Origin of the sequence: Flavobacterium cupriresistens (genome assembly GCF_020911925.1) — a bacterium.
GTDB classification, from domain to species: Bacteria; Bacteroidota; Bacteroidia; order Flavobacteriales; family Flavobacteriaceae; genus Flavobacterium; species Flavobacterium cupriresistens.
This window is the reverse complement of sequence record NZ_CP087134.1, coordinates 3516806-3574476: the sequence shown is the minus strand read 5'-3', so window position 1 is coordinate 3574476 and position 57671 is coordinate 3516806. Positions and strand designations below refer to the sequence as shown.

At 36.4% G+C, this 57671-nt stretch carries 39 protein-coding genes, 2 tRNA genes and 2 rRNA genes (2 of these 43 running past the window's edge); 15 read left to right on the top strand and 28 right to left on the bottom strand.

Annotated elements, in window-relative coordinates; translation table 11 throughout:
* From LNP23_RS15215 to LNP23_RS15190, 6 genes are all read right to left on the bottom strand, one after another.
* A 23S ribosomal RNA gene (locus LNP23_RS15215) occupies nt 1-223 on the bottom strand; it reaches 2656 nt to the left of the window's first position.
* A 147-nt stretch (nt 224-370) separates the two neighbouring features.
* Nucleotides 371-444, bottom strand: a tRNA-Ala gene (locus LNP23_RS15210).
* Between the two features lie 166 nt (nt 445-610).
* Nucleotides 611-684: transfer RNA gene (locus LNP23_RS15205), tRNA-Ile, on the bottom strand.
* A 124-nt stretch (nt 685-808) separates the two neighbouring features.
* Nucleotides 809-2322 (bottom strand): 16S ribosomal RNA (locus LNP23_RS15200).
* Together the 16S and 23S rRNA genes with 2 tRNA genes alongside form the textbook arrangement of a ribosomal RNA operon.
* A gap of 957 nt (nt 2323-3279) precedes the next feature.
* Nucleotides 3280-10179 (bottom strand): S8 family serine peptidase, encoded by a 6900-nt coding sequence (locus tag LNP23_RS15195; RefSeq protein WP_230001839.1) that lies wholly within the window; start codon nt 10177-10179, stop codon nt 3280-3282.
* A 296-nt stretch (nt 10180-10475) separates the two neighbouring features.
* Entirely contained in the window at nt 10476-11159 is a 684-nt protein-coding gene (locus tag LNP23_RS15190; protein WP_047776575.1) for a DUF4294 domain-containing protein, read from the bottom strand.
* A gap of 81 nt (nt 11160-11240) precedes the next feature.
* Between LNP23_RS15190 and LNP23_RS15185 the strand changes: the two genes are divergently transcribed.
* The 7 genes from LNP23_RS15185 to LNP23_RS15155 all read left to right on the top strand — a co-directional run bounded on the left by LNP23_RS15185 (nt 11241) and on the right by LNP23_RS15155 (nt 21689).
* Nucleotides 11241-12329: a M42 family metallopeptidase gene (locus LNP23_RS15185; protein WP_047776573.1), complete on the top strand. Its 1089-nt coding sequence runs from the start codon at nt 11241-11243 to the stop codon at nt 12327-12329.
* A 466-nt stretch (nt 12330-12795) separates the two neighbouring features.
* Nucleotides 12796-13476, top strand: a complete 681-nt coding sequence (locus LNP23_RS15180) for a response regulator transcription factor (protein WP_230001838.1) — start codon at nt 12796-12798, stop codon at nt 13474-13476.
* Nucleotides 13473-14834, top strand: coding sequence for a sensor histidine kinase (locus LNP23_RS15175; protein ID WP_230001837.1), 1362 nt, complete (start codon nt 13473-13475; stop codon nt 14832-14834). The genes LNP23_RS15180 and LNP23_RS15175 overlap by 4 nt, the downstream gene beginning before the upstream one ends.
* 84 nt (nt 14835-14918) lie before the next feature.
* Nucleotides 14919-16166: a TolC family protein gene (locus tag LNP23_RS15170; protein ID WP_053004246.1), complete on the top strand. Its 1248-nt coding sequence runs from the start codon at nt 14919-14921 to the stop codon at nt 16164-16166.
* A gap of 12 nt (nt 16167-16178) precedes the next feature.
* Nucleotides 16179-17264 (top strand): efflux RND transporter periplasmic adaptor subunit, encoded by a 1086-nt coding sequence (locus LNP23_RS15165; protein ID WP_230001836.1) that lies wholly within the window; start codon nt 16179-16181, stop codon nt 17262-17264.
* A gap of 4 nt (nt 17265-17268) precedes the next feature.
* Nucleotides 17269-18534: a carbohydrate porin gene (locus LNP23_RS15160; RefSeq protein ID WP_230001835.1), complete on the top strand. Its 1266-nt coding sequence runs from the start codon at nt 17269-17271 to the stop codon at nt 18532-18534.
* A gap of 56 nt (nt 18535-18590) precedes the next feature.
* Nucleotides 18591-21689 (top strand): efflux RND transporter permease subunit, encoded by a 3099-nt coding sequence (locus tag LNP23_RS15155; protein ID WP_230001834.1) that lies wholly within the window; start codon nt 18591-18593, stop codon nt 21687-21689.
* Between the two features lie 607 nt (nt 21690-22296).
* On the opposite strand, the gene LNP23_RS15150 is transcribed toward LNP23_RS15155, so the two are convergent.
* Complete coding sequence (locus tag LNP23_RS15150) at nt 22297-22680, bottom strand: ankyrin repeat domain-containing protein (protein WP_047776564.1); 384 nt, start codon at nt 22678-22680, stop codon at nt 22297-22299.
* A 523-nt stretch (nt 22681-23203) separates the two neighbouring features.
* On the opposite strand from LNP23_RS15150, the gene LNP23_RS15145 reads away from it, so the two are divergent.
* Complete coding sequence (locus LNP23_RS15145; protein ID WP_230001833.1) at nt 23204-23743, top strand: SRPBCC family protein; 540 nt, start codon at nt 23204-23206, stop codon at nt 23741-23743.
* Between the two features lie 169 nt (nt 23744-23912).
* On the opposite strand, the gene LNP23_RS15140 is transcribed toward LNP23_RS15145, so the two are convergent.
* The 8 genes from LNP23_RS15140 to LNP23_RS15105 form a co-directional block, all read right to left on the bottom strand.
* The gene (locus LNP23_RS15140; RefSeq protein WP_047776562.1) at nt 23913-24290 is read right to left on the bottom strand and encodes an ankyrin repeat domain-containing protein; all 378 of its coding nucleotides are present in this window, start codon (nt 24288-24290) and stop codon (nt 23913-23915) included.
* Between the two features lie 254 nt (nt 24291-24544).
* Nucleotides 24545-25501 (bottom strand): phosphoribosylaminoimidazolesuccinocarboxamide synthase, encoded by a 957-nt coding sequence (locus LNP23_RS15135; protein ID WP_047776560.1) that lies wholly within the window; start codon nt 25499-25501, stop codon nt 24545-24547.
* 363 nt (nt 25502-25864) lie between these two features.
* Nucleotides 25865-28213: a S9 family peptidase gene (locus tag LNP23_RS15130; protein ID WP_230001832.1), complete on the bottom strand. Its 2349-nt coding sequence runs from the start codon at nt 28211-28213 to the stop codon at nt 25865-25867.
* Between the two features lie 450 nt (nt 28214-28663).
* Entirely contained in the window at nt 28664-29251 is a 588-nt protein-coding gene (locus tag LNP23_RS15125; protein WP_230001831.1) for a hypothetical protein, read from the bottom strand.
* A gap of 118 nt (nt 29252-29369) precedes the next feature.
* Nucleotides 29370-30203, bottom strand: coding sequence for a Cof-type HAD-IIB family hydrolase (locus tag LNP23_RS15120; RefSeq protein WP_230001830.1), 834 nt, complete (start codon nt 30201-30203; stop codon nt 29370-29372).
* Between the two features lie 132 nt (nt 30204-30335).
* Nucleotides 30336-30707 carry a DUF1801 domain-containing protein gene (locus tag LNP23_RS15115; protein ID WP_230001829.1) on the bottom strand — a complete coding sequence of 124 codons (372 nt, stop codon included), beginning with the start codon at nt 30705-30707 and terminating at the stop codon, nt 30336-30338.
* Nucleotides 30708-30710: 3 nt separating this feature from the next.
* Complete coding sequence (locus LNP23_RS15110; RefSeq protein WP_230001828.1) at nt 30711-31202, bottom strand: hypothetical protein; 492 nt, start codon at nt 31200-31202, stop codon at nt 30711-30713.
* 145 nt (nt 31203-31347) lie between these two features.
* Nucleotides 31348-32298, bottom strand: a complete 951-nt coding sequence (locus LNP23_RS15105; RefSeq protein WP_047776553.1) for a PhoH family protein — start codon at nt 32296-32298, stop codon at nt 31348-31350.
* Nucleotides 32299-32634: 336 nt separating this feature from the next.
* Here LNP23_RS15105 and LNP23_RS15100 point away from each other — a divergent pair, with 336 nt between their 5' ends.
* From LNP23_RS15100 to dnaN, 5 genes are all read left to right on the top strand, one after another.
* Nucleotides 32635-33462: an SAM hydrolase/SAM-dependent halogenase family protein gene (locus tag LNP23_RS15100; RefSeq protein ID WP_230005163.1), complete on the top strand. Its 828-nt coding sequence runs from the start codon at nt 32635-32637 to the stop codon at nt 33460-33462.
* A 268-nt stretch (nt 33463-33730) separates the two neighbouring features.
* The gene (locus tag LNP23_RS15095; protein WP_230001827.1) at nt 33731-34027 is read left to right on the top strand and encodes a putative quinol monooxygenase; all 297 of its coding nucleotides are present in this window, start codon (nt 33731-33733) and stop codon (nt 34025-34027) included.
* 139 nt (nt 34028-34166) lie between these two features.
* A complete protein-coding gene (gene gldF / locus LNP23_RS15090) occupies nt 34167-34892 on the top strand; it encodes a gliding motility-associated ABC transporter permease subunit GldF (RefSeq protein WP_230001826.1) in 726 nt (241 codons plus the stop codon).
* A complete protein-coding gene (gldG, locus tag LNP23_RS15085; RefSeq protein WP_230001825.1) occupies nt 34892-36577 on the top strand; it encodes a gliding motility-associated ABC transporter substrate-binding protein GldG in 1686 nt (561 codons plus the stop codon). Before gldF ends, gldG begins: the two co-directional genes overlap by 1 nt.
* 107 nt (nt 36578-36684) lie before the next feature.
* Nucleotides 36685-37803, top strand: a complete 1119-nt coding sequence (gene dnaN, locus LNP23_RS15080; RefSeq protein ID WP_047776545.1) for a DNA polymerase III subunit beta — start codon at nt 36685-36687, stop codon at nt 37801-37803.
* A gap of 684 nt (nt 37804-38487) precedes the next feature.
* On the opposite strand, the gene LNP23_RS15075 is transcribed toward dnaN, so the two are convergent.
* From LNP23_RS15075 to LNP23_RS15050, 6 genes are all read right to left on the bottom strand, one after another.
* Nucleotides 38488-40647, bottom strand: a complete 2160-nt coding sequence (locus tag LNP23_RS15075; protein ID WP_230001824.1) for a S9 family peptidase — start codon at nt 40645-40647, stop codon at nt 38488-38490.
* 1 nt (nt 40648) lies between these two features.
* Nucleotides 40649-41950 (bottom strand): aminopeptidase P family protein, encoded by a 1302-nt coding sequence (locus LNP23_RS15070; protein ID WP_230001823.1) that lies wholly within the window; start codon nt 41948-41950, stop codon nt 40649-40651.
* Between the two features lie 3 nt (nt 41951-41953).
* Entirely contained in the window at nt 41954-43189 is a 1236-nt protein-coding gene (locus tag LNP23_RS15065) for an NAD(P)/FAD-dependent oxidoreductase (protein WP_230001822.1), read from the bottom strand.
* A gap of 73 nt (nt 43190-43262) precedes the next feature.
* Nucleotides 43263-44273, bottom strand: coding sequence for a 4-hydroxyproline epimerase (locus LNP23_RS15060; RefSeq protein ID WP_230001821.1), 1011 nt, complete (start codon nt 44271-44273; stop codon nt 43263-43265).
* Between the two features lie 416 nt (nt 44274-44689).
* The gene (locus LNP23_RS15055; protein ID WP_230001820.1) at nt 44690-46276 is read right to left on the bottom strand and encodes an aldehyde dehydrogenase (NADP(+)); all 1587 of its coding nucleotides are present in this window, start codon (nt 46274-46276) and stop codon (nt 44690-44692) included.
* 267 nt (nt 46277-46543) lie between these two features.
* A complete protein-coding gene (locus tag LNP23_RS15050) occupies nt 46544-47458 on the bottom strand; it encodes a dihydrodipicolinate synthase family protein (protein WP_047776536.1) in 915 nt (304 codons plus the stop codon).
* 180 nt (nt 47459-47638) lie between these two features.
* Here LNP23_RS15050 and LNP23_RS15045 point away from each other — a divergent pair, with 180 nt between their 5' ends.
* A complete protein-coding gene (locus tag LNP23_RS15045) occupies nt 47639-48484 on the top strand; it encodes an AraC family transcriptional regulator (protein WP_047776535.1) in 846 nt (281 codons plus the stop codon).
* A 486-nt stretch (nt 48485-48970) separates the two neighbouring features.
* Here LNP23_RS15045 and LNP23_RS15040 read toward each other — a convergent pair whose 3' ends face one another.
* The 4 genes from LNP23_RS15040 to LNP23_RS15025 form a co-directional block, all read right to left on the bottom strand.
* On the bottom strand, nt 48971-49294 hold the full coding sequence (locus tag LNP23_RS15040) for a hypothetical protein (RefSeq protein ID WP_047776533.1): 324 nt from the start codon (nt 49292-49294) through the stop codon (nt 48971-48973).
* Between the two features lie 88 nt (nt 49295-49382).
* The gene (locus LNP23_RS15035) at nt 49383-50210 is read right to left on the bottom strand and encodes a polysaccharide deacetylase family protein (protein WP_230001819.1); all 828 of its coding nucleotides are present in this window, start codon (nt 50208-50210) and stop codon (nt 49383-49385) included.
* A gap of 231 nt (nt 50211-50441) precedes the next feature.
* Nucleotides 50442-51131 (bottom strand): LytR/AlgR family response regulator transcription factor, encoded by a 690-nt coding sequence (locus LNP23_RS15030; RefSeq protein ID WP_230001818.1) that lies wholly within the window; start codon nt 51129-51131, stop codon nt 50442-50444.
* Nucleotides 51128-51973, bottom strand: coding sequence for a sensor histidine kinase (locus tag LNP23_RS15025; RefSeq protein WP_230001817.1), 846 nt, complete (start codon nt 51971-51973; stop codon nt 51128-51130). The genes LNP23_RS15030 and LNP23_RS15025 overlap by 4 nt, the downstream gene beginning before the upstream one ends.
* Nucleotides 51974-52300: 327 nt before the next feature.
* On the opposite strand from LNP23_RS15025, the gene LNP23_RS15020 reads away from it, so the two are divergent.
* Entirely contained in the window at nt 52301-53203 is a 903-nt protein-coding gene (locus LNP23_RS15020) for a DUF6268 family outer membrane beta-barrel protein (RefSeq protein ID WP_047776528.1), read from the top strand.
* 748 nt (nt 53204-53951) lie between these two features.
* On the opposite strand, the gene LNP23_RS15015 is transcribed toward LNP23_RS15020, so the two are convergent.
* The 3 genes in view from LNP23_RS15015 to LNP23_RS15005 are tightly spaced (at most 23 nt apart) and all read right to left on the bottom strand, a layout consistent with a single transcriptional unit that may run on beyond the window.
* Nucleotides 53952-54863 carry an ROK family protein gene (locus LNP23_RS15015; RefSeq protein ID WP_230001816.1) on the bottom strand — a complete coding sequence of 304 codons (912 nt, stop codon included), beginning with the start codon at nt 54861-54863 and terminating at the stop codon, nt 53952-53954.
* Between the two features lie 23 nt (nt 54864-54886).
* Nucleotides 54887-56350: a glycoside hydrolase family 125 protein gene (locus LNP23_RS15010; RefSeq protein WP_230001815.1), complete on the bottom strand. Its 1464-nt coding sequence runs from the start codon at nt 56348-56350 to the stop codon at nt 54887-54889.
* 5 nt (nt 56351-56355) lie between these two features.
* On the bottom strand, nt 56356-57671 hold the 3' portion of the coding sequence (locus LNP23_RS15005; protein ID WP_230001814.1) for a GH92 family glycosyl hydrolase. It continues 970 nt past the right edge of the window; the window shows 1316 of its 2286 coding nt (coding positions 971-2286); the start codon falls outside the window, past its right edge; the stop codon is at nt 56356-56358.

Below are 57671 nucleotides of genomic sequence, written 5' to 3'. Positions count from 1 at the left end.
GGAATCACTTTTGTTTTCTTCTCCTCCGCCTACTTAGATGTTTCAGTTCAGCGGGTTTGCCCACCTATCGGTGTACTATGTCTTCAACATAGTGGGTTGCCCCATTCAGGTATCTACGGATCAATCGGTGTGTGCCCGTCCCCGTAGCTTTTCGCAGCTTATCACGCCTTTCATCGCCTCTGAGAGCCAAGGCATCCCCCATACGCCCTTATTTTGCTTATTGTACCAATCATAAAATCAATTATGACCGTTTTTTTTTGTCTTTTATTATCCGTATTACTACCAATAACAAAAAACGCTTTCTACTTTTTATTATTTCTTATCTCAATATGTCAATGAACTTTTATTTACTACTTTTATAGTAAATCAGTGGAGAATAACGGAGTCGAACCGTTGACCTCCTGCGTGCAAGGCAGGCGCTCTAGCCAGCTGAGCTAATCCCCCATTTTGCAATCTTAGATTGTAGAATTCAGATTTTAGATTTCTTAATTCTTCTCTAATTTCTTTGGTGAATTCCAACTTCTAGAATTTCCTTTTTTTAAGCTTTTCAGTCTTTTTAAGTTACTTTTAATTATAAATTTTTGATTTTTAATTAATTCTCTTTAAAAAGTAGTCCCGGGCAGACTCGAACTGCCGACCCCTACATTATCAGTGTAGTACTCTAACCAGCTGAGCTACGAGACTCTGTTTTACTTAAATTTATTATTTGAACTAACAGCAAGAGTAATAAAATTTCATGATTCAGAAACATTTAGATCTGCATCTTTTTTCCTAACCGTGCAATTGCTTGCTAACACTTAGGCTCTAGAAAGGAGGTGTTCCAGCCGCACCTTCCGGTACGGCTACCTTGTTACGACTTAGCCCTAGTTACCAGTTTTACCCTAGGCAGCTCCTTGCGGTCACCGACTTCAGGCACCCCCAGCTTCCATGGCTTGACGGGCGGTGTGTACAAGGCCCGGGAACGTATTCACCGGATCATGGCTGATATCCGATTACTAGCGATTCCAGCTTCACGGAGTCGAGTTGCAGACTCCGATCCGAACTGTGACCGGTTTTGTAGATTCGCTCCTGGTCGCCCAGTGGCTGCTCTCTGTACCGGCCATTGTAGCACGTGTGTAGCCCAAGGCGTAAGGGCCGTGATGATTTGACGTCATCCCCACCTTCCTCACAGTTTGCACTGGCAGTCTTGTTAGAGTTCCCGACATGACTCGCTGGCAACTAACAACAGGGGTTGCGCTCGTTATAGGACTTAACCTGACACCTCACGGCACGAGCTGACGACAACCATGCAGCACCTTGTAAATTGTCTTGCGAAAAGTCTGTTTCCAAACCGGTCAATCTACATTTAAGCCTTGGTAAGGTTCCTCGCGTATCATCGAATTAAACCACATGCTCCACCGCTTGTGCGGGCCCCCGTCAATTCCTTTGAGTTTCATTCTTGCGAACGTACTCCCCAGGTGGGATACTTATCACTTTCGCTTAGCCACTGAACTTGCGCCCAACAGCTAGTATCCATCGTTTACGGCGTGGACTACCAGGGTATCTAATCCTGTTCGCTACCCACGCTTTCGTCCATCAGCGTCAATATATTAGTAGTAACCTGCCTTCGCAATTGGTATTCCATGTAATCTCTAAGCATTTCACCGCTACACTACATATTCTAGTTACTTCCTAATAATTCAAGTCTAGCAGTATCAATGGCCGTTCCACCGTTGAGCGATGGGCTTTCACCACTGACTTACCAAACCGCCTACGGACCCTTTAAACCCAATGATTCCGGATAACGCTTGGATCCTCCGTATTACCGCGGCTGCTGGCACGGAGTTAGCCGATCCTTATTCTTACAGTACCGTCAAGCTGGTTCACGAACCAGTGTTTCTTCCTGTACAAAAGCAGTTTACAATCCATAGGACCGTCATCCTGCACGCGGCATGGCTGGATCAGGCTTGCGCCCATTGTCCAATATTCCTCACTGCTGCCTCCCGTAGGAGTCTGGTCCGTGTCTCAGTACCAGTGTGGGGGATCTCCCTCTCAGGACCCCTACCCATCGTAGCCTTGGTAAGCCGTTACCTTACCAACTAGCTAATGGGACGCATGCTCATCTTTTACCGTTGTGACTTTAATAATTAAATGATGCCATTCAATTATACTATGAGGTATTAATCCAAATTTCTCTGGGCTATCCCTCTGTAAAAGGTAGATTGCATACGCGTTACGCACCCGTGCGCCGGTCTCAAGCTCCGAAGAACTCTACCCCTCGACTTGCATGTGTTAAGCCTGCCGCTAGCGTTCATCCTGAGCCAGGATCAAACTCTTCATCGTATATTTTTTATATTATATTGCGATGCGTTCTCTATCGGTTCTTTTCGAATCTCTCGATTCCATTACTCTTATTCTTTTGTTTTAACATCTCTGTTAAAACGGCTGTCAATTCAATATGTCTACGAACGTATGTTTCTGTGTTTCGCTTGTTTCTCAAAGCGGGTGCAAAACTACATCTTTATTTTTAACTGGCAAGACTTTTTTGAAGTTTTTTTTAGAAACTTTTCGTTTCTAATTTTCTTCTTTTCTTAACCAATCTCTCAATGAACTTGCGTGTTTTGCGGGGTGCAAAGGTAAGCAGCGTTTTCAAATCTCACAAGCTTTTTTGAATCTTTTTTTTATTTTGTTTTCTCAAACTTTTCTAAAAAATTAATCCTCTTTTCTTGTCAGTCTATCAGGGAACGTCTGCGTCGTTGCGGGTGCAAAAGTAGTCCCTTTATTCGCTTTTACAAGCTTTTTACTTTGCTTTTTTTGCCTTTTTTTGAATCTTTTTCTTAACTTACTGGTAATGGTGTTTTTACAAAACTTCTTTTTTTGTTGTTTTTAGGAATTTTCTTTCTTTTTGTAATTTTATCTTGTTGCTGTTCTTTTGGAAGGGCTGATTTTACTGGGGTTTTTAAAAAATAAACCCGACAGGTTTTGAAAACCTGTCGGGTTGAGGACGTATAATTAAGGATGTAATTACACCTATAAATATAAGGACAACTGTTATTCTCTACCTTACTCTCTTTAACAAACCCGACAGGTTTTAAAACCTGTCGGGTTGGGGGTGTATAATTAAGGATGTAATTACACCTATATATAAGGACAACTCTTATTCTCTACCTTACTCTCTTTAACAAACAAACCCGACAGGTTTTGAAAACCTGTCGGGTTGTGGGTTTGGTGTATATTAAAACAAGACCGGCTTTAAATGCTATTGTGATGGCTTGTTTTTTTTAATATACTAGACGAAACTTATTTGATAATTAATTTTTGTGTTGCGGTTTTTCCATCTTGTTCTACTTTAACTATATAAACTCCCGATGGCAAACTAGAAACATTTATTTCTTTGTCAGCAGATCGTATCGTAAACACCTTTTTTCCGGACATATCAGATATTCTGATGTTTTTAGAACTGCCGGAACTTGTTTGTATGTGCACTTTCCCGTCTTTTACCGGATTTGGGTAGATAACAAACCCTTCAATTGTATTGGAATCTACTCCTAAACTACATGCTGTGCTTGATACATTTATTATACGAGTTACTGAAGTTTGATTTTGCAAGGCGTCTTTGACGGTATAAGTACGAATGTATTGACCCGGCGTATTTACATCGACAGAACCAGAAACTACAACTCCTGCTCCAATATCAACACCTAAATTGTCTTTTGCGCTATAACCTGCATCGGTAAAAACACAACCTTTATTAATAGAAACTATAGCGTCTCCTAAAAGCGTTATAATTGGTGCGGCTCTTTCAATTGTTACGGTCCAATCTACAATATCTCCATTTTGCGCCAATACATTATAAACAACTGGCGAAGTATAGTTTAATCTCGTAACGCCACTATCTTGAAAATAGGTACCGATACGCAATGTAGCAAAATCAGATATTTGGAAAACCGGAACTACTGTAGCTAAATCAGCATTATTATCAACCAAAACCTTAGCTGTTTTGGAAACCGGATCTATAACACTTGTTCCTACTTGATTTGCAACAGTATATGCCAAAATATTGGCCTCTGAATTTCTCGCATTTAATGTAACCGTATAATTGGTCTGTGAAAGTTTGTTCTCTGAGACAACAGTAACCAGAAAACTATTCGAATAATCTGATATAATTGTTTTCGAATTTAACTGCTTCACCCCGTCTATATAAAGTTCCGCTCCCGGAGAAACAACAAAATCTGCTTTTAAACTTGAAATATTAGTTCCAAAGACTACTGTTTTTGTAACATTGTTTCCTGTTATATCTGTATTAATATCTGATGTTAACACCGGATTTGATGCGGTTGTAAAATTATACGAAATTAATTTGCTTTCCGTTTTTAAATCGGTAATCACTTTAATAGTATACGTTTCTGAAATTCCTGTATTAAAACCAACTCCCTCAACTGTTAGCGTAACTGGATTAGTATAGTCATTTGCTGTAATACCGTTTACTTGTGTTATTCCGTTTATTTTTGCAATACTATTCATTCCTAATCCCCAGTTGGCAACTGCTGTCGTTATATCGGATCCATTATTCAACAATACAGTATAGGTTTTGGTTGCTGCATCGTAAGTAGATGAAAGCTGATTTACAAAATCTACCTTTTGTAACAGAACAGGAATATTCCAGAATTTCCCTTCACCTAAACCATTTGAATCGGCATTTGTTACTACAGCTGTATTATCATTTGCAGAAGAATCATGAACAAATTGTTTATCACCTTCAGAGAAAGGATAATAACCTGTTAACCCAGCTTCATTACCCGTATATCTTACCATTGCATTGCCGGAAATTGTTGCCTGATCGCGAACACCTGACCAAATACGAACTTCATCTATGTTACCATTTAAACCACGTGTTAAAGTGGCATTGTTACCAATATAAGCCGGCAGTGTTGCATTTGTAGTAGCTGCCCCGGCAATACCGGTACTAGTAAAAGGAACAGAAACTCCATCAATATAAACAGTATATACATTAGTTGAACTCACTGTGTAAGCAATATGCTGCCAAATGTTCTGTTTAATCGAATTTGCTCCTGTATTGATTACATATGAACCTGAAGCAGTTGTAATAGAAATCACCAAACTATTTTCTTTGTAAAGCGTTACATTATTACTGTTGTGAATAAAAACTAACGCCCTGCTTTTGTCTAAAACTCTACCAAAAGTGGAAGGTTTCTTCTGATTAACCCATGCTTCGAATGTGTAATTGTTGGTAAGATCCAGAGCTGGTGTAACATCTGTCTTTATAAAATCATCAACTCCATCGAAAGTCCCCACTACGTTTAAAGCATAATTTGCCGCATGTGTAAGCGAAATTGATTTACTGTCGTTTGTTACGTCTGTATCACCTGCCAATTTAGTATATACTTCAATTGTATAATCTCCTGACGCACTTAAGTCTGCTTTAGTAGTGAATGAAAAAGTAGCTGTTCCCAGTGCCGCAATAGAGGTGCTGACATTTTGAACCACTTCGGTTCCGCCATTAATTTTGTATGCTATTGGGAAATTAGCAATTACAGTATTTGAAAAATTGCGTATAACTGCTGTTACGGTTACAGGTTTATTAGCAGATTTAAAAGGCGCTGTAATCCTTTCTACACTTGCATCAGCAGCGGTTAATGGCAATACATTAACGGTATATTCTTCTATCTCAAAATCTCCTCTTGAACTTGTTAATCCATCAATAGTTGGTCCAAGGTTTACGTTAAAATACTCATTCGGTGAACGAAACATATGGATAACACGCATCAATTTTTCACCTGCTGTCGTACCTGCAGGAATCGTTAAACCTCCTGCCAATGAAATATTATTTCTGAAATAATGGGTGCTTGTTGTAGATGGAATTGCCGGTGCAGCTGAAGTAGGTGTTGTATTCACCCAGAAATTACCCGCATAAAATTCATCGGTTAGATTACCATCTCCATTCAAATCAATAACCATCATAGTAAACACACCAACAGCAGTTGCTGACAGATCTCTTGTGATTGGTATTTCTATTTTGGTGATTGAAACCTCAGGCTGATAGGTCAATCCCGGATATACCGGAATTTTTATATTCTTAAAATCAGAATAGGCAGTCGTTCCTGAAGTATTCACAACATCATTCCATTTCAATTTAGAAATGGCATATCCACTGGTATTCTCATGAACAGGTAGTTCATTTTTGTTATATACTGTCTTTTCTTTTGCGTCATTACTATTATTATCGTCTGTTATATCAACACCACTTTTTATTAGGTAAGTTGCTCCAACATCAGACAAATCTGCTTTGGCTGCAAAAGTAAAACTTACTGTAGCATAAGCAGCTATAGCAGGAACTGTCTCTGCAACTTTTGCTCCTCCGTTTACCTGATAATATACCGGGTGGTTTGTTAAAGCAGTTGCACCTAAATTACTAACTCTAATCGTTACATCATTTGTACTTGTTTTTTTTCCAAGAATCTCCGGCGTAACTATAGCAGCGACACTAGCATCAAGTACGGTTGGTTTTGCAACACAACTGATGTCAGCGGTCCACCCTGCTCCATTTGTGTTTGAATCTGAAGTAAACCTAAAAGTTAGCTCTCCTCCTGCTGCTTTAGATGTTATTGATGAAGGCAAAGCATTGCCTGTAAAAGTGCCGACCAATGAAGCTGCAGAAACCGAAGGGCCATTATAAACATACAAATAATCAAAATCTTGTTCCGTATCAAAAGTTGTAAAATCTACTTTTATACTGCTGCCTGCTGTAGCGGGTTTAAAAGTTAGGGTCTGGGTTACATTATCACTATAATTGGTGAAACGTGTTCCGTTATCTGTAAATACCGCCGAACAAGTAGTATTTGGGGTAGCTGACCCCATTAAAACATCTGTCCCGTTATTATAAACAGTTTTTGTAATTGTATTATTTTCAACAACAGCGTCACCGGTATAATTTACATTGCCAACAACTTTGTAAACACCCGGAGTAGCATAATTGACTTTCTGAACAAAATCATAAGACACGCTGCTCAAAGGAGCAATGGGTCCCGGAATAACTTCACTAACTTCTGTTTCTTCATTAATTTTATAAGAAACAGGAATAGTACTTATTGCAACAGGAGAATTGTTAAACACTTTCATTGTCACGGTCTCAGTAGCTGTTAAAGCAGTATTGGCTACCAATGAAGATAGTGCCAAATCGGTAGTTGTGGCTTCGAAAAGACTAACATTATCTACAAAAACAGTAGTGTACACCGTATCATTACCAACCACACTCGCATCATTATCCATAACAGCTTCAAAAGCAATACTAAATGTTGTTCCTGCGAATGCCGACAAATCATAGATTACTTCTGTATTTCCTGATAGCGTGGCTCCTGCATAAACGTCTATGTTTTCATGACTGCTTAGTGGGATTCCATTTACCAAAACTCTAAAAAAGTTTTTATTAACGGCGCCAACACTATTCCAAATTAAATTAAATTTCATACGAATCACTTTTCCTGTCAGTGCTGTAGCGTCGACATCGCAAAAAGACATCTTTTTTATGAAATTCGGGTTATTGGCAAAGGCATTCGCAGTTGTACTTGCAACCCATGGCGTCAAAGATACATTTCCGGACCCTGCCATTTTTACACCGTCCAGTAGTGTTGCGTTTACATATTCATATTTTATAATACCTGCAGTTCCTTTGGAAAGAACATAATTCGTTGCTTTTCTTTCATTAAAGTTTTCTAAAAACGGTAAACTGGCGACTGTCAAAACCGGCTGTGAAACCGGATCCACGTTTATTGCTTTAACTCTTTCAGAAGTAATTCCTGTAGCGACATCTATTGTGCGAACAGAGAACCAATTGTCTTCCCCTGCTGTAAGATTATTAAACGTATAACTAGGTTCTGTAACTGTCGCGACAACATCAAACTTGTATCCGTTCATTTTTAAAACTTCATATTTTGCTCCTGCAATAGGATCCCAATCCATTTTATAGGAAGAAGTACCGCAGACAGCTGGCGCAATCACTAAATTTTTAGGCTCTGCAATAATATTAAATACCTCTTTTGAAGTATCTACTTTTGCACCTGTACTAATTCTTATCTTAGCGTTTGCAACCACAGCTGCAGGTACTTTCCAGGCAAAACTTCTTGCGGCAGCAGGAACTTCTTTTGCTAGTGTTGTATAATTTATTCCTCCATCAAGTGAATATTCGATCGTGAACGTTTTTGCTTCTCCTTCATAATCCCAACGGATGTATTCTGTAGTTTCCGGATTGAATTTTTCTCTACCAATCGGATAAGTCAGACTTAATTCCGGTGCCACATAATCGTATACTACCGAAAATTCCTGACTGTTAAGAGGAACTCTTGTACCGGTAACCACAATTTTATAGGTTCCGGGAGCAGGATTATCTAAAGTTACTTGCTCGATATTGTTCATCGTATCTACTCCTCTTGTTGCATTTGCATTTGGAGTTGTTGGATTTAAAATCCACGGTAAGGTCGTAGTACCGTCTTTTACAATTTTAATATCCAAATCATTTACCTGAACAGAAGTTGAGCCGGGTGTTCCTGCTACATCCGAATAAGCAAGCATAACTTTTAAAGAAACTAAACCCACAGGCACCACAATTTCTTTTTCATAAACTGCTCCGCCTGCTACAGTAGCCGTGTAAAACATTTTTTTATCTAAAGCTTTAATCGCTCTTAGACCATTCAAATTTCCAAAACCATATTTATAATCCGGACCCGGGTTACCGGCATCTATTGCGGTATTGGTAACCAACGCTTTCATTAAAGAGGCTAATGGTTTTTCTCCATAAATATTTTTATATCTTTCGTAGAGCAAAGCTATTGTACCACTGGTTCCGGGTGTAGCCATTGAAGTTCCACTCATAACCTGATACCCATTACTATAAGCCAATGAATATACATCTGAGCCAACTGCCGCAATTTGTGGTACCAAGCGACCATCAATCGTTGGCCCGAAACTACTGTAACCACTAATCATATCATCAGGATTATTGGCTGCTACGTGCAATGAGTTTTTTGAATTTTTAGTAGAGGTATTAAAACCACCCGGGTATGCTGATTGCGAATTTCCATTAGAATACACATTTAAAAGATAAGGATATAGAACCGTAACATTATCATCTCCACGATCTGCATTATCGTATCTCCTCACATTGTATCCGGAAGTAAGACTGGATCCGTAAGAATTAGAGGTGATTTCGATCCCGTCTTCTGTTACCGCTTTTACTCTTTCTTGCTGCACACTTAAACCATTTGATTGTGTATTAAAATTCCAACCAAACATTTCTACCTCCGGCGCCATACCTCTGGCTCTTGGATCTAACAAACCGGCGCCGCCAATTGTTCCGGAAACGTGTTCTCCGTGAGAAGAATTAGACTCATATTCTCTAATTGTAACTCTACCGGTATGATCTTTATGTTTTTCCAGATTTCCATCCCAAACACCCACTTTAACCCCTTTTCCTGTCAATCCATATCCTAAACCGGGAATAACTGAACTTAAAACATTTACTTTATGAGAAGTTACACCAGGCTTATTATCACTTTCAACAGGAGCAGCAACCAGTTCAATATTTTGAACCCAGTTTAGTTTTGCTATTTCCTCCAATTTATCTCTGGAAGCTTCCAAATAAACTTCATTAAAAGATTCGTCGATCTTACTGCTTTTCACAAATAAACCTGCCAGATTTTGTGAAATAACTTTACTGTCAACTCCCTTAAAGTAACTTACTACAACCTTAACGTTATTACTTCCTTCTAAGGCATAATCCGGAATTGCTCCATTTGCAATCATTGGATCAATTTTATACTTTGAATCTACCGTAACAACAGTCCTGATAGTAGAAGAAATAACCCCTTTATTGTAATAGTTCGAATTAATTAAAGCATAATACGCATTATTCGATAAATAACTAAGCAATGTAATACCTTGCTCTTTTAACTTTTGCTGCTCTTTTACAGATGGCATTTGGGTAAATTGCACCAAATAGTAAGTTGCCACTGGCTTTTGCTTACTTGTATTCTTCTTAAATTCTCTAACTTGTTCTTTAAAATTGGCAGAAGTAGGTATTTTATTTCCATTTATAAAAACAGAATAATCATTTTGAAGCTCTTCTTGCGACCACATCGAAATCGCAAAAAACATCATAATAAGACTAAGTATTCTTTTTAGCATAGGAGAATTTTTTGGTTAATTAATAGTTAAAAAAAAGTAAACTTAACGAATTAAACTACAAACAGCAAATAATTATTATAAGAAATTTCTTAAACAAGCAAGCGTAAACTAAAATTAAAACTAAAAACCAGTATTGGCGGGATCTTACAACAGCATCGGCAGCAGGGTAAAAAAAGAACCGAACCTGTCTTAGAAAAAGAATATACCTATTACGAAAACCAAATATTAAAGTTTTATCCAAAAAAAAGACTTACCAAAAATTAATCCGGTAAGTCTTTTTAAATAGATGTGTTTATTTATTTTGCTGCTTTGAGCTCTTTTGCTTTTTCCTGCCAATGATTACTCAAATCATCGTAATCAACGGGATGTGCGGGCTTTTGATTGATTAATCTACCCGATTCGAAGGCTCTGACGAGTATGGTTTCGATCAAATAATCCTCGTTTACTTCATAGGGCTTGTACTCTCTTTTTAGGCTGATATCGAATAAATTAGCTGTCGTATTGGATACAAATGCTTTGAAACCACTTTTTAAATTCTTGATAAGGTCAAAGGTCGTGGTTCCGGTTTGGCGGTGAACGAGTTTTACGAGTATTTGTCCTTGTTTTCTGGAAAGTTTTTTAAGTCGGTCTTCAAATTCATTGTTAAGGTAATCCTCAACGATTTTGAAATACTTTTTCTTTTCGCGATTTGTTTTTAAACGTGCCATTCCCTGATTTAAAGCAGTAAGCCTGTCTGCGGTTGTTTTAGCATAAGGATAGGTTTTATAAACCCGATTCTGCAGAATAAGAAATTGCTTCTGTGCCTCGGGATCCAGCTTCTCTTTAGAAATTATAATCTCCGGCAATTCGATAGTATCATTTAAGATAGTATCCTGTTCGGTCAATATATAGCCCATTTCCTGATTCTCTTTAGGGGTAACCTGGGCTTGACTTTTAAAACTAATCAATATAAAAAATAAAATAAAGTAGGTAAATCTCATGGAGTCATAATTTAAATGTAAAATTATATATTTATATACAACTCTAATACCAAATTTATAAATTAGCGCAAAAAATTTTCTATGAGCACAAAATCTATCTTAAAAGATACCTCTATAGCTTTTCTTGAAAGCTACCTTAATAATGCCTCACCTACCGGTTACGAAAGCGAAGGCCAAAAACTTTGGATGGATTATCTGAAACCTTATGTAGACACCTTTATTACTGATACCTATGGCACAGCCGTTGGAGTTATCAATCCTGATGCTCCTTTTAAAGTGGTTATTGAAGGACATGCAGATGAAATTTCATGGTATGTAAACTATATTACTGATGACGGATTACTATATGTGATCAGAAATGGTGGTTCTGATCACCAAATCGCTCCCTCAAAAAGAGTGCATATTCACACTAAAAAAGGAATTGTAAAAGGGGTTTTCGGATGGCCGGCCATTCATACCCGATTACGTGATAAAGAAGAGACACCAAAAATCAGCAATATTTTTATTGATTTAGGTTGTGAGACCAAAGAACAGGTTGAAGCAATGGGAGTTCATGTGGGCTGTGTAATTACGTATCCTGATGAATTTATGATTCTGAACGAAAACAAATTTGTGTGTCGCGCCATCGACAACAGAATGGGTGGTTTTATGATCGCCGAAGTAGCCCGTTTGCTTCATGAAAACAAAAAAGAACTTCCTTTTGGTTTGTATATCGTAAACTCCGTTCAGGAAGAAATTGGTCTTCGTGGTGCTGAAATGATTGCACAAACGATTAAACCGAATGTAGCCATAGTCACTGATGTGTGCCATGATACGACAACTCCTATGATTGACAAAAAAGTAGAAGGTGATCTAAAAATGGGGAAAGGTCCTGTAATTGCTTATGCTCCTGCAGTACAAAATAAATTACGCGATTTAATTGTGGATACTGCTGAGGAAAACAAAATCCCATTCCAGCGTCATGCCTCTTCGCGCGCTACAGGAACCGATACAGATGCTTTTGCGTATAGCAACGGTGGTGTAGCATCTGCTTTGATTTCATTACCTTTACGTTATATGCATACTACTGTAGAAATGGTACACAGAGAAGATGTTGAAAATGTGATTCAGTTGATTTATGAATCTATATTGAAAATCGAAAACAACGAAACATTTTCGTATTTCAAATAGGGGATGTAAAAAAATGGTACGCGGATTTGGCGGATTTAGCAGATTAAGCGGATTTTTTATCAGTTCTTTTGTTAGAATCTGCTAATTCAACGTGATAAAAAGTTAAAGCAATTCAAAGGTGCTAAATAAAAATGGCACGCAGATTTAGCAGATTAGGCAGATTTTCGCCAAAGCAATGATAAAAAATCCGCTAAATCTGCTATATCTGCGTGAAAAAAAGATAGAATTAAATTGATCTACACAAATCAAATCATTTCAATCTTATTAATCTGTGGCAAAAAAATTAGACACAAATTGCACTAATTGCACTAATTAATTCGTGCCAATTGGCGAAATTCGTGGCAAAAATATTTTTATAAATAGATAAAAACACATCGTTTTAAACTTCTATTTGAGACTCATAAAACATTGGTTCGGTTATTCGATACAAACATCGGATAACCGAATTAACCAATATAAAAAGAACATGAAAATTTTACTACTCGAAGATGATTTTACTTTATCAAAAGAAATCTCAACATTCTTTACCTCAAAAGAATTCGAGTGTTTTCCCTATTACGATGGCTCCTTATTGTTAAAAAAATACCTTCCAAACGAATACGACTTAATAATTCTGGACATCAATGTACCCGGAACAACGGGAATTGACGTTTGCAAAGGCATTCGCCAAGTCGACAAAAAAACGCCTATAATTATGCTGACTGCTTTTAGCGAAATCGAAGACAAACTCGCTTCTTTTGACAATGGCGCCGATGATTATCTGGTAAAACCGTTTCATTTTGAAGAACTATATGCCCGAATAGCTTCGCTTTTAAGACGAAAGGACATTCCGCAACAAACCGAAAAAAAGATTCTTATTAAGGATTTAGAAATTCAAGAAGAAGAAATGAAAGTCTTTCGCTCCGGCGAAGAAATAAAACTAACCCCAAAAGAGTTTAAACTCATCTTAATTTTGGCTCATGCTAAAGGCAAAGTGCTGTCTAAACAATTTATAGCCGAAAAACTTTGGGACTATCACATCGAAACCAATCAGAACACTATTGAAGTTTACATTAATTTTTTAAGAAAAAAAATTGATAAAGACCACGAAACAAAACTCATTCGTACCAAAATTGGCTACGGATATTATTTAAGTGATCAGGAATGACATTAAAAAATCGAATATCGCTATTAGTCAGTTTGCTGTTTACCATCCTTTTTGGTTTGGCTTCGACTGTGATATTCATTTTATATTCCAATTACAGAAAAGAAGAATTCCGCGACCGGTTAGAGATTAAGGCTTTATCAAACATTAAACTTCTGGTAAACGTCAAGCAAATCGACAATCAGTTGCTTAAAATTATCGATCAGAACTCCATTAATAAGTTATACGACGAAAAAACGCTGGTTTTTGATTCTAACTACAAATTAATCTACAGCAGTATTGATGATGCCAAAATAAAATGGTCTGTTGATGATCTGAAGTATTTAAAAAAGAACAAAACCTTTTTCAAACAACAAGGTGATTATGAAGTATACGGCGTTTTTTACGATACCAACGACCGTGATTTTTATGCGTTGATTTCGGCAACTGATAATTTTGGTAAAAAGAAATTGCTTTTTCTGCGTTATACCTTAATCGTATCTTATCTTTTCTTTACCTGTCTGTGTTGGATTATCACTTCTTTTACCGTAAAAAAGCTGATGAATCCTCTGAATTCCTTTCATCAAAAAATAAAAAATATAAACGAGAACAATCTCGATACTCGTATTGAGTCTAAAAGCAATAAAAACGAAATTGATCTGATTGCCAACGAATTCAATTTCATGATGGACAGAATTGAAGTCTCCTATCAAAAACAGAAAGAATTCACGGCAAACGCTTCGCATGAACTCAGAACTCCACTGTCCAGAATTACTTCGCAAATCGAAAATACTGTTGCAGATCCTAAAACGAGTGTTGAAAATAAGTCCTTTTTAACCAATATATTAGCGGACGTAAATCAATTAACAGAACTGATTAACTCCTTATTGATTTTGTCTAAAGTAGATACCAACAGAGGTGAAAATACAGAAATACATCGCATGGATGAAATCCTCTTTTCTGCTATTGAAAATCTGAATAAAAGTTTTCCTGATTTTGTAATTCTATTTGAAATTGAAGAAAATGAAAACCTCGATACCGCTTTAGAAATAAAAGGAAATAAAAACTTACTCGAAATTGCCTTGAGCAATGTTCTCAAAAATGCCTGTGTATACTCAGACAATAAACAGGCAACAGTTAAAATTAGTGCAGACGACCATCATTTAATTCTCTCTGTTTCTAACACCGGAATTACCTTAAGCGAAGAAGAGCAAAAAAACCTTTTTCAGCCTTTTATGCGTGGAGAAAATTCAAAAGGAACAACCGGATTTGGCCTTGGATTGCGAATTGTTCAACGAATCCTCACGCTACACAAAGCAACCATAAGCTACTCAGTATCAAATACTAACACGAATTTATTTCGATTAACTTTTCATTTGTAAGTAATTTTAAGCTATTTTTAAGGTAGATTTTAAGGTGTCTTAAAGTCTGTCGATAGCATATTTGTACAAACTAAAAATGATACAATGAAAAAGTTATTTGCATTACTCCTATTCGCAATGCTTAATCAGGCTGCAATGGCTCAAAAAACGGTCACCCTTCAAGACTGTGAGGCTCAATTTTTAAAAAAGAATCTCTTGTTACTGGCTTCTCAATACAATATTGATGCGTCAAAAGCCATGACCATTCAAGCCCGAATTTGGGATAACCCTACTCTTACAGCTGAATTGAATGCTTATAACCCGGAGCGGAATCAGTATTTTGATATTGGAAAAGAAGGGCAAAAGGCTTTTGGAATCGAACAACTCATCTATTTAGGCGGAAAAAAACGCAATGAAGTAAAACTGGCTAAAACCAATGAACAACTGGCAGAACTTCAATTTAACGATCTTCTGCGAACATTAAAACTTCAATTACGCAAAAGTTTTTATACTGTTTATTTCAATATCAAGAATCTGGAAACCACAGACAAACAAGTCGTTCATCTGGAAGATTTGATCAATTCTTATACTATTCAGGCTCAAAAAGGCAATGTTCCATTAAAAGATGTTGTTCGCTTGCAATCTCTTTTTCTAAATTTTAAAAATGCAAGAATGGAAACTGTAAATGATAACATTGACGAACAGGCCAACTTAAAATTACTATTAAATGAGACTGAAAATGTAATTCCTGTAGTTTCCAAAGAAGAATTTGATAAGTATCTTAAAACGATTGACTTCGATTTAAAGAAATTCGAAACCGATGCCATTGCCAATCGACCGGACTATCAGGCCAAACAAAAAGAAATTGATGCCAACGAAATAAATGTAAAATGGCAAAAATCACTATCTATTCCTGACCTTACTCTAGGAGCCAACTATGATCAGCGCAGTGGTGCTTTTAATAAAGAAAGTAACTTGACTATTGGGATTCCACTCCCTCTTTGGAACAAAAACAAAGGAAATATCAAATACGCACAAACGATTCTGGAACAATCAAAAATTGACAAACAAAATTTTGAATTGCAATTACAAACCGAAATCACATCGGCCTGGACCAAGTGGGACGAATCACGAAAAAATTACAGCGTGATAAAACCAACGGTGAATGCTGACTTTGAAGCGGTTTACAATGGAATCCTGGCCAATTTTCAAAAACGAAACATCAGTATTTTAGAATTTACCGATTTTATGGAAAGTTACAATCAGGCCACCATTCAGGTAAACGAAATAAAGAAAAAGGTAGCCCTTTCCGGTGAAGAATTAAATAGCACTATCAATAAAGACTTATTTTAAAACAAACTAAAGATGAAACATAAACTAATTATAGGAATTGCGATTGTAAGTTTATCCATAACCGGCTGCAAAAAAGAAGTTGAAAATCCCGATACCAATACTTCTTTTGTACTGAGCGATGCCATGCTAAAAACAACCACTACTGCACCGGCAGAAAAACAACCCGTAAAAAATGTATTGAGTTTTTATGGTAAAATTACGGCCGACAACAACAAAATGATAGACGTTTACCCGCTTGTTGGCGGAAGTGTATTAAAAGTGAATGTTGAACTTGGAGACTATGTAAAAAAGGGACAAGTTTTAGCCTCGATAAAAAGTACTGATGTTGCCGACTTCGAAAAACAGGCTATAGATGCCAAAAATGATTTATTGGTAGCCAAAAACGGCCTGAAAGTAGCTCAGGAATTATATGACGGGAAGTTAAACTCAGAGAGCGATGTCTTGCAAGCAAAATCGGAAGTAAATAAAGCGCAGTCGCAAGTCAGTAAAATTCAGGAAACCTATAAAATTTACAATATCAAAGCCGGTTCTATTTATGAAGTTACTGCTCCGATAAGCGGTTTTATCATTCAAAAAAGCATTAATCAGGACATGCTTTTGAGAAATGATCGCACTGAAAACATTTTTGATATCGCCGAAATTAGCGAAGTATGGGCCATGGCTAACATTAACGAAATTGACATCAATAAAGTAAAACTGGGCACTGCTGCTGCCGTAACTACGCTAAGTTATCCCGATCAGGTTTTTAAAGGAAAAGTGGACAAGATCTATAATGTGATCGATCCTGAAACCAAAGCCATGCAGGCACGTATAAAATTAAGCAATCCGGGGTACTTATTAAAACCGGATATGAATGCCAGCATAAAATTATCCTTCGACGAAAATGAGTCTATGATAGCCGTACCAAGTAAAGCAATCGTTTTTGATAAGAGCAAAAACTTTGTCGTGATTTTTAAAGACCGTAACAATATTGAAACCAGAAAAGTGGACGTGTATAGAGTAGTTGGTGACGTAACCTATATTTCGAGCGGACTAATAGAAAACGAAAAGGTAATCACCAACAATCAATTGTTTATATACGGTGCCTTAAACAATTAGCCAGATGGTAAAAGTAACTACTATAACAAGTTTCGGAATCTTCCTGTTTTCTGCGTTATCTTTTTCGCAGGAAAGAGATTCGATACGCAGTTATAGTCTGAAATTTCAAATGACATCAATATACCAATACCAACCGGCTTTTCATTCTCCTTATCAAGGAACAAACAGTTTAAGTCCAAAAGAAGAAAAAGCCTTGTCCTTAACATCAACTCTATATTTGGATGTCCCTCTGTGGAAAGGAGCAACAGTTACCTTTAATCCCGAAATGTCAGGAGGTGAAGGGCTGTCTCAAGCAAGAGGTTTAGGGGGCTTTCCTAACGGAGAAACCTTCAGAATCGGAGATACAAAACCGGTCGTATATGTGGCAAGAATGCTTTTGAAGCAGCAGTTTCAATTAAAAAACAATCAATCACTGCAATTCGTTTTTGGAAAATTTGGATTGTCTGATTATTTTGATGGAAATGCGTACTCTCATGATCCCAGAACCCAGTTTTTAAATTGGTCATTAATGGCCAATGGAGCTTGGGATTATGCAGCAAATACCAGAGGATATACCGTTGGATTTTATGCCAATTATCAATTTGATACCTGGCAAATCAGAACGGCGATGGTAGCAGTACCCACCTATGCCAACGGTCCAAATGTAGCCTTTAGCTTTGATGATTCGAATGCTTTTAATCTGGAGATTGAGAAAAAAATAACGTTTGCCAATTCTGATACCAGCGTTATTAAATTATTAGGATTTCGCAATGTAGCCGGAATGGGAAATTACGATGAGGCCAACTCTAATTTTATAACAACACCGGATATTAAAAGTACCCGTAAAAATGGTCGCACAAAATATGGCATCGGTCTCAATGCCGATTACACACATGGAGACAATTGGGGATTATTTGCCCGAATGAGTTATAATGATGGTAAAAATGAAACCTGGGCCTTTACCGAAATTGACCGATCAGCATCCTTGGGAATGAATCTAAAAGGAAAAATGTGGAACCGTAAAGAAGATTTTGGCGGAATCGCACTAGTGGTTAACGGACTATCCAAGCCTCATGAAGAGTACCAAAGACTAGGAGGAAATGGTTTTATGATTGGTGATGGTACTTTAAATTATGGAACGGAAAAAATCGTAGAAGTTTTTTACTCCTTTGCAATTCCCAAAACCCATTTTACGCTTTCGCCCGATTATCAATTTGCATTAAATCCGGCTTATAATAAGGATAGAGGGCCAGCACAATTTTTCGCATTGCGTTTTCATACCGAATTCTAAGGCCAATTATAAAACGAATTAAAACATAAAATTCATCATTAAAAATACTTTTTAAAATGAACAAATTCATAAAAAACATTATTGCTTTCTCGCTAAAGAACAAAGCATTTACCTTCTTTTGGGTGGGATTACTGGCCGTTGCAGGATTTATTTCTTTCAAAACCATGCCTATTGATGCTTTTCCTGATGTAACTAATACACAGATCATTATCATCACACAATGGAACGGGAAAAGTGCTGAGGAAGTGGAACGTTTTGTTACTTCTCCTATCGAAATTTCGATGAACTCGGTACAAAAGAAGACCAGTGTCCGCAGTATTACCATGTTTGGTTTATCGGTTATCAAAATCATTTTTGATGATGGTGTCGATGATACTTTTGCCCGTTTTCAGGTAAACAATCTCCTAAAAAATGTGTCATTACCCGATGATGTCGAACCGGACGTTCAGCCTCCATATGGTCCAACAGGAGAAATTTTCAGATACATTATAAAAAGTAAAAGCAGAGACAGCAGGGAATTATTAACCTATCAAAACTGGGTGATCGACAAACAACTGCGCTCCCTTCCCGGTGTTGCCGATCTAAATGTATTTGGAGGGCAGACTAAAACTTATGAAGTAGCCGTTGATCCGATAAAATTAGCCAAATACAACATTACTCCTCTTCAGGTTTATAATGCAGTCAATGCAGGAAATCTAAATGTTGGTGGTGATGTAATTGAAAAAAACGGACAGGCGTTTGTAGTCCGTGGTGTAGGGTTATTGAAATCTATTCCGGATATTGAAAATATTATTGTTGACGATGCAGGAGGAAATCCAATTTTGGTTAAAAACTTAGCGGCAGTAAATGAAAGTTCAATGCCAAGAGTCGGACAAACCGGAATTGGGGATAATGATGATGCGGTTGAAGGAATTATTGTCATGCGTAAGGGTGAGAATCCTCAGGAAACTCTGGCACTCATCAAAGCCAAAATAAAGGATCTTAACGACAATATCCTTCCAAAAGACATTACATTAGAAACGTTTTATGATCGTGATAATCTGATGAATTTCACCACCGAAACGGTAATGCACAACTTATTTGAGGGTATTATTCTGGTTACTTGTGTCGTCTTTCTTTTTATGGCCGACTGGAGAACTACCTTTACCGTTTCTATCGTTATTCCGCTGTCGCTGTTGTTTGCGTTTTTATGCCTCAAAATGATGGGGATGAGTGCCAACTTATTGAGTTTAGGAGCCGTCGATTTTGGAATTATCATTGATGGTGCCGTCGTAATGGTTGAGGGATTGTTTGTTGTTTTAGACCGTCGGGCGCATCAATTAGGAATGACCGCTTTTAATAAAATAGCGAAAGGCAGTCTGATTAAAAGAACCGGAACCGAAATGGGAAAAGCGATCTTCTTTTCTAAACTAATCATTATTACCGCTTTACTACCTATTTTCTCCTTTCAGAAAGTAGAAGGGAAAATGTTCTCTCCCCTCGCCTATACCTTAGGATTTGCTTTAATGGGAGCTTTAATTTTTACTTTGACATTGGTACCGGTCTTATCCCATATCCTTTTAAATAAAAATGTAAAAGAGAAGCACAATCCGTTTGTCAACTTTTGGGACCGGATAGTAGGTAAAGGTTTTGCCTGGACTTTCAAACACAAAGCCAAAACACTAATTGCTTCAATCGTTTTATTGGCTACCGTTTTCTTTTCTGCAACTTTTCTTGGAACTGAATTTTTGCCCCAATTAAACGAAGGCGCCTTATGGGTAACCGCAGAATTACCAATGAGTACTTCTCTTCCCGAAAGTGTGAAAACAGCTGCTATGATCCGAAAAGACCTCGAAAGCTTTCCCGAAGTAAAAAAAGTGCTGTCACAAACCGGAAGAAGTAATGATGGAACCGATCCAAACGGTTTTGGGTTTATTCAGCTTCAGGTTGATCTAAAACCAAAAGCAGAATGGACGCGAAAAATTACGATGGACGACCTGATCAATCAAATGGATCAAAAATTAAAAGTCCATCAAGGCATTACCTATAATTATTCACAACCCGTTATTGATAATGTAGCCGAATCTGTAGCAGGATTTAAAGCTTCTAATGCCGTAAAAATATACGGTGATGATCTTAACAAACTCGATGAACTGGCCAATGAAGTATTGGCCCAAATTAAAAACATTCCCGGTATAAAAGATGCCGGAATTCTTCGAAATGTGGGACAACCTGAGATCAGTGTTATTCTGGATAGAGAAAAAATGGCAGCCTACGGTGTTACATTGAGCGATGCCCAAGCGGTACTTGAACTTGCTTTTGGAGGAAAAACAGCCACAGAAAAATACGAAGACGAGAAAAAATTTGATGTAAGAGTTCGTTTTTCTCAAGAATACAGAAAAGACGAAAAAGATTTAGAAGAAATAAAAGTACCGACGATTAGTGGTATTAAAATTCCTTTAAAAGAAATCTCAGACATCAAGACCATTACAGGCCCGGCTTTCATATACAGAGACAATACCAAACGTTTTATCGGGGTTAAATTCTCTGTTCGCGATCGTGATTTAGGAAGTACCATTGCCGAAGCACAGCAAAAAGTAGACAAAATGAAACTACCACAAGGTTACACTACCGGATGGACGGGAGAATTTGAAAATCAGGTTCGTGCCAGTGCGCGTTTGGCACAAGTTGTTCCCATAAGTTTAATCGGGATATTTGTCTTGTTATTTATCCTTTTTGGAAATATTAAAGATTCCTTACTGGTTTTAGCTAATGTTCCTTTTGCTATTATCGGTGGTATTATTGCTTTGCATCTTACCCGTATGAACTTCGGGATCTCGGCTGGGGTTGGTTTTATTGCTCTACTTGGAATTTGTATTCAGAATGGTGTTATTCTGATCTCGGAATTCCATCATAATCTAAAGGCGAAGTTTAGCCTCGAGGAATCCATTTTTATGGGGGTAAAAGCACGAACAAGAGCCGTTGTAATGACAGCCCTCATGGCTTCTATAGGTTTAATGCCCGCAGCCATTTCAACAGGAATTGGTTCTGAATCACAAAAACCATTGGCCATCGTAATTATTGGAGGATTGATTACCGCCACGATTTTAACCTTATTAGTGTTTCCGATTATCTTCTGGGTCTTCAACCGTAAAAAACACGTACCGATTGAATAAACAACTTCAAAAAAACCACTCTTTCGGAGTGGTTTTTTTTATCTAAATCCTTCCAATCTTTTTAATCTGTGGCAGATAATAAAGACTTGTTGACTTTTACAGAATGTCTTTAAGGGGCGGGAAATGCTAAAATAAAATAGCACGCAGATTTAGCAGATTTTGGCGGATTTTTTTATCCTTGCTATCTGCTAAATCTGCGTGTAAAAAAAGGTCATAAAGTGCCAATTTCCTAACTTCTCGCTTTAACAGTCTCGCAAAAACGCCAAGCCGCTAAGTTTTCTCTTCTTATTTTTAAGTTTTACCCTTCTGTTTTCCACTTTTCAATTTGGGTTTCTCGAAATGTCATGGAGTCTCAAAGCTTTTTTTCTACTTTCTCATTAAAACTTTGCGATTTTGCGACTCCGCGAGATTTTTACTACTCCACAGATTTTCGTATTGATTCTTTATTTCGTCAAGATGATTAACTGGTGGCTCGCGAAAGCTAATCCAAATCTAAACCTGACCTATTTGAAGCATCAACTGAAACATTTTTAAACAAAAAAAACGACCCTCTGCTCATGAAGATCGTTTTTAACTAACTTAAACTCTTTTAAACTAATCTAAAATCTTATTTTAAATCTTTCAAAAGGGCAACAGCATCTGTAGCGTTTGATAATTGTGCGTATTTCAAAGCTGTATATCCTCTTTCGTTTTTATCAGATGGACGTGCTCCACTAGCCAATAAAACTTTAATAATTTCAACTTTGTTGTAACGTGCTGCAGTCATTAAAGGAGACATATCACCTGACTGTTCGTTTACATTAGCTCCGTATTCAATAAATTTCTTAACTCCGTCAATATCACCCTTACTAATAGCAACGTTTAATGGTGTTGCATCTTCGTCTATAGATAGTACAATTTGATCTTTCACAACTGTTTTGTGATTTGCAGCCATTGATACATTTGCAAATGTTACTAAAGCTAATCCTAAATAAATAACTGAATTTTTCATAATGGTTTTGTTTGTTAAATTGATTGATAAAATATGATTGATGATCTTTTTAAATTCTATACAAATGTAAATAATATTTTGGTATTTTGCATTACAAGGTACTATGTTTTAACTAATTCTTAACGTTTTGTTAATGATTCCTAAATAATACCACCCAATCGTTATTTAATTCTGTATAAAAGACGCTGCAAAGGTAGAAATGTTACACAAAAACGAATATTTCTAAAAAATATTTGTCAAATTTTCCCAAAAATGTAAAACCAAAACATTACTTTTTTAACTTTACTTTGAAGTAATACTCAAAAAAGGCCTATTTTTTTAATGAAAAATAAATTTTCGGCCAATAATTCATACATTAATGATCTAAATTACTTATTTTCAAAAAAAATAAAAAAGTAGGATAAAACTTAAGTATATAGCTTTACGTTTTGTCGTTTTTTTATAAAGAAAACGGCTAATAAAATAATTGACCAATCATTTTCACCATTACCAAATCATTTAAATAACCTTTAAACCAAAAAAAATGGGAGCAATCAAAAAAATTCTGGCCGCCTTAATCTTAGTTCTAGCAATCGTATTAATTACGGCTTACTTTATGCCTCGAAATTATGCTGTTGAAAGAGAAATTATCATCCATAAACCGGTCGATAGTGTTTTTAGTTATGTCAGATATTTAAAAAATCAAAATGAATTTAGCGTCTGGGCCAATATCGATCCCAAAATGAAATTGACTTACAAAGGAACAGACGGTAGTGTTGGTGCATTATCAGCCTGGGAGAGTAAAGTAAAAGAGGTTGGTGTGGGTGAACAGGAAATCACCAAAATTACAGAAGGAAAACGATTGGATTTCGCTCTCAGGTTTAAGGAGCCGATGAACGATACTGCTGTCGGATTTATGTCGACCGAAAGTTTAGCAGCGGATCAGACCAAAGTAAAATGGGGCATAAACGGTGTTATACCCTACCCTATGAATATCATGTTGCCTTTTATGAAAATGGACCAGATGATTGGAAATGATTTACAAAAAGGCCTGGATAATTTAAAAGCAAAGATGGAAGAATAAAAGATCAGGTTCAAAAATTCGAGGGAAATAAAAACTTTGCAACGCTGCGTCTTTGCTAGAAATAATTTTCAGGTTCAAAGCAACAGAATAAAAACGAATCTTTGTAAAAAAAAGAAAACCGTCATTAGTTTGTTAATGACGGTTTTCTCTTTTTTAATGGTTTCCTTTATTACAAACCTTTCAGAATTGCAATAGACTCTGTAGCCTTCGAATATTTGGCATAATCTAACGCTTTTAAGCCTTTATCATTTTCAAGTGAAGGCTTAGCTCCATTTTCTAATAAAACTTTAATAATCTCTACTCTGTTAAATCGTGCTGCCAACATCAGCGGAGACATGTCTCTTGATAATTTATTGACATCTGCCCCGTATTCGATACTTTTTTTAACGCTTTCAAGATCCCCGTTGCACACTGCAATATGTAATGGCGAAGATTCATAAGCAGAAAACTCGATTTGATCTTTTACCAACGGCTTGTGATTTGAAGCTACTGATACATTTGCAAATAAAACAAAAGCTGTCCCTAGAATGATTACTGATTTTTTCATGATTGATTGATTGATTGATTGATTGATTGATTGATTTAATTGTAAACTGTAATTTAGCAGGGTTGCATCAAAAATGCTGTCTTCTAAATAACAGTTACTATCTATATAGACGCTTAAAAAACCTAAAACGTTACATTTAAATCAAAAAAAAATCAAAAAAAACAAAAAACAAGTAAAGAACCTCAATAAAAAAGCGCAATCCAAATAATTGGATTGCGCTTTTTCTATTAAAAATAAACTCTTAAAACCTAAAATTAGGCCTTATCAGCAAGATATTCCTTTACATTTTTATCAATACGTGCATCAATATTAGCAATATCAGCTTTTACAAATTTTTCTCCTAAGATATTCTCGTATAACTCAATATATCTTTCTGAAACAGATTCGATGTAAGCTTCTGTCATTTCAGGAATTTGTTGTCCATCCTGACCTTGAAAACCATTTTCGATCAACCAACGACGTACAAACTCTTTTGATAATTGTTTTTGCTCTTCTCCTTTTTCCTGTCTTTCCTCATATCCGTCAGCATAAAAATAACGGGAAGAATCCGGAGTATGAATTTCGTCAATCAAAACGATTACACCGTCTTTTGTTTTTCCGAATTCGTATTTTGTATCTACTAAAATTAAACCACGACTTGCGGCAATTTCTGTCCCTCTTTGAAATAAAGCACGGGTATATTTTTCTAAAACAATATAATCTTCTTCTGAAACTATTCCTTTTGATAAAATAGCTTCACGCGAAATGTCTTCATCATGAGAACCATTGTCTGCTTTTGTAGTTGGTGTGATAATTGGTTCCGGAAACTTATCATTCTCCTTTAAACCTTCCGCCATTGTTACACCGCAAATTTGTCTTCTTCCTGCAGCATACTCACGCGCAGCATGTCCTGAAACATAACCACGAATAACCATTTCAACTTTAAAAGGATCACATAAATGTCCCACAGCCACGTTTGGATCCGGAGTTGCAATCAACCAATTGGGTACAATATCTTGCGTTAATTCCATGAACTTTGTAGCAATCTGATTCAGAATTTGCCCTTTGTATGGAATTCCCTTTGGTAAAACTACATCAAAAGCCGAAAGTCTGTCGGTCGCCACCATTACCAAAAGTTCCTCATTGATATTGTAAACTTCTCTAACTTTTCCGCGATAAACTGATTTCTGATTCGGGAAATTAAAATCTGTAGTTGTGATTGTATTGCTCATTATCCTTTAGTTGTGTTTTGTTTTATGGATGCAAATTTAAAACTAATTAAAAGAGGAAGCAAAAAAAGTATTCAGTTTTCAGCTTTCAGTCGCAGCTTTCAGTCGCAGTCTTCACTCTCAGTTGCAGTTTTCAGTTGCAGTGACAGTCTGTGCTTTTGTCTAAATCTTTTCTCAACCTCAGTCTTAACGCAATATTAAAGACTGAAAACTGAGACAAAAAGACCGAGACCGAGACTGGGACCGAGACTGGGACTGCAACTGAGACTGAGACTGAGACTGAGACTGAGACTGAGACTGGGACTGGGACTGAAGACTGAGACTGAAGACTGAGACTGAGACTGAGACCGAGACCGAGACTGAAAACTATTTCTTCAAAAGAGTCGTATTAAACAAATTCAAAATTCTGCTGTATTCATCAATTAAGGAATACGTTTCTTTAAAAGTATGCGCTTCGATCGGGAAAGAAGCTAGTGTCCAGTTCTTTTTTTCTAATTCTATAAAACGCTGTGATAAACGCACAATGTCTTTGTATTCTACATTATCATCCACCATTCCGTGTAACATTAGTAAATTTCCTTTCAGGTTACCGGCATAATAAATAGGAGAGCTTTTTTTGAATGCCTCAGGATCTGTCTCAGGAAAGTTTAAAATATTCCCCGTATATCCGTGATTGTAGTGTGCCCAATCTGTAACCGAACGCAAAGCAGCACCCGAAACAAATTCTCCGGGAGTTGTCAGCATTCCCATTAAAGTTATGAATCCACCGTAAGAACCTCCGTAGATACCTACTCTGTTGACATCAATACCCAAATTATCTACTAAGTATTTTTTACCATCAAGATGATCGGTTAAATCTTTACCTCCCATAAAACGATAGATTCCGGTTCTAAAATCCCTTCCGTAACCGTCACTACCTCTGTAGTCAATATCCAAAACTGTATAACCCAAATCGGTTAACAAGTTATGAAACATATATTCTCTGTAATACGCACTCCAATGGTTGTGTGCGTTTTGTAAATATCCTGCACCATGTACAAAAATTACGGCTGCTTTATTGGTGTTCTCTGCTTTTGGCGTATACAATCTTGCATATACCGGAGTTCCGTCTTGTGCTTTGAAAGTAATCACTTCTGGTTCTCTCCATTGGTATTTTTTAAATTCTTCTGAAGTTGAAGATGAAATTTGCTGTAAAGCAGTATTCTTTTTGTTCTCGGCAATATAAAAATCCCAAGGTTTATTTTTAAATGAGTAACGTACCAAAAGTGTCGATTCATCAGGAGATACCACCACTTCGTGTGCTCCGTCTTTTGTTAAAATAGGTTGCATAATTCCATCTGCAACATTTAACTTATAAAAATCTCTATTTCCCGGATGTGTTGTATTCGTTGTTAAATAAAATGCCTTTTTGTCTTTAGATAGAATTAGATCGCGAACCTCCCAGTTTCCTTTGGTCAGTTGTTTTTTTACATTCGATTTTAAATTGTATGTGTATAAGTGTGAGTATCCCGTAGCTTCCGATTGAAAATAAACCGTTTCATTGTCTGCCAGAAAACCAAGATTTCCGGTTTCAAAAGCATAAGAAGGAATTCCGGGCCCACCAATCCACGCTTCATCGTGTTGGTGTTCTATTTCGGTAAAAGTTCCGTTTTCGAGATTCAGACTTACAATCCATCGGTCTTTATTGTCCTGACTTCTGATTTCTGTAATCGCAAAGGAACCGTCTTCGTTATATACAGGTGCCAGCGCAACAATTAGTTTGTCTTCTTTCTCTTTGTTTTTTAAATTATCGTAAGCCTCATAGTATTTCGGAACGTCCTGAATATGGCTCAATTTTGAGAAATTGACAAAATAAACAGAGTCTTTTGCAACGGAGTAAATACCAAAACGTGTTTTTACCAAATTGGCCGTCGATACTTTTTCTTTGGTATCAGGAGATTGATTATAACCGTCATCTGTTATAAAAACTTCCATTTTTTCCATTTTAATTTCAACATTTTCTACTAAACTAAAAGTAGCGTAGTTTCCATTTGGATTTGCTTTGAGGTCTGTCAAATTATCTTTTCCATAAAAATACTCTTTGACAAAATCTGACTTCACGGCTTTGCTTTTAGCCATATTCCATTGTTTTTTTGCCTCTTTATCATTGATAAATTGAAATAATTCTTTCTGTTGTTCTTTCAAGAAAGTATCTTTTTCGGGTGTTTTCTCTTTCTTATTGCCTTTACTGAAATTAGTAATTTGCAGTAGTGTGCCTTCTTTGCTATTGTATTTAAAAATGTTTTCGTTTTGCTCAAAGAACACAACTCCAAGCTGACTTCCTAACACAAGATTAGAAATCGGAGTATTTTGCTGGTATAATTTTTTTGTTGCTTTTGTACTAATAGTGTACGAGTACAAACCTCCTTTATTCGTATAAAAAACAATATCTGATGTCGGTTTTCTTTTAAAATCGAATTTAGAAAAAACGGCTTCCTTCGGCTCTACAAGTACCGGATTAGAAGCTCCCTTTTGCCAGGAGTACGTGCTTGTGCCTAATTCGTTTTTCGGATTCCATTCAAAATAAACTTTTTTTCCATCCAGTGACCATCTTCCGTTTGTTGGCTGATTGCCAATGAAAGAGTCTCCTTTCATAATTTCTTCTAACTTTAAATTTTGGCTGGTACCCGTTATTGAAAAAATTAAAAAGGCAAGGATAAAGATGTTTTTGGTCATGATAGTTGTTTTTTAGTAGAGCAAAAATACACTTTGTGGGCTATTAAAAAAACTTTTTCCTCTTTGCTTCTAAAATCCAATTTCTAATATGGAATTACGTCTAAAACTTGTATAGTTTATTCTAACGGTTAAGTCTTCTAAGATTTCACAAGAGACAAAAAGACACCTATTTAATATGAACTGAGAGGACTTATATGGTTTAAAAAGTCAAGAATAGGGAACTAAACATCAAGAGTCCTTTTTTTCTGTCTTGTAAAAATACCTACAAGGTCAAAAAAAGACCTTGCAGGAAAGACACAATGCATAAAAATCAGTAACTTAATAATTGAACTCAGGTTATTAACTGAATTACTTTGTTACTCTGCTACTTTAAGATTTTATCCTAAATAGTTCTATAAAAAACAATCCCTGATGCGCTTTCATCAGGGATTGTTTTTAAGTCTAAAAAGTTTATTTAAAATCCAGGATTCCTTTTCCTAATGATTTTACGGAAGCATTTAAATTACCGAGGGTAGTTTCGTTCATTTTTTTTATGTGGATACTGTCCACTACAAAAATTTGTCCCTGATCTTTAAATGGTGCGGTTGGAACAAAAACAACAGCACTGCCGGACGAATCTTCTTCTATAAGGCGGGCGGGCTGCCAATAATCTCCATTTTTAAGCAAAACGGGAATATCAGTACTTGGCTTTTTTACTTTTGTACTTAACTTTTCTTCCGCTTCTTTTTTATTTTTTTCATAGCCCGGAAGGAAGATCATTAACTTATCATCAATCCATTCTGTGAATTTTTTCAAATAAGTCAATCGCATCATGTAACCACTAAAATAAAGCAATACCAATAAAATTACTCCACCCAGAATATCGGTTGCAATCGTTCCGAAAACTTCATCGAGATGTAAAAGTTTTGCAAACTTCTCCCCATATTTCTGAAAAAAGCCCCATACTTTCTGAAGCACAACCCCAAATACCAGTAGTGGCAATAAAACTACAGCACCTGAAACACAGTTTCTTTCTACCTGACGTAAAAATTTTTTCATAATTAATACAATTTTAGATGTACTAAATATAGTAAAAATCTCAAACTTTATTAACGTTTCATTGCAAAACACAATTCTACATCACTGTTAATCAGTCGATAAAGTTATTTACAGCTGATTAACATTCAGCAAGTTTTTCATCTAAAATTCTTGAAGCAATATAGTGTGCTACTCCGTCTTCTGCGTTGGTTTTGATTACTTCTAAGTTGGGTAACGTTTCTTTTAACAATATCGGAGCATTGCCCATAATCAACCCTTTTCCGGTTGCAGACAACATTTGAACATCGTTAAAACCATCTCCAAACGAAACCGCTTCTTGCATTGTAAATCCTTCTTTTTCTAAAACTCTGGCTATTGCAACGGCTTTGTCTACCGATTTATCCATAAATTCCAAACAGGTTGGAAGACTAAAGGCGTGATGCAACTCACTTGAACCGTTTGCCAGGATGGCTTCTTTTAAGGCTACTAATTTTTCGTGATTGTCATGTGCAAAGAATATTTTTATCGCACCAAAATCTTCAAGTGTTTTAAAATCTACCAATTCAGGAAGGTATTTTAATTCGGTTTGAAAACTGTTTAACTTCTCGTTTAATTTATTGGTCTGCCAAACATTTTCTTTGAATAACACCACTGTTATTTCCGGATCAATTTCTACATTTAAAGCCGCTTTTACCACTTCACTATTTAAATCGAAGGCAAAAAGCTCTTCTTTTTCCGGTGAATGTATTCTGGCTCCATTTGAACTTACCAGATAAACCGGAACATCGAGTGTGCTGATAATGGCCATTGCATCGAGATGATGACGCCCTGTAGCTACCACGATAAGATAGTTTTGATTGTGAAGTTCCTGAAAAATGCTTTTAGTGTAATCTGAAATTTTATGCTGAGGATTGAGTAAAGTTCCGTCTAAGTCGGTAACGATAACTTTTATATTCTTAAGTTCTGAGTTCATAGTAAAAATCGCGTATTATTTTGATAGGCAAATTTACAGCTTTAAGCTCAGAAGTACAAAGTTAAAACGGCTCTACAGCCTAAAAACAAACAAGTTTATTATTTATTTAACTATTTCATTAAACAAATCACTTCATTTATTTTTAATCTTTATAATTCCTGTCATATATAACTTTATCGCTTTTTGCACGATTTTTTCAATTCTATCAATGGGCAGGTCTTCATTGGAACTTAACATCATTATTTTCATTCGGGAGCGGCTTTCCTGAATCAAAAACGATTCATCGAAGTGTTTGCCTTCCACAATTCCGATATAAGGTTGTTTGTTTTTCTTGTGTATCCACAGGTAACAGAACATTTTTCCTTTATAACAAAAAAAAGGCATGCCATACTTGAGGACATTTGAAATGTCTTCGTCCTGCTTTAAGATAATTTCTTTTAGCGCTAATAAAACTTCTCTTAGAGGTTCTTCTTGTCTTTCGTAAAAATTATCAACTTCTTTCATTACTCAATTGGTTTTTCTTATTTTTCCGGTTCGGGCGTACACAATACGGAGCGTATCCGAACAATTTGAACCTGCTTTTATTTTATAAGTTAAAGAATCATTTTTAAGATAAAATACCTCCTTCGTAAATTGGGCAAAAGAAACATCATTATCAGCATCACAATTGGGTATTGTAAATTTATCTTCTATTGCATCCGACCCAAAAGGGATACAAAAAACAAATGGAAACACCTTGTAACAAGTATCACTGCTTGTGCTATTTAATTCAAGGGAATCTCCAATTATTTTCCAATTGCCTTTAGAAACTACTCTCCATTGACATCCGGCACTTTTATACGAAAACGAACTGTCTTTATTTATTTTTAACACGGATTCGCTAGGAACAATATATTCTGTCCCATACCAAGTTCCAAGAAATTTATTTACTGGTTTTTGCTTTTTATCACATGAAATAAAAAAAGCAAACAATAAGAAACTGATTATTACAACCCTCATTTTAACTCTGTTACAATTTAGACATTTTATTATAAAAAAAATATTCGTTTTATACATTTCAAAAAAGAAGCAGTATAAAACGAATATTCCCTAAAATTGTAAAACGTGAAAACAATTCACCTTTCACAAAAAACATTTCACAAAATTAATCGTGATTTTCTATTTGTTTATAAGCATCAATTACCTTTTTAACTAATCTGTGGCGTACGATATCTTTATCGTCAAGATAAATGATTCCGATTCCGTCTACGTCTTTCAGAACCAAAATGGCTTCTTTAAGACCTGAAATAGTTCGGCGTGGTAAATCGACTTGTCCCGGATCACCCGTAATCATAAATTTAGCGTTTTTTCCCATACGGGTTAGAAACATTTTCATTTGTGAGTGAGTGGTGTTTTGTGCTTCATCCAGAATTACGAAGGCGTTATCCAGTGTTCGCCCACGCATAAATGCCAGTGGTGCAATCTGAATAATTCCTTTTAAAATATAATCCTCGAGCTTTTCGTTCGGAAGCATATCGCGTAATGCATCGTAAAGCGGTTGCATGTAAGGATCCAGTTTTTCTTTCATATCGCCGGGTAAAAAACCAAGATTTTCTCCTGCTTCTACTGCCGGTCGCGTTAGGATGATCCTTTTTACTTCCTTGTCTTTAAGTGCTTTTACAGCCATAGCTACACCTGTGTACGTTTTTCCTGTTCCGGCTGGTCCTACTGCAAATACCATATCGTTCTTTTTAATGGTATCTACCAGTAATTGCTGGTTAGGCGTCATTGCTTTTATAATCTTACCTCCTACACCATGAACCAGTATTTTATCATGATCGTAGGCTCTTTTTTCATCCTGACCATCACTCATAATTACACGTTCAATTACATTATCATCAATGTTGTTGTATCGGGTAAAATGCAACATTAATCTTTGAAATCTTTTTTCGAATTCATCTAAAACTTCTTTTTCGCCAAATGCTTTCAAAGTCGTTCCTCTAGCTACTATTTTAAGCTTTGGATAGTACTTTTTAATGATTTCCAGATGGCTGTCCTGAGCGCCCCAAAACTCTTTTGGTGCAATGTCTATTAGCTCGATTATTCTTTCGTTCAAATGAGATAGTTTTAAATTAAAATAAAATTTGTTTTTATATCAGTTGCTGTCGGGTGTTTCTTTTTTTTAACGAGTCAGGCTTTCAATGACAGTCACGCTTTTTAATGTGTAAAAAAATACTTCCAAAGAATCATTTACTGTTTACTCCTAATGTACTTTTTTCTACAGACTCAAAACTGAAACTAATTGACTGAGACGATCGTAACGCTTACTTACTTTAAAAATTGTAAATTGTCTTTTCTTTCTTTCAATTTGTATCTAAGTATTCTTAGCTTTGCATTTCTCAAATTTAATGAAAATTAGATTCAAAAACTACCAATAGTTATAAACAAAATGATGTCAATAATTACCCTCACTACCGATTACGGCTTAAAAGACCACTTTGTTGGTTCGATAAAGGGTAAAATATTATCTGAGGCTCCGGAGACTACAATTATTGATATTTCACATGACATTGATCCCTTCAACACTGCCGAAGCCAGTTACGTTGTTGGTGCTTCTTATTTAAGTTTTCCAAAAGGAACTGTACACTTAATTGGTGTCGATATTGAACGCAATAAAGAGAACGTGCATATCGCCATGCAATGGAATGATCATTACTTCATTTGCGCTGATAACGGGATCTTAAGTATGCTGACGCAGAAAATTGTGCCACAAAAAATTGTCGCAATCAACATTCATGATCGCTTTCCGCCTGAGTCTACCGATATGGACATCTTCATAAAAGTTGCCTGCCATATTGCAAAAGGAGGTTTACTGAATGTAATTGGTAAAGAAATAGCAGCCGTTAAAGAAGTCACCGAACTTCAGGCTGTAGTAGCAAACGACGGTAATTCTATAAAAGGATATGTCATTTATATTGATCATTTCGGTAACGTGGTAACCAATATCTCCAAACAGCAATTTAAAGAGGTGGCAAAAGGTCGCTCGTATGAGATCGTGATGAAACCTAAAAGCATCAAAACCATTCTGCCAAACTATTCAGCCATAGCAAGCTCAGACAAATACCCCATTAAAACGTATGAGGGCGAAAAACTGGCCATTTTTAATGAAGCCGGTTATCTGGAAATCGCAATTTTCAGAAGCAATCCTTCCAAAGTAGGCTCTGCAAATAGTCTTTTAGGATTGAACTACAGAGATGTGATCACGATAAAGTTTAATTAAGATTTTAGACTTTAGACTTTAGATTTTAGATTGTAGATTGTTGACTTTAGCAGAAAAAAAATCTGCACAATCTGCAGAATCTGCGTGAAAAATTTTCTTAACTTAATGACATTGAGCTAAAGCAGGAGGCTATTCAAAATGATACTTTTAGAATAATTAAATTTTTACTAAAAAAGAACAATCAATTTTGGTATTTTTGCGCGCGTATTGCAGATTTTCGGTTTAAAATCTAAAATCAGCACTCTAAAATCTAAAATAATAAAAAAAGATGTTTGTTCGAATAGTAAAAATGAGTTTTCATGAAGACAAGATCCCTGATTTTCTGGAAAATTTTGAAAGCATAAAAGACAAAATACGAAATGCGCCCGGAAATCGTTTTTTAGAATTGTATCAGGATAAAAACGATAAATGCATCTTTTTCACCTACAGTTATTGGGAAACCGAAGAAGACCTAGAAAATTACCGACAATCAGCGCTTTTTGACTCCGTTTGGAGTTTCACAAAAAAACTATTTAACGCAAAACCCGAAGCCTGGAGTGTGGATAAGCTGGTGAGTCTGGACTAGTTTGAAGTTTCAGGTTTGAAGTTTCAGGTTTGAAGTTTCAAGTTTCAGGTTTCAAGTTTCAAGTTGACGCACAGAACGTGAAACCTGAAACTTGAAACTTGAAACAAAATTTAAAAAAAACACGAATACAACGTTATATATGAAATCAATCATTTTACGAGAAATAAAATCCTTTTTTGGTTCTCCTATTGGCTATTTGGTCATTGCTATTTTCTTAATTAGCAACGGGCTCTTTTTATGGGTATTTGAAGGAGATTACAATATTCTCAATACCGGTTATGCCGATCTGACTCCGTTTTTTACTTTAGCACCGTGGATTTTGATTTTCCTGATTCCGGCGGTTACCATGCGCAGTTTTTCGGATGAGAAAAAACAAGGCACTTTAGAATTGCTTTTAACTAAACCTTTATCGATTTGGGAAATTGTAAACGGAAAGTTTTTAGGTTCCCTACTCCTGATCGTTTTGGCTATAATTCCAACCTTTATTTACGTTGAAGTCATTTCATCTTTGGGTGCTCCGGAAGGAAATATCGATATGGGAAGCACGATTGGTTCTTACTTCGGATTGTTGTTTTTAATCGCTTCTTATTCCGCCATCGGAATCTTCACCTCTACCCTGTCCGAAAATCAGATTGTTGCTTTTATTATTTCGGTTTTTCTGTGTTTTATCTTTTACTTTGGTTTTGAAGGTTTATCCACCTTAATTCCGGGTTCTTTTCCTATTATTTCAGCATTGGGTATGCAGGATCATTTTAAAAGTATGAGCCGTGGTGTAATCGACACGCGTGATGTGATTTATTTCCTGAGCGTTACGGTTCTATTTCTGTCTTTTACCGTTTATAAATTAAAATCTTTGAAAGCCTAATGAAAGCATTCACTCAACAAAATATCAAAACATTAGGGATTACTGTTTTCATTTTAATTGTTTTAAATGTACTTGGTAGTCTGTATTTCCACCGATTTGATTTAACCAAAGACAAACGATATACGCTATCTGAAACTTCCTTAAACATCGTAAAACAAGTTCAGAATCCGCTATCGATTAAGATTTATATGCAGGGCGATCTTCCTGCAGATTTCAGACGCTTACAGCAGGAAACCAAACAATTGTTAGAAGAATTTCAAGCTTATAACAACCATATTGTTTTTGAATTTGTGGATCCGTTGGAAAACAAAGACGAAAGCATGGATCTGATAAAATCTCTTTATCAAAAAGGTCTTACGCCAATAAACATCACCGTTGACGACAAAGGAAAACAATCTCGAGCAATGGTTTTTCCTTGGGCAGTTGCGGTTTACAACAATAAAGAAGTCAATATTCCTTTGTTGAAAAACAGAATGGGGGCTTCAACGGAGCAAAAAGTGATGGGATCTATTCAACATTTAGAATATTCGATTGCGGACGCTATCAATAAAATCACCAAAGACAAACAAAAGAAAGTTGCTATTATTAAAGGAAATGGCGAGATCAATGAAATTCATATTGCGAAAATGCTCATGCAGATCCGCGAGAGTTACTATATCGGTCCTTTTACATTAGATTCTGTGTCTAAAAGTCCAACTGGGACTTTAGAGGCCTTAAAAAAATACGATTTAGCCATTATATCGAAACCAACCGAAACTTTTTCTGATGAAGAGAAGCAGGTTCTGGATCAATTTATTATGAATGGTGGAAAAACGCTTTGGTTGATCGATCAGGTTGCAGCAGACATGGACAGTCTGTACAATCAATCGGGTGCTACTCTGGCGTATCCGAGAGATTTAAATCTAAACGATATGTTCTTCAAATACGGATTCAGAATCAACCCTGATTTAGTAAAGGACGAATACGGTACTCCGATAAAATTAGCTACGGGTGAACAAGGAAGTGCTACCCAATATCAGGAATTTAAATGGAAATATGCCCCTGAAGTTTATCCGACAAGTTCACATCCGATCGTAAAAAACTTAGGCGGTATTAAATTTGATTTTGCCAGTCCGATTGATACTTTGAAAAACGGAATCAAAAAAACGGTCTTATTACAATCCTCTCAATATTCAAAAATAATCGGGACTCCGGCTGAGATTAATTTGGATATTGTAAACGAAAAAACGACTCCTCAGGAATATGTTGATAAAGGTGATTTACCACTTTCTGTTTTATTGGAAGGCTCTTTCCATTCGGCATTTGAAAACCGTGTTTTACCCTTTAAAGAAGGTTCTTTTTTAGCCAAAGGAAAACCGACTAAAATGATTGTGATTTCTGATGGCGATTTAGCCAAAAATCAATTAGATAAAAACAGGATGCCTGTAGAATTGGGATACGATCAGCGTACGGGAAAACTGTACGACAACAAAGATTTTATGATGAATTGCATCAATTATTTGTTGGATGACACCGGACTTATTAACATTAGAAGTAAAGATCTTGATCTGCCTTTACTCGATAAAGATAAAGTTAGCGACAATTACAGTCGTACACAATTCATAACTATCGGGCTTCCAATTCTTATTTTATTGATTTTCGGACTTGCATTTACTTACATCCGTAAAAGAAAATACAGCAAATAGATGTTAATAAAAAAATTGTACTACTTTAGATAGTTTACGATATATTTGTAATCCGTATATTTAGCCTTTATTAGCTAAAATACACCTCAAAAAATAAAATATAACAGATGAAATTTATAGTATCGAGTTCGTACTTATTAAAACAATTACAAGTTTTAGGTAGTGTAATCAACAGTAACAATACGTTGCCTATTTTAGACAACTTTTTATTTGAACTAGACAATAACGAATTGACCGTTTCAGCTTCGGATCTTGAAACTACAATGTCGGCTACTTTATCTATCGATTCTACAAGTAAAGGTAGTGTGGCTGTGCCTGCTAAGCTTTTGCTTGAAATTTTAAAAACGTTTCCGGAACAACCTTTAACTTTTACTGTTGAAGATAACAATACAGTAGAAATTAGTTCAAATTCAGGAAAATATGCTTTAGCATACGCTTCAGGAGACGAATTTCCAAAAGCAGTAAGTCTAGAAGAACCATCCGTAACTTTAGTTCCTGCAGAAGTTTTGGCAACTGCGGTAAGTAAAACTATTTTTGCAGCCGGTAATGATGATTTACGTCCGGTAATGTCGGGGGTTTTCTTTCAATTCTCACCGGAAGGTTTAATCTTTGTCGCTACTGATGCGCACAAATTAGTAAAATATGCCCGTACAGATGTAAAAGCATCTCAGGTGGCGGATTTTATTATGCCAAAGAAACCTTTAAACATCTTAAAGAGTATCTTAGGTTCTTCTGATGCAGAAGTAAAAATCGAATACAACGATTCAAATGCGACTTTCTCATTTGACAACTATATCTTAATGTGTCGTTTGATTGATGGAAAATACCCTAATTACGAAGCGGTAATTCCAAAAGAAAATCCAAACAAATTGATGATCGATCGTTCTTTATTTTTAAGTTCTGTTCGTCGTGTGGCTATTTTCTCAAACAAAACTACGCACCAAATTCGTTTAAAAATCGCAGGAGCTGAATTGAATGTTTCTGCAGAGGATATTGATTACTCAAACAAAGCAGAAGAGAGATTGACTTGTGATTATCAAGGTGATGACTTACAAATTGGTTTTAACTCTCGTTTCTTAACAGAAATGTTAACCAACTTACAATCCGATATGATTATGTTGGAGATGTCATTACCAAACAGAGCCGGTATTCTAACTCCTGTTGATGGTTTAGAAGAAGGAGAAACCGTTACCATGTTGGTAATGCCTGTAATGTTAAATAGTTAACATCAAAACCTGATTTTGTTACAGGGGTGTTTTTTAGTTTCAAATTAAAGATATATCATTGTAAAAAAAAAATATCGCTATTAACCAACCATTTTTTATACCTAGAAACCGCAATTCCGATAAAGAGTTGCGGTTTTTTATTTGGGGGAGTGTTTGGGGGGGTGCTTTTGTTTCAGGTTTCATGTTTCATGTTTCAGGTTTCATGTTTCAGGTTTAAACTATGACTGAGACTTTTTTGGTTTCAATGTTTTAAAATCTCGCAAAGACGCAAAATCGCAAAGTCTTAATGATAAAGTAGAAAAAACTTAGCGGCTTGGCGTCTTTGCGAGATCATCAATTGGTCATCATTGCACTTCTCGTAATTACCCCCAAAGAAAACCTGAAACTTGAAACCTGAAACATTTAATACGTTCAGACAAAAAAACAAACACGAATTACACAAATTTCCACAAATTAATTCACGCAATTGGTAAAAAAAACAATTAGTGGAAATTGGTGCAATTCGTGACAAAATTTACCGCTACATAACTTTTGGACTTGATCCTACTCATTGCCCCCTCACATCTAGGTCAAAAACCTGAAACCTGAAACCTGAAACTTAAAACTTGAAACCTTAATACGTTCAGGCAAAAAAAAAGACCCCCTTACCAACTATAAGAGGGCCTTTTTTAATTCTATCTGAGCTTACTTTGCTCCGGGAGGGCAGTTTTTTTCTATATACCTCACAAAAGTATCCATTAAGTGTTTAGTAGTTCCTTCTCCTTCATCGATGTCGTGCGAACGGTTCGGGTAAATCATTAAATCAAACATTTTATCGTATTTGATCAATTCGTTTATTAAAACCTCAGCGTTTTTGTAATGCACATTGTCATCACCTGTTCCGTGAATGTACAATAAATTTCCTTTTAGATTCTTAGCGTACGTTACAGGAGATGCTTTTTTATAGGTTGCTTCATTACCCTCAGGAAGTCCCATGTAGCGCTCTGTATAAATATTATCATAAAAGCGCTGGTCTACAACTGCCGAAATTGCAATACCCGTTTTGTAAATTTCCGGATATTGAAATATCAGATTTAAGGTTACAGCTCCACCACCACTCCAACCGTGAATCGCTACTCTGTCGGCATCAATAAAATTCCACTTTATAACTTCTTTTGCTGCCATTGCCTGATCGTGGGTATTGATGATTCCGATGTTTTTATAAATAGACTTTCTCCATTGGGTCCCTTTCATGACAGGAGTTCCTCTATTGTCCATCGCTATACCGATATATCCTTTTGGAATTAATGGCGCTATAAGCGAATAAAAATACGGTGTATCGTTGGCAACCGCTCCCATTGGCTCTCCATAAACATAGAAAAACACAGGGTATTTTTTTGAAGGGTCAAAATCCAGTGGTTTTGCCATTATACCATCCATTTCTATTCCATCAACGGTGGTTACTTTGAATTTTTCTAACGAATAGTTCCTTCTTGGAGCTTGAAAAGTGTCGGCTTCTTTTGGCAGTATTTTTTTATGTCCCGACAAGGCTACTAATCGTATATTATAGTCTCTATTTATGCTTGAATTGAGATGTCTTGCATACATCGCATCTGTAGAAAAACGGTACTTATTTGTTCCGTCAAATGCATCCGGAGTAACTCTTTTTGTCTTTTTTGAATTTAGATTCGTTTCATACAAATAGCGCTGTGTGGCATCTGTCGGACTTGACTCATAATAGATCGTTTTTGTTTTATCATTATAAGCCATAAAATAGGCATCAAAATTAGCCGTTGTGATAAGCTCTTTTTTCTTGCCATCCATACTAATTTTATAGATATGCATCCAGCCGTCTGCATCAGAACTCCATAAAAAGGCTTTTCCATTATCAACAAAATGACAAGGAAAACCATCGTATACACCCGAAGAAACATCAAAAACATCAATCCATCCTGCTGCTTCTTCTTGGTAAACCACCTTTGCTGTACCTGATTTTGTATCACAGTTGTAAATAGTAGCCTGATTTTGATTGCGGTTTAACTGCACTACCATTACCGATTGGTTGGTAAGCCATTGCATACGAGCCAAATAATTATTATCCGGTTCACCGGGAATATTTAACCAATTGGTTTGTAATGAGGTAATATCAATAGTCCCGATTTTAACAGAAGAAGGTCGCTCTCCTGCTTTTGGGTATTCTACAGGAACTACCACCGGATATAACGAATCGGTATTATTAATCATCAAATGAAATTTGGTCGCCGATGCATCCACGCGCCAAAAAGCAATACTTTTGCCATCAGGGCTCCATCTGAAACCGTCTCTTGCCGATAATTCTTCTTCATACACCCAATCAAATGTTCCGTTGATAATTTTATCGGTTCCATCGGTTGTCAGTGGCGTTACTTTTTCAGTTTGTAGATTTTCAAGATAAATATTGTGTTTTGAAACGTAGGCTACATTTTCATTATCAGGCGAAAATTTAGCAAACATCAAAGACGACTCCTCCAGATTTTTACCCAGCTTTCTTCCTTTTCCTGTGGCCAGATCAAAAAACCAATAATCACCTCTTGTATTGGCTCTCCATACCTTTTTTGAATTGGTATACAGCAATACTTTCGTTTTTGCAGCATTCCACACTATACCTTCAATTTCTCCGCTAAAACCCGATTCAGACAACTGTTTCTGAGTTAAGATAGTAGTGTGTTTGTCTAATTGATCAACATCATAAATTTTCAGGTTATTGTTTTCGTTTACCCAAAACGAATGGGAATCGGGCAACCAATTCAGATCATTTATATCAATATCGCTCTGAGCAAAAGCAGATGTGCAGATAAAGAATACAAGAATCAAGTACTTTTTCATATTATTGTTTGTTATTTTTTATTAAACCTTCGATGTCTGCGATTTCAATTGGTAATGCTTCGCTCAAATTAATATTTCCGTTTTCAGTTAACAGATAGTCATTTTCTAAACGACAGCCAATTCCTTCTTCCGGTATGTAAATTCCGGGTTCACAAGTCAGTACCATTCCTTTTTCAAAAGGTCTCGAGTACAAGCCTACATCATGCACATCCAAACCAAGGTGGTGTGCAGTACCGTGCATGAAATATTTTTTATAAGCGGGGTTGTCGGGATTCTGATTTGCAATTTCATCCTGTGTTATCAAACCCAGTTTAAGCAATTCTGCCTCGATTAATTTTGCCATTTCGAGCTCATAATCCTTAGACAATATTCCGGGTTTCAAAAGTTTCGATCCTTCTTTCAAACAATGCAAAACCGCTTCATAAACTGCTTTTTGCCTTGGACTGAAAACGCCATTTACGGGAACACAGCGCGTGGTATCTGAATTGTAATTGGCATAACAAACTCCAAAATCAACCAAAACCATTTCACCTTCACCACAAACCTGATCGTTTGTATTGTAATGAAGCGAACAGGCATTTTTACCGGAAGCAACAATAGGTTTAAATGCCGATCGTGTTCCTCCGTTTTTTACAGAGGCGTAGGCCAATTCAGCTTCTAATTCGTATTCTTTTATATTAGGTTGAATAGCATTTAAAATTCCATGAAATCCTTTGACACTTATGGCAATCGCTTTTTTAATCAGATCAATTTCTTCATCGGATTTTATTGGTCGCAAATCACGGGTAATTTTTGCAGCACGTTCGTAATGATGCAATGGATATTTTTCTTTGCACCATTGAATCATTCGATCTTGTCTGGTTTGCATCCCGGCAGTAATTCTTTTGATATGCTCGTTGTGTCCTAAATAAAAGGTATCAGCTTCAAAAGCAAAAAGTTGCAAGGTTTTTTCAAATTCTGCAATCCATTTTACATTTTTGATGCCTGAAATAGTGGTGGCCTCTGCTTTTGTTAAAAAATTACCATCCCAAAGCACGGTGTTCTCGTTGCTTTCTTTCACAAACAAAACAGCCCGATTCTCTTCTTTGAAAGCATCGGGAAAAAGAACCAATATTGTTTCATCCTGTTCAATTCCGGACAAGTAAAACAAATCATTGTTTTGTGCAAAACCCATTACATCGTCTGCATTGTTGGGCATCACGTCATTTGAAGTCAGAATAGCCAAACTATTCTTTTGCATTTTATCAGTAAACCTTTTTCGATTCTTTTCGAATAAGGAAACTGGAATTGAGTCGTATCTCATATTTTAAATTTGAAACATCTTAGTATCTACCGAAGTCGTTTTACCGGCTATAATTTCGGTTACAATTTTTCCTGTTGCCGGTGCCAGACTTAATCCCATCATGGCATGTCCGGTAGCTAGTGTCAAATTTACAATTTTTTTATCTTTTGTAATGATCGGCATTCCGGATGGTGTGCAAGGGCGGAATCCAAACCAGGTCTCTTCTGCTTTTGGCATTTCGATCTGCATGTCGGGATAAAAATCGTTGATACTAGTTACAATTCCGCGTAATCGGTTTTCATTTATTTTAGTATCTCCCGTATGTGTAATTTCCATAGTTCCACCAAAACGAATATCGTTATTCATAGGAGTTACAGCCACTTTTCCTTCGCATAAAATCGATGGAATACTTGGTTTTTGACTTCTGTCTTTCAATGTAAAACTATATCCTTTTCCGGGTAAAATTGAGATCCCAATATTTAACTTTTTAGCCAACGAAGGACTCCACGATCCTGCCGCCAATACCACTTCATCTACTGCAAAAGTACCTTTACTTGTTCCTATTTTAGCGATCTTATTTCCTTCAAAAACAAAATCTTTAACGGTCGTATGTTGGTGTACTTCTACTTTTAAACGAACTAGTTCCTCTTTAATAAACTTCATGAATTTCTGCGGATACAAATGTGCATCACTTTTGTAATGAACGCCACCAATTACATCTGTTTTAGTTCCGGTTTCTAAAGCTTCTACCTCTCTTCTCGAAAGGTAATTGACCTCCAGCCCCAAACGCTCGGCTTCTTTGCCTTCGTGGTACATTTCTTCTTCTACTTTATCAGTTCTATAAAGCATCAAAAGTCCTTTTTCTTCGTAAAAAAAAGAATTGTTTTCTTTTGCGAAATCCTGATACAACTCTTTACTTAACAGAGACAGATCTCGTAAAGCGGGCATGGCTCTTTCTACATGACTTTTATTCGCGTGTTTATAAAACTGTAAACCCCATTTCAATAAATCGGTATTTAAACGTGGTTTTACATAAAATGGACTCTGACTGTCAAACATCCATTTCATACCCTGTGCGATCATACCGGGTTGCGCCAGAGGGATAATATGAGAAGGCACAATCATTCCCGCGTTTCCGTACGAGCAACCGTCTTCCATCGCTGATTCATCAAAAACAGCTACTTCGTAACCTTCTTTAGCAAGATAATAAGCGGAACACAGACCGATAATTCCACCACCAACAATACCTACTTTTTTCATACATTTTATATTAATTAAAAGTGCATTGACCAAATTCGTTCTTTTAGCAATACCACTTTATTTTATCTTATTCTTAAATCACTTGAAATCCGAATGCGTAAGGATCGTCGCTTTCATCAATAATGATATTGTTATAACCGTATACTTTTGCCCAGCCCTGAATACTTGGAACAATCGCAGGAATGTCTCCAATAGCTGTTTCTTCAACTACTTTTCCAATAAATTTGCTTCCGATATAACTTTCGTGAATGAACTCTTCGCCTACTTTCAGTTTTCCTTTCGCATGCAATTGCGCCATTCTCGCTGAAGTTCCGGTACCACAAGGAGAGCGATCTATGGCTTTGTCTCCATAAAAAACAGCATTCCTTCCTGATGAACTGGAATCAATTGGCTGTCCCGTCCACAACATATGGGTTACATCTCTAATGGTATTGTTTTCGGGGTGAATAAAATAATGCGGGTATTCTTCGTTTATCCTATTGCGCAATTCCTGACTGTACTGAATAATTTTACTTGCGGTGAAATCCTGAACACCCGAAAAATTCTCCTGTGGGTCTACAATCGCGTAATAATTTCCGCCATAGGCCACATCAAAAACAAGCTCGCCCAGTTCGGGACAATTAATAGTTAATCCCTCAGCAGCAAGATACGATTTGACGTTGGTTAGACGTACCCAATCTACTTTAGCTCCTGTTTGCTGGTATTCGATTTGTACTAAACCGGCCGGTGCTTCCATTCTGATCTTACCTGGAACTTTTGGGATCACCAAACCTTCTTCGATTGCAATGGTGATGGTTCCGATAGTTCCATGTCCACACATAGGCAAACAACCTGATGTTTCTATAAATAAGATTCCGAAATCATTGGCGGGATCACTTGGCGGGTACAAAATACTACCGCTCATCATGTCATGACCACGGGGTTCAAACATAAGTCCTTTGCGAATCCAGTCAAATTCTTTTAAGAAATGTTGGCGTTTTTCGCTCATGGATTGTCCCACTAAATTTGGTCCTCCACCGGCAACCACTCTCACGGGATTCCCGCAGGTATGTGCATCTACACAAAAAAAAGTTTTCTTTAGCATTAGTTATAAGGTAATAGTAACCGGTTAGTTTTTATTTAACACATAGAGACATAGATTTTCTTTAACATTAATGAAGAATACAAAAAAGAAATACATATCCTTCACATAGATTTCTATATGATTTACGAATAAGTGAAACCCCTCTTTTTAAGCTTTTAAAGCTATGTCTCTATGTGTTAGAAAATCACTCGCAACTGCTGTCAACCTGTTGTTTCTATCCAAACGAATTCTATTTAATACATAGAAACATCAATTTTCTTAAAAAAAGATTAAGATTCTATTTTTTGCCACAGATTAAAAGGATTAATATTATTAGATAATCTGTGCGAATCTTTTTAATCTGTGGCAAAAACAATTTGTGAAATTCGTGGCAAAAAAATCAGGTTGCAATTGGTTATCTTCTATGTGTTAAAAAATTAGTCACAACCGGCTAGTGTTAGTTTATTATTTACTGTTCGTGAAATTTGCAGCGGGTTATTGTTTTGCAACTCGGCTGGCAACAAATCGTCCGGCCAGTTCTGATAACTCAAAGGACGCACCCATCTGTAAACAGCATGTGTTCCTACTGCCGTAAACCTCGAATCTGAAGAGGCTGGATACGGTCCGCCGTGTAACATAGACGCGCATACTTCAACTCCTGTTGGAACTCCATTAAAAATCAAACGTCCAACGCGATTTTGCAAGGCAAAAATTACAGCTTGGTGTTTTTGTAATTCCTTCTCCTCACTGATGATTGTTCCGGTTAACTGTCCATCTAATTTATTAATTATTTGGATCAACTGTACCTCATCCTCACATTCCACTAGAATCGAAAAAGGTCCAAAGACCTCATGACTTAATGATTCATTTTTTAAGAACTCTTCTCCGCTTACTTTCAAAATAGTCTGACGACCGTAATTGGGTAATACTTCTCCTTTAAACTGAGCGACTTTAGAAACTCCTTTTTGGCTTTCCTTTTCTGCAATTCCTTTTTCAAAATCAGCTTGCATTGTGGAGTGCAACATACACAAAGGCTCTATTTTTTCGATGGCTGTTGTTAATTCGGTCTCAAAATCATTTAATTCAGCTCCTTTAACTGCCAGTAATAAACCGGGATTGGTACAAAACTGACCCGCTCCTAAAGTAATAGAACCCGCATAAGCAGCTGCCCATTTCTGACTGTTTACTTTCAAAGCTTCAGGTAATAATACAACAGGATTAACACTTCCCATTTCGGCAAAAACCGGAATTGGTTCGGGACGTTGTGCTGCCAAATCGCACAAAGCACGACCACCGCTAATACTACCTGTAAACCCAACTCCTTTTACTAGTGGATGTTTTACCAAACTGGTACCTAATGTTCTTCCTCCTCCTACCAGATTTGAAAAAACACCTTCGGGCATATTTGTTTTTTGTGCTGCTTTAATAATGGCCGAAGCAACCATTTCACCGGTTCCAATATGCATCGAATGGCTTTTTACAATCACCGGACAACCCGAAGCTAAAGCCGAAGCGGTATCTCCTCCTGCGGTTGAAAATGCAAAAGGAAAGTTACTGGAGCCAAAAACTACAATTGGTCCTAATGGTACCAACATCTTGCGCAAATCTTCTTTTGGAGCCGGTTGTCGGTCCGGTATTGCAGTGTCTATTGTAGCCTGAACCCAGCTTCCCTCGGTAAGCATAACAGCAAACGAACGCAATTGTCCGATCATCCTGCCTCGTTCTCCCTCTGCTCTTCCCCTTGGAAAACCGGATTCGCTACAATATTGAACCAACAATTCGTCCCCTAACGCTAAAATTTCATCTGCTATAGCATTTAAAAACTGTGCTTTTTCTAAGCCGGAACATTTTTTATAACTGGTAAATGCCTGATTGGCTAAAGCAACAGCCTCTTCAATTTCTTCAGTAGTTGCTTCTGTAAAAACCCAAGGATTTTCGATATTCAATTGCGGATTAAACGTTTTTACGGTTTTTGTTCCCCCAGCTTTGAGTTGACTTCCTATATAATTTTTTCCTGTAATCATGTTTGTTGGTATTATAAATAAATATTATGCCTACTTAAAAGAATATAACCTATAAAATCGATTCTAATGATTGTATTGTTGTTAGGCTATATTCCTGAAAATCTTTTTTTTTAACACATAGAGACATAGTTTTCTTTCCCTTAAAAGGCGTTTCACTTTGTTTAAAATCACATAAGCTACGCGTCAAATTATGATTTGCCATATACTCTTCCTGCTTTTTTTCTATGTTCCTATGTGTTAAAAATAATTACTCGTTGAGCAACATCCCTATAAGTTTTTATAATCCGGTAGTGTTGGTCTGGTACGCAATCCCTCGGCTATAATACCTAAAACTTTTTCTCTTTCTGAACCCTGAAGCGGTAATCTTGGGGCACGAACGTGCTCGCTGCCTATTCCTGTAGCCACTTCTGCCAGTTTGATGTTTTGCACTAAAAAAGAATTAATGTCTAATTCTAATAAAGGTAAAAACCATCTGTAAATTTTTAAAGCCTCATCAATTCTTCCTGCTTTAGCCAGGTTAAAAATCGCGACAGTTTCTGCCGGAAAGGCACAAACCAAACCTGATACCCATCCGTCAGACCCCATCAATATACTTTCTAATGCCAGTGTATCAACACCTGATAAGATTTTTAAACGATCTCCAAAACGATTAATCAGTCGCGTCACATTTGAGATATCTCTTGTAGATTCTTTTACAGCCTGAATGTTATCATATTTTAATAATTCTTCAAACATGTCTAAGGTCACTTCGATTTTATAATCGACAGGATTGTTATAGACCATAATCGGAAGGGAAGTATTTTTGGCTACTTCAGAAAAGTAAACTACCGTTTCGTGATCAGAAGCTTTGTAGCGCATTGGAGGCAACATCATCAAACCTTTTGCTCCATCTTGCTCCGCTTTATTGGCTGCCAAAATTGCTCCTCTTGTAGTTTGTTCTGCAATATTCATAATCACAGGTACTTTACCATTAGTAAGTGCAACAGTATGTTTGACCAACTCTCTTTTCTCGTCTTCCAAAAGTGTACTGGCTTCCCCCAATGTTCCACCTAAAATAATTCCTGATACACCGGCCTCTAATTGTGCCTTCATATTAACTTCAAACATATTGAAGTCTAACTTATCATCTGCAGTAAATTTTGTAGTTACTGCCGGCATAACGCCGTTCCATTGAATACTCATACTATTGATTTTTTATTATAGACCAAAATTATCTAGAAACAACAGAGCATTCAGGCAAATAATTACCTCAAAACAATACTATATTACCCTGTATAGTCAATAAACATAAAAAACTGATCACTATATCATCATTTTTTTGTTAAAATGCAATATATTTGATTATAACTAACCAACCAAACCATGAAAGTTTTTCCATTTAAGATCCCTAAATCTGGAGAAGAACCCCTTATCTATCAAGAAGATATAGAAATCTCTTTTTACGACAAATTACACCAACATGAAGAAATTCAGATCAGCTTTATCGAAAAAGGAGAAGGAGCCATTTTTGCCGGAGACACCATTTCACAATATCGCGAAGGCGATGTATTAGTGATTGGCAGTAATTTACCTCACGTTTTTAGAAGCGACGTTCAGGAAAACGAAACTTCTATTATGCGAACCTTATTTTTTACTTTTAATTCTTTTGGAAAGGATTTTTTTGAATTGCCTACCTTCAAAAACATTCATCCGATCTTAGAAAGCAGCAAAAATGGATTCATCATTCACAATGCTCCCAAAAAAGTCACTAAATATTTTAAGAAGCTCAAAAAAGCGGACAGCTATTCTCGTTTTATACTGTTTCTGGATATTGTAAAATGGCTTTCGGTCTCAGAGAACAACTCGCTCTCTAATTACTTGTATCATAAAAAAATAACGGATAATGAAGGCAAGAGAATGCAAACCGTTTTTGAATATGTAATGACCAATTTTCAAAAAAACATTACTCTTGACGAAATTGCCTCGATAGCGAGTATGACTAAAAATGCGTTTTGCCGGTATTTTAAAGTCCGGACCAACAAATCTTTTTTTCAGTTTCTCATCGAAGTCCGGATTGAGCGGGCGGCAAAACTATTATCGAGTAGCGGAGAGCTCTCTGTATTAGAAATTGCAGAGTTATGTGGCTTTAATAACATCTCTAATTTCAACCGAAAATTCAAAGAATTAAAGCAACTTTCGCCTTTGCAATACCGAAAACTTAATTTGTAAAAAGATAAATTTTACGCTTTCTATAATAGTCTCTCCGTTTCACTCTAAATGAAACTGAGAGACTTTAGTATAAAATCTATAACTCTCCAAAATATAAATAGCCTCCAGCTTCAGCTGGAGGATTACAAGTAGTTCAGGATTTTATGGCTTTAGCCGAATTATACCCCCGGATCTTTCGACTAATCCCAATGATTCACCTCTCAATCATTTACCTCCAGCTGAAGCCCAATGTCATTCAGTGAAGATATTTTTTCACGCAGATTCTGCGGATCCGGCGGATTTTTTTTATTTTAATCCGCTAAAATCTGCGTGAGACTTTTTTTTACAATCCTTAACTGAATGACATTGAGCAGAAGCAGGTGGTAATCAATCTTTTTGTGTTTTCGTCAAATAGGACCAACTAATTATTAAATAACAACTAGAATTAATTAGATTTTCTTTAATTATTTTAGTACGATATGGTATTACTTGCCATTGGCTCAAACGCTATTGTTTTATTTTTACTGGCACTGCTCCATATAGTAGAGAAGAACCTGCTACTTCAGTAATATTAACTTCTAATTCATCTGATGTAGTGACCTTACTAACATTGACATCAAGCATTGAACTACTTTTTATGTTGACATCTATTGTGCCATTAGAATTTACTGGCACTAAAGCGTAATTCGTATTTAAAAGCGGTTTCTTATCTTCAGATTTTAAACTTCCTCCATAAGCTTTTGGAATAAAGTCAATACTTTTAAGCGTAAGAATGCTTAGACAAATCGCAATAACGGTCAAAATAAACTTGGTGTAAAAATCTGATTTCATAATGGTGGGTTTTATGTTATACTACTTATAGATCAAAATTAGGTTTTTAAACTTAAAAGCAAAGTTCCTTGCAGGCTAATGAAATCAATCACTTTTCTAAGTTCTTTAAATCATCAACCGAATAAAATTTAAGGTTATTTTCTATTGCAAACGCACAGAGCTGTTTCAGTAATCCGATCGGAGTTTCTAACCTATCGTTTACTTTGTCTACTGTTTTATGTCCGTAGAAAATGACAATTTTATTGTGCTTTTTTGCGTAAAGTAAAAGGCTTTTGTAATATTCCAGATTAAACTGTTCGTAGTCTTCGTCTATTCCTAAACCGTAGATCACACGTTTGTTCTCATAATAACAATACTGAGCTTCCGGTCTAAGTTCACCGTAAGTTGTTCCCCTTATAAAATCAAAATATTTGAGTAGCCTTTTATCCAGCTGACTGTTTCTGGCTCCGTCGGGATAGGCAAAAGACTTTATATCAAATCCATCTTTGCGCATGATTTCTTTTAGCGGAAGGATTTCGTTTTTTATATATGCGTCGAGTCCATATTGTGCGGCATATTTAACGGCATTCTCATGATTGTAACCATGTCCGGCTATATCATGTCCCATATTCTGAAGATAATGCAGCTTTTCTTTTTGTTCCGGTGTAAAGGCACTGTACTTACAGATAAAAAAAGTAGCTTTCCAATTGTAGGGACGCAGTTCTTTTTCGGCATTATACCAGGTATCTACATAATCGTCATCAAAAGTTAATACAATCCCCGGTTGGTTAGGCAGTTTCTTTTTTGGTGCAGCGGGAATGTCACCTTTGACATCAAAATCCACAAAGAGAATTACTACAAGAGCGATAAATAACAACAGTACTACTAGTTGGGATCGTTTCATTTTGGCTACAGTTATACTCTCAAATATACTCATTAATTTAAAAGAATAACCTTGTTAATCCATTTGTATGAAAATCTTGTCGCCAAATGATAAATACATCATTCCAAAATCAGTGTTGTATTAAACTCATGGACATTTTGTATTATAGCATTCTTATAGGAATCATTTTTTTCTGTGAAATTGAAACTGTGCCAACATCAGAAGGCTGTATGGGAAGCAATATAATCACTTGCTAAAATTAATTAAAGCCACTACCAAGCCTCTCTAATTTTTGAATCGCTCCATAACACTAATTTTCCGGTTTCTTGCAATCGGCAAAACAGTGTCCTTTACGGAGAGTTTGAAACCATCAATATGTGTTATGTATTTTGCATTCACAATATAACAGCGATGAATCTGTAAAAAGTCAGCATTGGGAAGCTGATCCATAATGCCTTTTAAGGTTTGATGAATGATGATTTTTTTACTGTTCTCTGTATATATTTCAATATAATTCTGCATACTCTTGATATACATTATTTGCCTTGGATGCACTTTTACAGTCGTCCCGTTTTCTTTAAAAAACAAAGGTTTCGAAATCAACTCCTGCTGATACATTAAATCGTACAGCTTTTTGGCTTTAAAAACCGCGGCTTTAAAGTCTTCAAAAAAGATCGGCTTTAACAAATAGTCTACAGCATTTACCTTATAGCCTTTGAGGGCATACTCCGAATAGGCCGTTGTGAAAACAATCATTGAAGGTTTGTCTGCAATTCGTTTTGCAAATTCCAGTCCGTTAAGCAATGGCATTTCTATATCCAGAAAGATCAGGTCAATGGTTTCTGTTTTTAGTTTTTCGAGAGCCAGATGCGCATTAGAAAACACCCCTTCATTACTTAGAAAATCAATCTCTTTTATAAAAGAATCCAGACCTTCTCTGGCAATTCTTTCGTCGTCAATTACGATACATTTCATGCGTTGGTCAAGTTTAATTTAAGGCTTACACTATAAGAGTCTGCTTCAGAAACAAACTCTAAATCATAATTATCTTTATAGGAAAGTTCTAATCTTTTCTTAGCATAAGTCAACCCTACTCCCGCCTTCTTGCGATTTAACACTTCTGAATCGAATGAATTTTTTATCTTCAAAAACAATTGATTTTCCTCTTTTAGAAAAACATGCAGTTCTATGTAGTTCTTTTTTTCGCTGAAAGAAGAAACGTGCTTGAACGCATTTTCTACAAACGTCGATAACAGAAAAGGAATTACCAAAAGTGTATTTTCGGGTATGTCCCATTGACAGGAAATCTCAAGATCTTCCCCCGAGCGGCCTTTTTCTAACTCAAAATAATGTTTTAGAAAAGTAATCTCGCTGTCTAATCTGATCCATTTATTCTGAGATTCGTAGACGTAATAGCGCAATATTTTACTGTAGGCCGACAACAATTCTAAGGCTTCATCCTGATCCTTACGAATCAAAAACTGAAGATTATTGAGTATGTTAAAGGTGAAATGCGGGCTAAGTTGGGTTCTTAAATGATCGATTTCCATTTCCAGCACACTATTTCTTAGTTCCTGATGTCTTTTCTCTGCGACGACATTCTTTCGAAACATTTCGATAGAATAACACATACCCGAAACTAAGATACTGGCCATAAACGTTCCAAAAAACATGGAAATCATATCGTTTTTCGTATAAACAGCTTCAGGCATCATAAAGCGAATTATTAAATAACATTCTATTGTAATAAAAAAGGCCGTGATGGAACTAATAAAAAGTACCGAAAACACGAATTTTCCCGTATCATGTGTTTCCATATATTTTCTTATAAATACATTCAGAAAACATACATGCAAACGCAGGGTCAGCACATTAAAACCTGTAGTTAAAAAAGCACACGGAAAACTAAATTTTGGAATACCCGAAAGCATTAACTGCAAAAAAATAACAAGGAATAAAAAGATCCAAAAAAGAAGGCTGATTCTTTTGATTGTAAACATACTGATAAAGTTTGATTGTAAATTTAATGCATTTTCTATCATATCAAGAACCACTGGTCAACAAATGCAAGCCATTGGTCAAAACCAAAAAAAAACTTTTAACTCTTGGAATAGTTTTGCCCTGTCAAATAAAAAAATTAAATCATGAGAACATCTTCCTTACTTACTTTGTTAGTTTTACTAATGGGAATCACGCAGGCTAAAGCGCAAATATCTATTCAAACCGAATATATTGGGGAATCACGCTACGGCGATGAAGAGAATAACAATATTGGAAACGGTAAAGGATCCGCAATCGTTTATCAGGCCACTGCCAATATTCCGATTTCAATGAAAACGAACAAAGACAATCTTCCTGTTGTTTGGGGCGTATCCCTAGCGGGTGCTTACGCTTCTTTAGACAATAAAAATTTTACCGAAGAACTTGTTGTATCTGATATTGTGAATGCATCCTTTTCGTTGTATAATATGCGTCCGATTAGCAAAAAATGGAGTCTCCTGACAGCAGTTGGAGCGGGCGTATTTACGGATCAGACTCAAATCTCTAAAATGGGCGCCAGAAATATTCTTGGAAACGCGGGTGTCATTTTTATCAAAAAAATCAATTCTAAATTAGATCTGGGCGGTGGACTTGCTTTCAACAATTCATTTGGATTCCCTATGGTATTCCCGGCTTTATATCTTAGCTATAATTCTCCCGGGAGATACGTCTTTAACGTTTCACTTTTAGATGGTGTACGAGCGTCAGCAGGATATCAACTGACAGACTACTTTACACTAAGTATTGTTGGATTGATGAATGGTCAAATGGCACTTACTCAAAGAGCAGGAAAAGAGGTCATCTTTACCCATCAATATATGGTCGGAGGATTAAGACCGGAGTTTAAGATTAACAAACACATTACGATCCCTATTACAGTGGGAATTAGCGGTGCACGTCCTGCCTATTATGCGGAGAAATCTTTAAAAAGTATGTTTAGTACTAAGGATAAATTTCAGTTTAAATCTGCACCTTATGCTGCTGTACAAGTCAATTATAATTTTTAATTGCTTTTATAAAGCGTTCAAATCTATGAATCAAATTCAAAAGTTGTGGAGGGAGTAAAAATCTCGCAGAGTCGCAAAATCGCAAAGTTTTAATGAGAAAGGGGAAAGCTTAAAAATAAGAAGACGTATGTTTAGTACTAAGGATAAATTTCAGTTTAAGTCTGCTCCCTATGCTGCTGTACAAGTCAATTATAATTTTTAATGGCTTTTATAAAGCATTCAAATCTATGCATCAAATTCAAAAGTTGTGGAGGGAGTAAAAATCTCGCAGAGTCGCAAAATCGCAAAGTTTTAATGAGAAAGGGGAAAGCTTAAAAATAAGAAGACAAAACTTAGCGGCTTGGCGACTTGGCGAGATCATCAAAGATAGAAGTCGGAAAACAGGAACTCAAAAAGCTCTGATGAAAAGTATAAAAGCTGTTACTTCTAACAAAGGAGAATTTCTAAAAAATTATTCCGCAACTTTTTTAAACTTAAAAAAAATAAGGGCAGTATAGTCTTACTGCCCATCACCTTAAATTATCAGTAGTATTATGATTTCTTTTCTAACAGCACTTTTTACTTATTTACTTACGTCGCTTTCGGTTATTCCGAGTAATCCTTTAAACAATTCAATTCATTTTCCTGAATCGATTAATTTTCAGACACAAACGTCAAATAAGAATTAAATCACTTATTCATTAGTTGCAATTATCTATAAATGCGTTTCGTTATTGCGCCTATTGATTTCTTTTTATTCCTCTTTTTATTATTTAGAATGCGATGTACAAAGCAAACTTACCGCTCCTAACAATGCAGCGGCTTCATTGTCATTCGAAACAGAAACCTGAACTTCGATACCGGCTTCTTTTACGCTTTTCGTAAAGGATGGTAAAAATAAAGCACCGGCATTGGCTATTTTACCTCCGATAATAATGTGATCCGCACTGAAATTTTGTATCCACGGAATAACAATTGCTGCCAGATCAGTACCCATTTTTTCGAATACACTGATTGCTAATTGATCTCCTTTAATAGCCAAATTATACAATTCTAACCCATTATTTAGTGTTGTACCACTTAAAGCATGATAATGAGATAAAAGCCCGCGTACCGAAACATAGTCTTCGGCAATACCTTCTTTATACGGCAGATTGTATATTTCTCCGTCTAAGGGTACCAAATCTCCTGTGGTTACCGAAACTCCTTTGTCAATAAAACAAGCCCCTAAGCCTGTACCCAGCGTAATTGCGATTACTTTTTTGGACAAGTTTTCTTTCTGTTTGAAAACCTCTCCTTTTCCAAAACAAACGGCATCATTTTCAAAAAGTACCGGAAAATCGGCTGAGAGACTAAGACTGTCCAAAAGCAGATTTCTAACATTCAATCCATAAAAATGTTCGTATTTGGATTGCCCTTTTATCCAGCAAACCCCTTCCTGATAATCAAACGGACCGGGCATACACACTGCCAAACCAGCCATACTTTCAATTTTAGAATTTTCTATGGCGGCAGAAATTGCTTTTTCCCAAATGGTCATAACCTGATCAACCGGTAAATTAGAGTCAAAAGATTCTTTTTGCAGAGAGTAGTCAATAACTTTCATCTCTGTTATATCGATAACTGCTGCTGTAATATGTGTCCCCCCTATATCTAGCCCAATGGCGTGTGGTGTATTCATTTTTCCTGGTTTAACTTGCTTCTTTAAATATTTTTATTCTTTAAAATTTGTGGATATTTGTTACTGGTGTGAACAATCATCTCGCCAAATAAGGTATTTGCCCAAGCAAACCATTTTCGGGTAAATTTTGCGACATCATCTTTATGAAAGGATTCGTGCATAAATCCGGTATCTGCATTTGTTTTGATCAGATTGCTAATGCAGGCTTGTATTTCTTTCTCGTCAACACTTGTAATCGCTCTCAGCACAATACTCATCGGCCAAATTGTATCTACTCCTGTATGCGGGCCTCCAATCCCCTCTCCAGCTTTTCCTTTGTAGAAAAAAGGATTGTTTTCTGAAAGCACCACTTTTCGGGTATTAAGATATAAAGGATCGTTTGGTGCGATTGCTCCCAAATAAGGCAAAGACAATAAAGAAGGAACGTTGGCATCGTCCATCATGTGAAAACTACCGTATCCGTTCACTTCAAAAGCAATAATTTTCCCGAATTTCGGATGGTCTATAATTCCGTTTTCCTTTAATCCTTTTTTTACCTGCTCTCTTAATTCTTTTGCTTTTGCTACTAAATCAGTGTCTTTAAGTGCCGGCAAAGAGAATATCTCGATCAGATAACCCAATATTTCAATCGCAAACATATTGCTTGGAATTAAATAAGGCAACAAAGTACAATCGTCACTTGGTCTGAACGTTGACACAATCAATCCACAAGGTTTTACCGGATAACCATAGCCCGCTAATGGAACCCCATCTGTAGCCCAGGCCGTTTGACGCTGAAAACTGTATGGGCCTCCTTTTCCGTCTAAACGTTGTTGTTCTCTAAAAGTTTGCAGTATCAATAACATCGCTTTTTTCCATTGGTCGTCGAACAAACTGATGTCTCCGGTTTCTTTCCAATAACCATGCGCCAATCGAACGGGATAGCACAAACTGTCAATCTCCCATTTTCTTTCGTGAATACCGGGCTGCATTTTGGTCAAGTCATTTTTCCATTCGCTTTCCTTAGTAAAATCTTTATAAAAAGCATTGGCGTACGGATCTAATAGAATACATTTTGCCTGACGGTTGATTACTCCTTTGACCAATTCGGCCAATTTAGGGTCTTCTTTTACAAACGGAATATAAGGCCAGATTTGCGCTGTACTGTCTCGCAACCACATGGCGTCAATGTCACCTGTAATTACATAGGTATCGGGTTTTCCGTCAATGATTTCAAAATCGACTGTGGTATCTAATGTATTGGGAAAGCAGTTTTCAAACAACCAAGCCAATTCGGGATTTGCGATTTGTTTTTTGATTCTGACAATTACCGCTTCGACTGCTTGACTGGTAAATTTTCTTTCTGCTAACGGAGGTCTTTTACTCACAAAATCTTTAACCGTAAACTGAAAATCATCCGAATTTAGTCCAAAAGCATTTGCTTGAATGGCCAATAGTCCTGCTGAAAAAATTCCTGTATTTTTTATAAATTTTCTACGTGATTGCATAAATTTTATTTTGAAGTTGAATAAGAATAGGGATACGCTCCGGCGGTTGTGCCTCTTTGTAAATTAGGAGAACTGCTCATCTCAAAGTTTAATTCTCCACCTTTCAATACATCAAAGTGATTGATGTAATTTTTTGTGTAGGTTGTATTGTCCCACTTTAATTCGTTTACATATTTATTGTTTGCCGAATTACCTGGAGCTTCTATAATAAGCTGTTTTCCGTTTTCTAACTGTAAGGTTGTTTTCTTGAATAAGGGTGCACCAAGAACATATTCTTCTGTAGCGGGGCATACCGGATAAAATCCCATTGCCGAGAAAATGTACCAGGCCGAAGTTTGTCCGTTGTCTTCATCACCACAATAACCATCCGGAGTTGGTTTATACAAACGATTCATGACTTCTCTGGACCAGTATTGGGTTTTCCAAGGTTCTCCGGCATAATTGTACAGGTAAATCATGTGTTGAATTGGTTGATTTCCGTGTGCATATTGTCCCATATTCATAATTTGCATTTCACGAATTTCATGGATTACCGATCCGTAGTAACTATCATCAAAAACCGGAGGTGTAGTAAAAACTGCATCCAGCTTGGCTGTAAAAGATTTTGCTCCTCCCATGAGATCAATTAAACCTTGAACATCATGAAATACACTCCAGCTGTAGTGCCAACTATTGCCTTCGGTAAAAGCATCTCCCCATTTAAACGGATTGAAATTCGCCGGAAAACTTCCGTCTTTGTTTCTTCCGCTCATTAGTCCGATAGCAGGATTATACAGGTTCTTATAATTCATCATTCGTTTTTCGAGTAACTTAATCTCTTTCTTCGGACGATTTAATGCTTGCGCTAATTTCCAGATCGCAAAATCATCATAGGCATATTCCAGTGTTCTGGCGGCATTTTCATTAATTTTCACATCGTAAGGAACATAACCTAAAGTATTGTAATAGTTCACCCCTTTTCTTCCTACTGCATCCATTGGACCTTCATTATTGGCACCATGCAGTAAAGCTTCGTACAGTGTATTGATATCATAACCTCGCAATCCTTTCATATAAGCATCCGAAACTACAGAAGCTGAATTGTTCCCTACCATCACATTTCTAAAACCTGGACTGGACCATTCCGGCAAAAAACCGCCTTCTTTGTAATCGTTTAGCAAACCTTCCTGCATTTCTTTGTTTATAGAAGGATATACTAAATTTAACAAAGGGTATAAGGCGCGAAAAGTGTCCCAAAATCCGGTTCCTGCAAACATATAACCCGGTACAACTTTTCCGTTGTAGGGACTGTAATGCACTGTTTTTCCTTCTGCGTCAATTT

What these genes read in the sequence shown, in the direction of transcription:
- LNP23_RS15195 (WP_230001839.1), bottom strand. Translation starts at nt 10,179, where the DNA reads ATGCTAAAAAGAATACTTAGTCTTATTATGATGTTTTTTGCGATTTCG.
- LNP23_RS15190 (WP_047776575.1), bottom strand. Translation starts at nt 11,159, where the DNA reads ATGAGATTTACCTACTTTATTTTATTTTTTATATTGATTAGTTTTAAA.
- LNP23_RS15185 (WP_047776573.1), top strand. Translation starts at nt 11,241, where the DNA reads ATGAGCACAAAATCTATCTTAAAAGATACCTCTATAGCTTTTCTTGAA.
- LNP23_RS15180 (WP_230001838.1), top strand. Translation starts at nt 12,796, where the DNA reads ATGAAAATTTTACTACTCGAAGATGATTTTACTTTATCAAAAGAAATC.
- LNP23_RS15175 (WP_230001837.1), top strand. Translation starts at nt 13,473, where the DNA reads ATGACATTAAAAAATCGAATATCGCTATTAGTCAGTTTGCTGTTTACC.
- LNP23_RS15170 (WP_053004246.1), top strand. Translation starts at nt 14,919, where the DNA reads ATGAAAAAGTTATTTGCATTACTCCTATTCGCAATGCTTAATCAGGCT.
- LNP23_RS15165 (WP_230001836.1), top strand. Translation starts at nt 16,179, where the DNA reads ATGAAACATAAACTAATTATAGGAATTGCGATTGTAAGTTTATCCATA.
- LNP23_RS15160 (WP_230001835.1), top strand. Translation starts at nt 17,269, where the DNA reads ATGGTAAAAGTAACTACTATAACAAGTTTCGGAATCTTCCTGTTTTCT.
- LNP23_RS15155 (WP_230001834.1), top strand. Translation starts at nt 18,591, where the DNA reads ATGAACAAATTCATAAAAAACATTATTGCTTTCTCGCTAAAGAACAAA.
- LNP23_RS15150 (WP_047776564.1), bottom strand. Translation starts at nt 22,680, where the DNA reads ATGAAAAATTCAGTTATTTATTTAGGATTAGCTTTAGTAACATTTGCA.
- LNP23_RS15145 (WP_230001833.1), top strand. Translation starts at nt 23,204, where the DNA reads ATGGGAGCAATCAAAAAAATTCTGGCCGCCTTAATCTTAGTTCTAGCA.
- LNP23_RS15140 (WP_047776562.1), bottom strand. Translation starts at nt 24,290, where the DNA reads ATGAAAAAATCAGTAATCATTCTAGGGACAGCTTTTGTTTTATTTGCA.
- LNP23_RS15135 (WP_047776560.1), bottom strand. Translation starts at nt 25,501, where the DNA reads ATGAGCAATACAATCACAACTACAGATTTTAATTTCCCGAATCAGAAA.
- LNP23_RS15130 (WP_230001832.1), bottom strand. Translation starts at nt 28,213, where the DNA reads ATGACCAAAAACATCTTTATCCTTGCCTTTTTAATTTTTTCAATAACG.
- LNP23_RS15125 (WP_230001831.1), bottom strand. Translation starts at nt 29,251, where the DNA reads ATGAAAAAATTTTTACGTCAGGTAGAAAGAAACTGTGTTTCAGGTGCT.
- LNP23_RS15120 (WP_230001830.1), bottom strand. Translation starts at nt 30,203, where the DNA reads ATGAACTCAGAACTTAAGAATATAAAAGTTATCGTTACCGACTTAGAC.
- LNP23_RS15115 (WP_230001829.1), bottom strand. Translation starts at nt 30,707, where the DNA reads ATGAAAGAAGTTGATAATTTTTACGAAAGACAAGAAGAACCTCTAAGA.
- LNP23_RS15110 (WP_230001828.1), bottom strand. Translation starts at nt 31,202, where the DNA reads ATGAGGGTTGTAATAATCAGTTTCTTATTGTTTGCTTTTTTTATTTCA.
- LNP23_RS15100 (WP_230005163.1), top strand. Translation starts at nt 32,635, where the DNA reads ATGTCAATAATTACCCTCACTACCGATTACGGCTTAAAAGACCACTTT.
- LNP23_RS15095 (WP_230001827.1), top strand. Translation starts at nt 33,731, where the DNA reads ATGTTTGTTCGAATAGTAAAAATGAGTTTTCATGAAGACAAGATCCCT.
- gldF (WP_230001826.1), top strand. Translation starts at nt 34,167, where the DNA reads ATGAAATCAATCATTTTACGAGAAATAAAATCCTTTTTTGGTTCTCCT.
- gldG (WP_230001825.1), top strand. Translation starts at nt 34,892, where the DNA reads ATGAAAGCATTCACTCAACAAAATATCAAAACATTAGGGATTACTGTT.
- dnaN (WP_047776545.1), top strand. Translation starts at nt 36,685, where the DNA reads ATGAAATTTATAGTATCGAGTTCGTACTTATTAAAACAATTACAAGTT.
- LNP23_RS15075 (WP_230001824.1), bottom strand. Translation starts at nt 40,647, where the DNA reads ATGAAAAAGTACTTGATTCTTGTATTCTTTATCTGCACATCTGCTTTT.
- LNP23_RS15070 (WP_230001823.1), bottom strand. Translation starts at nt 41,950, where the DNA reads ATGAGATACGACTCAATTCCAGTTTCCTTATTCGAAAAGAATCGAAAA.
- LNP23_RS15065 (WP_230001822.1), bottom strand. Translation starts at nt 43,189, where the DNA reads ATGAAAAAAGTAGGTATTGTTGGTGGTGGAATTATCGGTCTGTGTTCC.
- LNP23_RS15060 (WP_230001821.1), bottom strand. Translation starts at nt 44,273, where the DNA reads ATGCTAAAGAAAACTTTTTTTTGTGTAGATGCACATACCTGCGGGAAT.
- LNP23_RS15055 (WP_230001820.1), bottom strand. Translation starts at nt 46,276, where the DNA reads ATGATTACAGGAAAAAATTATATAGGAAGTCAACTCAAAGCTGGGGGA.
- LNP23_RS15050 (WP_047776536.1), bottom strand. Translation starts at nt 47,458, where the DNA reads ATGAGTATTCAATGGAACGGCGTTATGCCGGCAGTAACTACAAAATTT.
- LNP23_RS15045 (WP_047776535.1), top strand. Translation starts at nt 47,639, where the DNA reads ATGAAAGTTTTTCCATTTAAGATCCCTAAATCTGGAGAAGAACCCCTT.
- LNP23_RS15040 (WP_047776533.1), bottom strand. Translation starts at nt 49,294, where the DNA reads ATGAAATCAGATTTTTACACCAAGTTTATTTTGACCGTTATTGCGATT.
- LNP23_RS15035 (WP_230001819.1), bottom strand. Translation starts at nt 50,210, where the DNA reads ATGAGTATATTTGAGAGTATAACTGTAGCCAAAATGAAACGATCCCAA.
- LNP23_RS15030 (WP_230001818.1), bottom strand. Translation starts at nt 51,131, where the DNA reads ATGAAATGTATCGTAATTGACGACGAAAGAATTGCCAGAGAAGGTCTG.
- LNP23_RS15025 (WP_230001817.1), bottom strand. Translation starts at nt 51,973, where the DNA reads ATGGAAACACATGATACGGGAAAATTCGTGTTTTCGGTACTTTTTATT.
- LNP23_RS15020 (WP_047776528.1), top strand. Translation starts at nt 52,301, where the DNA reads ATGAGAACATCTTCCTTACTTACTTTGTTAGTTTTACTAATGGGAATC.
- LNP23_RS15015 (WP_230001816.1), bottom strand. Translation starts at nt 54,863, where the DNA reads ATGAATACACCACACGCCATTGGGCTAGATATAGGGGGGACACATATT.
- LNP23_RS15010 (WP_230001815.1), bottom strand. Translation starts at nt 56,350, where the DNA reads ATGCAATCACGTAGAAAATTTATAAAAAATACAGGAATTTTTTCAGCA.